The organism is Massilia sp. TWR1-2-2 (genome assembly GCF_049897565.1).
Classification (GTDB): domain Bacteria; phylum Pseudomonadota; class Gammaproteobacteria; order Burkholderiales; family Burkholderiaceae_D; genus JAFCUW01.
The window spans coordinates 1-55442 of the sequence record NZ_JAFCWM010000013.1; the positions used below are offsets into that span (position 1 = coordinate 1).

Annotated in this window: 54 protein-coding genes (1 of these 54 running past the window's edge); 26 read left to right on the plus strand and 28 right to left on the minus strand. The window is 64.8% G+C overall.

What is annotated here, in order from left to right:
* Positions 1-246: 246 nt before the first annotated feature.
* The 10 genes from ACP7DD_RS13815 to ACP7DD_RS13860 all read right to left on the minus strand — a co-directional run bounded on the left by ACP7DD_RS13815 (position 247) and on the right by ACP7DD_RS13860 (position 13068).
* Positions 247-1419: an ABC transporter substrate-binding protein gene (locus tag ACP7DD_RS13815; protein ID WP_426175390.1), complete on the minus strand. Its 1173-nt coding sequence runs from the start codon at positions 1417-1419 to the stop codon at positions 247-249.
* A gap of 91 nt (positions 1420-1510) precedes the next feature.
* Positions 1511-3148 carry an AMP-binding protein gene (locus ACP7DD_RS13820; RefSeq protein ID WP_426175391.1) on the minus strand — a complete coding sequence of 546 codons (1638 nt, stop codon included), beginning with the start codon at positions 3146-3148 and terminating at the stop codon, positions 1511-1513.
* A gap of 15 nt (positions 3149-3163) precedes the next feature.
* On the minus strand, positions 3164-3649 hold the full coding sequence (locus ACP7DD_RS13825; RefSeq protein ID WP_426175392.1) for an aromatic-ring-hydroxylating dioxygenase subunit beta: 486 nt from the start codon (positions 3647-3649) through the stop codon (positions 3164-3166).
* The gene (locus tag ACP7DD_RS13830) at positions 3646-4980 is read right to left on the minus strand and encodes an aromatic ring-hydroxylating dioxygenase subunit alpha (protein ID WP_426175393.1); all 1335 of its coding nucleotides are present in this window, start codon (positions 4978-4980) and stop codon (positions 3646-3648) included. Before ACP7DD_RS13830 ends, ACP7DD_RS13825 begins: the two co-directional genes overlap by 4 nt.
* Positions 4981-5005: 25 nt before the next feature.
* The gene (locus tag ACP7DD_RS13835; RefSeq protein WP_426175394.1) at positions 5006-5974 is read right to left on the minus strand and encodes a PDR/VanB family oxidoreductase; all 969 of its coding nucleotides are present in this window, start codon (positions 5972-5974) and stop codon (positions 5006-5008) included.
* A complete protein-coding gene (locus ACP7DD_RS13840) occupies positions 5971-7512 on the minus strand; it encodes an indolepyruvate oxidoreductase subunit beta family protein (protein ID WP_426175395.1) in 1542 nt (513 codons plus the stop codon). The genes ACP7DD_RS13835 and ACP7DD_RS13840 overlap by 4 nt, the downstream gene beginning before the upstream one ends.
* A 16-nt stretch (positions 7513-7528) precedes the next feature.
* Positions 7529-9700, minus strand: coding sequence for a thiamine pyrophosphate-dependent enzyme (locus tag ACP7DD_RS13845; RefSeq protein ID WP_426175396.1), 2172 nt, complete (start codon positions 9698-9700; stop codon positions 7529-7531).
* A gap of 170 nt (positions 9701-9870) precedes the next feature.
* Complete coding sequence (locus ACP7DD_RS13850) at positions 9871-10887, minus strand: porin (protein ID WP_426175397.1); 1017 nt, start codon at positions 10885-10887, stop codon at positions 9871-9873.
* Positions 10888-10987: 100 nt separating this feature from the next.
* Positions 10988-11995, minus strand: a complete 1008-nt coding sequence (locus ACP7DD_RS13855; protein WP_426175398.1) for a 3-hydroxybutyryl-CoA dehydrogenase — start codon at positions 11993-11995, stop codon at positions 10988-10990.
* Positions 11992-13068 carry an NAD/NADP octopine/nopaline dehydrogenase family protein gene (locus ACP7DD_RS13860; protein WP_426175399.1) on the minus strand — a complete coding sequence of 359 codons (1077 nt, stop codon included), beginning with the start codon at positions 13066-13068 and terminating at the stop codon, positions 11992-11994. The genes ACP7DD_RS13855 and ACP7DD_RS13860 overlap by 4 nt, the downstream gene beginning before the upstream one ends.
* A 235-nt stretch (positions 13069-13303) precedes the next feature.
* Between ACP7DD_RS13860 and ACP7DD_RS13865 the strand changes: the two genes are divergently transcribed.
* Both ACP7DD_RS13865 and ACP7DD_RS13870 read left to right on the plus strand, forming a co-directional pair.
* On the plus strand, positions 13304-14938 hold the full coding sequence (locus ACP7DD_RS13865) for an AMP-binding protein (protein ID WP_426175400.1): 1635 nt from the start codon (positions 13304-13306) through the stop codon (positions 14936-14938).
* A 98-nt stretch (positions 14939-15036) separates the two neighbouring features.
* Entirely contained in the window at positions 15037-16167 is a 1131-nt protein-coding gene (locus ACP7DD_RS13870; protein ID WP_426175554.1) for an ABC transporter substrate-binding protein, read from the plus strand.
* Between the two features lie 48 nt (positions 16168-16215).
* Here ACP7DD_RS13870 and ACP7DD_RS13875 read toward each other — a convergent pair whose 3' ends face one another.
* From ACP7DD_RS13875 to ACP7DD_RS13895, 5 genes are read right to left on the minus strand one after another with little or no spacing between them, the layout of a single operon-like run.
* Positions 16216-17037 (minus strand): glucose 1-dehydrogenase, encoded by an 822-nt coding sequence (locus ACP7DD_RS13875; protein ID WP_426175401.1) that lies wholly within the window; start codon positions 17035-17037, stop codon positions 16216-16218.
* Positions 17034-17618 (minus strand): cysteine hydrolase family protein, encoded by a 585-nt coding sequence (locus ACP7DD_RS13880; protein WP_426175402.1) that lies wholly within the window; start codon positions 17616-17618, stop codon positions 17034-17036. The genes ACP7DD_RS13875 and ACP7DD_RS13880 overlap by 4 nt, the downstream gene beginning before the upstream one ends.
* Positions 17618-18151: an aromatic-ring-hydroxylating dioxygenase subunit beta gene (locus tag ACP7DD_RS13885; protein ID WP_426175403.1), complete on the minus strand. Its 534-nt coding sequence runs from the start codon at positions 18149-18151 to the stop codon at positions 17618-17620. Before ACP7DD_RS13885 ends, ACP7DD_RS13880 begins: the two co-directional genes overlap by 1 nt.
* A complete protein-coding gene (locus tag ACP7DD_RS13890) occupies positions 18141-19466 on the minus strand; it encodes an aromatic ring-hydroxylating dioxygenase subunit alpha (protein WP_426175404.1) in 1326 nt (441 codons plus the stop codon). The genes ACP7DD_RS13885 and ACP7DD_RS13890 overlap by 11 nt, the downstream gene beginning before the upstream one ends.
* A 3-nt stretch (positions 19467-19469) precedes the next feature.
* Complete coding sequence (locus ACP7DD_RS13895) at positions 19470-20681, minus strand: dienelactone hydrolase family protein (protein ID WP_426175405.1); 1212 nt, start codon at positions 20679-20681, stop codon at positions 19470-19472.
* Between the two features lie 139 nt (positions 20682-20820).
* Here ACP7DD_RS13895 and ACP7DD_RS13900 point away from each other — a divergent pair, with 139 nt between their 5' ends.
* Positions 20821-21807, plus strand: coding sequence for an AraC family transcriptional regulator (locus tag ACP7DD_RS13900; protein ID WP_426175406.1), 987 nt, complete (start codon positions 20821-20823; stop codon positions 21805-21807).
* Positions 21808-21812: 5 nt separating this feature from the next.
* Here the strand turns inward: ACP7DD_RS13900 and ACP7DD_RS13905 are convergent, their stop codons facing one another.
* Together ACP7DD_RS13905 and ACP7DD_RS13910 are read right to left on the minus strand one after the other, a co-directional pair.
* Positions 21813-22427: a TetR/AcrR family transcriptional regulator gene (locus ACP7DD_RS13905; protein WP_426175407.1), complete on the minus strand. Its 615-nt coding sequence runs from the start codon at positions 22425-22427 to the stop codon at positions 21813-21815.
* A 43-nt stretch (positions 22428-22470) separates the two neighbouring features.
* Positions 22471-22638: a hypothetical protein gene (locus ACP7DD_RS13910; protein ID WP_426175408.1), complete on the minus strand. Its 168-nt coding sequence runs from the start codon at positions 22636-22638 to the stop codon at positions 22471-22473.
* A 74-nt stretch (positions 22639-22712) separates the two neighbouring features.
* Between ACP7DD_RS13910 and ACP7DD_RS13915 the strand changes: the two genes are divergently transcribed.
* The gene (locus ACP7DD_RS13915) at positions 22713-23738 is read left to right on the plus strand and encodes a glycosyltransferase (RefSeq protein ID WP_426175409.1); all 1026 of its coding nucleotides are present in this window, start codon (positions 22713-22715) and stop codon (positions 23736-23738) included.
* 64 nt (positions 23739-23802) lie between these two features.
* On the opposite strand, the gene ACP7DD_RS13920 is transcribed toward ACP7DD_RS13915, so the two are convergent.
* The 5 genes from ACP7DD_RS13920 to ACP7DD_RS13940 are packed head-to-tail and all read right to left on the minus strand — an operon-like array spanning position 23803 to position 27655.
* A complete protein-coding gene (locus tag ACP7DD_RS13920; protein ID WP_426175410.1) occupies positions 23803-24270 on the minus strand; it encodes a MarR family winged helix-turn-helix transcriptional regulator in 468 nt (155 codons plus the stop codon).
* Between the two features lie 24 nt (positions 24271-24294).
* Positions 24295-25005, minus strand: a complete 711-nt coding sequence (locus ACP7DD_RS13925; RefSeq protein WP_426175411.1) for an ABC transporter ATP-binding protein — start codon at positions 25003-25005, stop codon at positions 24295-24297.
* Positions 25002-25769 carry an ABC transporter ATP-binding protein gene (locus ACP7DD_RS13930; RefSeq protein ID WP_426175412.1) on the minus strand — a complete coding sequence of 256 codons (768 nt, stop codon included), beginning with the start codon at positions 25767-25769 and terminating at the stop codon, positions 25002-25004. The genes ACP7DD_RS13925 and ACP7DD_RS13930 overlap by 4 nt, the downstream gene beginning before the upstream one ends.
* Complete coding sequence (locus ACP7DD_RS13935) at positions 25766-26722, minus strand: branched-chain amino acid ABC transporter permease (protein ID WP_426175413.1); 957 nt, start codon at positions 26720-26722, stop codon at positions 25766-25768. Before ACP7DD_RS13935 ends, ACP7DD_RS13930 begins: the two co-directional genes overlap by 4 nt.
* A 12-nt stretch (positions 26723-26734) precedes the next feature.
* Positions 26735-27655: a branched-chain amino acid ABC transporter permease gene (locus tag ACP7DD_RS13940; protein WP_426175414.1), complete on the minus strand. Its 921-nt coding sequence runs from the start codon at positions 27653-27655 to the stop codon at positions 26735-26737.
* A 162-nt stretch (positions 27656-27817) separates the two neighbouring features.
* On the opposite strand from ACP7DD_RS13940, the gene ACP7DD_RS13945 reads away from it, so the two are divergent.
* From ACP7DD_RS13945 to ACP7DD_RS14005, 13 genes are all read left to right on the plus strand, one after another.
* Positions 27818-30211, plus strand: a complete 2394-nt coding sequence (locus ACP7DD_RS13945; RefSeq protein ID WP_426175415.1) for a bifunctional salicylyl-CoA 5-hydroxylase/oxidoreductase — start codon at positions 27818-27820, stop codon at positions 30209-30211.
* A 1-nt stretch (position 30212) separates the two neighbouring features.
* Complete coding sequence (locus tag ACP7DD_RS13950) at positions 30213-30995, plus strand: SDR family NAD(P)-dependent oxidoreductase (RefSeq protein WP_426175417.1); 783 nt, start codon at positions 30213-30215, stop codon at positions 30993-30995.
* A gap of 124 nt (positions 30996-31119) precedes the next feature.
* A complete protein-coding gene (locus tag ACP7DD_RS13955; protein ID WP_426175555.1) occupies positions 31120-31593 on the plus strand; it encodes a MarR family winged helix-turn-helix transcriptional regulator in 474 nt (157 codons plus the stop codon).
* 8 nt (positions 31594-31601) lie between these two features.
* Complete coding sequence (locus tag ACP7DD_RS13960; RefSeq protein ID WP_426175418.1) at positions 31602-32456, plus strand: enoyl-CoA hydratase family protein; 855 nt, start codon at positions 31602-31604, stop codon at positions 32454-32456.
* Positions 32457-32464: 8 nt separating this feature from the next.
* Positions 32465-33661 (plus strand): acyl-CoA dehydrogenase family protein, encoded by a 1197-nt coding sequence (locus ACP7DD_RS13965; RefSeq protein WP_426175419.1) that lies wholly within the window; start codon positions 32465-32467, stop codon positions 33659-33661.
* Positions 33654-34121, plus strand: a complete 468-nt coding sequence (locus ACP7DD_RS13970; RefSeq protein ID WP_426175420.1) for an acyl-CoA thioesterase — start codon at positions 33654-33656, stop codon at positions 34119-34121. The genes ACP7DD_RS13965 and ACP7DD_RS13970 overlap by 8 nt, the downstream gene beginning before the upstream one ends.
* 19 nt (positions 34122-34140) lie before the next feature.
* A complete protein-coding gene (locus ACP7DD_RS13975) occupies positions 34141-34533 on the plus strand; it encodes a RidA family protein (RefSeq protein ID WP_426175421.1) in 393 nt (130 codons plus the stop codon).
* 4 nt (positions 34534-34537) lie between these two features.
* Positions 34538-36025, plus strand: a complete 1488-nt coding sequence (locus tag ACP7DD_RS13980; RefSeq protein ID WP_426175422.1) for a 3-hydroxyacyl-CoA dehydrogenase — start codon at positions 34538-34540, stop codon at positions 36023-36025.
* A 45-nt stretch (positions 36026-36070) separates the two neighbouring features.
* A complete protein-coding gene (locus tag ACP7DD_RS13985; RefSeq protein ID WP_426175423.1) occupies positions 36071-37258 on the plus strand; it encodes an acyl-CoA dehydrogenase in 1188 nt (395 codons plus the stop codon).
* Positions 37259-37269: 11 nt separating this feature from the next.
* Positions 37270-38439, plus strand: a complete 1170-nt coding sequence (locus tag ACP7DD_RS13990; RefSeq protein ID WP_426175424.1) for a thiolase family protein — start codon at positions 37270-37272, stop codon at positions 38437-38439.
* Positions 38436-39689 (plus strand): SDR family NAD(P)-dependent oxidoreductase, encoded by a 1254-nt coding sequence (locus ACP7DD_RS13995; RefSeq protein ID WP_426175425.1) that lies wholly within the window; start codon positions 38436-38438, stop codon positions 39687-39689. The genes ACP7DD_RS13990 and ACP7DD_RS13995 overlap by 4 nt, the downstream gene beginning before the upstream one ends.
* A complete protein-coding gene (locus ACP7DD_RS14000; protein ID WP_426175426.1) occupies positions 39686-40486 on the plus strand; it encodes a cyclase family protein in 801 nt (266 codons plus the stop codon). The genes ACP7DD_RS13995 and ACP7DD_RS14000 overlap by 4 nt, the downstream gene beginning before the upstream one ends.
* Positions 40483-41211, plus strand: a complete 729-nt coding sequence (locus ACP7DD_RS14005; RefSeq protein WP_426175427.1) for an SDR family oxidoreductase — start codon at positions 40483-40485, stop codon at positions 41209-41211. Before ACP7DD_RS14000 ends, ACP7DD_RS14005 begins: the two co-directional genes overlap by 4 nt.
* Before the next feature lie 127 nt (positions 41212-41338).
* On the opposite strand, the gene ACP7DD_RS14010 is transcribed toward ACP7DD_RS14005, so the two are convergent.
* On the minus strand, positions 41339-43015 hold the full coding sequence (locus ACP7DD_RS14010) for an electron transfer flavoprotein-ubiquinone oxidoreductase (protein WP_426175428.1): 1677 nt from the start codon (positions 43013-43015) through the stop codon (positions 41339-41341).
* 162 nt (positions 43016-43177) lie between these two features.
* Here ACP7DD_RS14010 and ACP7DD_RS14015 point away from each other — a divergent pair, with 162 nt between their 5' ends.
* The 3 genes from ACP7DD_RS14015 to ACP7DD_RS14025 all read left to right on the plus strand — a co-directional run bounded on the left by ACP7DD_RS14015 (position 43178) and on the right by ACP7DD_RS14025 (position 44687).
* Entirely contained in the window at positions 43178-43954 is a 777-nt protein-coding gene (locus ACP7DD_RS14015) for an SDR family oxidoreductase (protein WP_426175429.1), read from the plus strand.
* On the plus strand, positions 43951-44361 hold the full coding sequence (locus ACP7DD_RS14020) for an acyl-CoA thioesterase (protein ID WP_426175430.1): 411 nt from the start codon (positions 43951-43953) through the stop codon (positions 44359-44361). The genes ACP7DD_RS14015 and ACP7DD_RS14020 overlap by 4 nt, the downstream gene beginning before the upstream one ends.
* A gap of 137 nt (positions 44362-44498) precedes the next feature.
* Entirely contained in the window at positions 44499-44687 is a 189-nt protein-coding gene (locus tag ACP7DD_RS14025; protein WP_426175556.1) for a type II toxin-antitoxin system HicA family toxin, read from the plus strand.
* A 285-nt stretch (positions 44688-44972) separates the two neighbouring features.
* On the opposite strand, the gene ACP7DD_RS14030 is transcribed toward ACP7DD_RS14025, so the two are convergent.
* The gene (locus ACP7DD_RS14030) at positions 44973-45533 is read right to left on the minus strand and encodes a LuxR C-terminal-related transcriptional regulator (protein WP_426175557.1); all 561 of its coding nucleotides are present in this window, start codon (positions 45531-45533) and stop codon (positions 44973-44975) included.
* A 141-nt stretch (positions 45534-45674) separates the two neighbouring features.
* Between ACP7DD_RS14030 and ACP7DD_RS14035 the strand changes: the two genes are divergently transcribed.
* Positions 45675-46373, plus strand: coding sequence for a CoA transferase subunit A (locus ACP7DD_RS14035; RefSeq protein WP_426175431.1), 699 nt, complete (start codon positions 45675-45677; stop codon positions 46371-46373).
* A gap of 21 nt (positions 46374-46394) precedes the next feature.
* Complete coding sequence (locus tag ACP7DD_RS14040; RefSeq protein WP_426175432.1) at positions 46395-47045, plus strand: CoA transferase subunit B; 651 nt, start codon at positions 46395-46397, stop codon at positions 47043-47045.
* Between the two features lie 57 nt (positions 47046-47102).
* Here ACP7DD_RS14040 and ACP7DD_RS14045 read toward each other — a convergent pair whose 3' ends face one another.
* Together ACP7DD_RS14045 and ACP7DD_RS14050 are read right to left on the minus strand one after the other, a co-directional pair.
* Positions 47103-48368, minus strand: coding sequence for a TonB family protein (locus ACP7DD_RS14045; RefSeq protein ID WP_426175433.1), 1266 nt, complete (start codon positions 48366-48368; stop codon positions 47103-47105).
* Positions 48365-48748 carry a BlaI/MecI/CopY family transcriptional regulator gene (locus ACP7DD_RS14050; RefSeq protein WP_426175558.1) on the minus strand — a complete coding sequence of 128 codons (384 nt, stop codon included), beginning with the start codon at positions 48746-48748 and terminating at the stop codon, positions 48365-48367. The genes ACP7DD_RS14045 and ACP7DD_RS14050 overlap by 4 nt, the downstream gene beginning before the upstream one ends.
* 120 nt (positions 48749-48868) lie before the next feature.
* Here ACP7DD_RS14050 and ACP7DD_RS14055 point away from each other — a divergent pair, with 120 nt between their 5' ends.
* The 3 genes from ACP7DD_RS14055 to ACP7DD_RS14065 are packed head-to-tail and all read left to right on the plus strand — an operon-like array spanning position 48869 to position 52796.
* Positions 48869-51253 carry an FtsX-like permease family protein gene (locus ACP7DD_RS14055; protein WP_426175434.1) on the plus strand — a complete coding sequence of 795 codons (2385 nt, stop codon included), beginning with the start codon at positions 48869-48871 and terminating at the stop codon, positions 51251-51253.
* A 32-nt stretch (positions 51254-51285) separates the two neighbouring features.
* Positions 51286-52005 (plus strand): SIMPL domain-containing protein, encoded by a 720-nt coding sequence (locus ACP7DD_RS14060; protein ID WP_426175435.1) that lies wholly within the window; start codon positions 51286-51288, stop codon positions 52003-52005.
* 2 nt (positions 52006-52007) lie between these two features.
* Positions 52008-52796, plus strand: a complete 789-nt coding sequence (locus ACP7DD_RS14065; RefSeq protein ID WP_426175436.1) for a sterol desaturase family protein — start codon at positions 52008-52010, stop codon at positions 52794-52796.
* Positions 52797-52836: 40 nt separating this feature from the next.
* Here the strand turns inward: ACP7DD_RS14065 and ACP7DD_RS14070 are convergent, their stop codons facing one another.
* Complete coding sequence (locus ACP7DD_RS14070; RefSeq protein WP_426175437.1) at positions 52837-53784, minus strand: hypothetical protein; 948 nt, start codon at positions 53782-53784, stop codon at positions 52837-52839.
* A 100-nt stretch (positions 53785-53884) separates the two neighbouring features.
* On the minus strand, positions 53885-55213 hold the full coding sequence (locus tag ACP7DD_RS14075) for a S8 family serine peptidase (protein WP_426175438.1): 1329 nt from the start codon (positions 55211-55213) through the stop codon (positions 53885-53887).
* A 102-nt stretch (positions 55214-55315) separates the two neighbouring features.
* On the opposite strand from ACP7DD_RS14075, the gene ACP7DD_RS14080 reads away from it, so the two are divergent.
* Positions 55316-55442: the start of an RNA polymerase sigma factor gene (locus ACP7DD_RS14080; RefSeq protein ID WP_426175439.1), read on the plus strand. 371 nt of this gene lie beyond the right edge of the window; the window shows 127 of its 498 coding nt (coding positions 1-127); its start codon is at positions 55316-55318; its stop codon lies off the right edge, out of view.

Here is a 55442-nt window from a genome sequence, read left to right on the forward strand (position 1 = left end):
ACGGCAAATGCTCTCCCAGCCGCCTCCAATCGGGCGGGTGGGGCAAATCAATAACCAGTGGGAGGGCATCGGACAGCATCAGCCAGAAAGTTAACACTTCGGCCGAAAGTTTACAACAAGAAAATGCGACTAAAGCTTAACTTAGCGGCATTAGGGTCTGACCCCGTCGTTGTTGCAACCTGACAACGGGGTCAGACCTGGGTCTGACCCCGTCGTTGTTGCGGCAGGCCGCGTCACGCCATCTGCTTACGCCTTCGGCATCTTGCAGGCGGCGACGTAGGCGTCAGGATGCGCCTCGAAGATCTTGCCCGTCGTCTTGTTGACCACGCGTCCCTTGGCGTCCTTCACCACCAGCTGCGAATAGTAGGTCTGGATCGGGAAGTGGTTGACGTTGAACTTGAAGTCACCGCGCACCGACTTGAAGTTGGCCGCTTCCAGCGCCTTGCGCAGTGCGACCTTGTCGCCCAGCTTGCCCTTCGTGTCGCGCACCGCCGCGTCGATCAGCAGCGCAGTGTCGTAGCCTTGCGATGCGTACACCGACGGCAGGTGCTTGTATTCCTTCTCGAAGGCGGCGACGAACTCCTTGTTCGGCGCGTTATCGAGGTCGGTATTCCAGTGCGCCGCGTGCTGGTTGCCCAGCGTGGTTTCGCCCAGCACCGTCAAGGTGTCCTGGTCGAAGTTCCAGCCGGTCGCGTACAGCGGGATCTGGCCCTTCAGGCCGGACTGGTTCCACTGCTTGATGAAGTTGATGCCCGAGCCGCCCGGCAGGAACATGAACACCGCTTCTGGCTTGGACGCGCGGATCTGCGCCAGCTCGGTGGCGAAATCGAGCTCGCCCATCTTCACGTACGCTTCGTCGGCGACCTTGCCTTTGTAGTAGCGCTTGAAGCCGGCTACCACGTCTTTGCCGCCCGGGTAGTTCGGCGCGATCAGGTAGGCGCTCTTGTGGCCTTTTTCGGTGACCAGCTGGCCGGCCGCTTCGGCGTAGCTGTCGCTGATCCACGAGACGGCGAAGAAGTACGGGTTGCAGCGCTCACCGGCCAAATATGACGGACCCGAGTTGGGGCTGATCAGGAAGGTCTGCGAGGCGAAGGTCGCCTGGTCCACCGCTGCCATGATGTTCTGGAAGATCACGCCGGTGACGAAATCGACCTTGTCCTTCTTGATGAATTTTTCGCCGATCTGGCGCGCCACGTCCGGCTTGCCCTGGTCGTCCTGCACCAGCACTTCGACCGGCACGCCACCGAGCTTGCCGCCGTTTTTCTTGAGGACCAGGTTAAAGCCGTCCAACACCGCGGTGCCGAGCGCTGCGGCCGGACCGGACAGGGTGCTGACGAAGCCGATCTTGACTTTGTCGTCGGCGTGGGCCGACATCATGGCTCCCGCCACCAGTGCTGCGACTACCGTTTTCTTGAACATGTTCTCTTATTCCTCAAATCAAAGTGTGTGGACGAAGGTACTGCGTTGCTGACAGTTGCGATGCTCTTTGTTGCGGTGCTGCGAAAAATAATCAGGCCCGGCGCTTCTTCATGCCGCGCGTGTCGATGCAGCGTGCCGTTCCCGGCAACTGCTGCGCCCACTCCTTGATCACGCCGCGCTGGATCTTTTGCGACGTCGTCAGCGGCAGCTGGTCGACAAAGGCGACGTAGCCGGGCGCCTTATAGTAAGCCAGCTGCGTGAGGCAGTATTCGGTAATCGACGTGGCGGTGGCGGCAGGGTCGGCCTGCTCGTCGTGCAGTACCACCAGCGCCATCACTTCGTCGCCGCGCACCGGGTCGGGCGTGGCGGCCACCGCCACCGAATGCACCGCGGGATGCTGGCGCAGTACCGACTCGACTTCGACCGCGGCGATGTTTTCGCCGCTGCGGCGAATCACGTTCTTCTTGCGGTCGATGAAGTGCAGGTAGCCTTCCGCGTCGCGCATGACGATGTCGCCGGTGCGAAACCAACCGCCTTCCCACGCTTCGGCGCTGGCCTGCGGATCTTTCAGGTATTCCTTGAAAAAGCCGCGGCGCGGATCGGCGCCGCTGGCGCGCACCCACAATTCGCCCGGCTGCTCGCTTGCCGCTTCTTCGCCGGCGTCGTCGACCAGGCGGGTCTCGAGGGCGTGCTCCGGCTTGCCGAAGCACGCCGTGCCGATGTGGCGCGGCTCGCGGTTGGCGATGACGACGGCGCCGGCGCCGGTTTCGCTCATCGCCCACGCTTCGATCAGCGGCACCCCGAAGCGCTGCTCGAACGACGCGTGGTGCAGCTTGTCGACGCCGGCGCCGAAGCCGAAGCGCACGTTGTGCTGGCGGTCGCGCGCATCCGCCGCCGCCCCCATCAGCATCGCCGGCATCACGCCCAGGTAGTGCATCACCGTCGCGCCCGAGGAGCGCACGCTGTCCCACCAGCTGCGCGGGTGGAAGCGGTCGAGCGGGATGATGCAGCCGCCGGCGAAGATCATCGCCATCGTCGAATACGCCATCGCGTTCATGTGCACCATCGGCAGCGGCGTGATCAGCCGTTCTTCGCCCGCCTTCAGCGCACACAGGCCGCCGATGCCGTTGTACCAGGCGCCGGCCAGCAGGAAGTAGTCGTTGGTCAGCACGCATCCCTTCGGGCGGCCGGTGGTGCCCGAGGTGTACAGCAGCGCGCATTCGGTGTCCGTGCCCGGCACGCCTGCCAGCGGCGCCGCGAACGGCGCCGGCGCGATCGCGTCAAGTACTTCCGCGCCGATGATCACCAATGCGCGCCCGGCTGCCGCTGCCGCCGCCTGCAGCTCCGCGGCGCGCTCGGGCAGCGTGACGGCCAGGCAGATCTCGCTATGGCCGATCAGGTAATTGAGTTCGGCCGCGCGCATGTCGGTATTGATCGGCACCACCGATACCCCCAGCGCGTTCAGCGCCAGCCAGTGCAGGAAGAAGGCCGGGCGGTTTTCCAGCATCAGGCCGGCGCGGTGGCCGTGCCCGTAGCCGGCGGCGGCATACACCTGCGCCAGCCTTTTGACCTTGCCGAGCGCCTCTTCGTACGCGATGGTCTGCGCCTCGATGCCGTAGCAGGCCGCCGTCTCCGGCAGGATGTGCAGGAAAGGACGCGCGCCGTGGCGCGTCGCGGCGTCGGCAAAGCTGGCAAAGACCGTCTGGTACGAAGTGGTTGCAGGCGACAAGAGTATGCTCCTCGATTACATGAACAGCTGGATGGCTGGCAGGGAAGCGTCGCAGTTGAGCAGGTCGACGCGTTTCAGCGTGATCTTCAACTGTCCCGCTACCCGCGCCAGCGTATGGAACACCGTGCCTGCGTACATCTGCTGCACATTGCCCTGCGCTTCGGTGTAGATGAACTGCGTGCGGGTGACGTAGACACCGGCCGCTTCGTCGGCCTGCTCCACATCCGGCACCTGCAGCAGGTGATGGCTGCGCGAGGCCGGCTGCTGCGAATACGAACGCACGTTCTTGAGCCGCTCGATGCGCAGCTTGAGCAGCAGCTTGTCCTCGTACATCAGCGACACGTGATTGAGTCCGTCCGGCTGTCCCGGCGTCAGCGGCACCCAGTACATCGCGTCCTCGGTAAACAGCTCGTACCACTCGTCGAAGCGCTTCTCGCCCAGCATGCGCGCCTCGCTGTAGACGAATGCGCGCAGTTCTTGCGCGAGCGTCTCGTTGTTCATGTAGCCTCCTGCGGCGTCATGTATTTGCGCCAGGCGCGGAACTGGTTGCGCATCGAGATCTCGCTGGTGCCCTTGGTAGTCAGGTCGTCCTGCGTCAGTTCGGACGGCGAATAGTCGCGGTGCAGGCTGACCCAGTCGTTGCCGGCGGCGCGCAAACCTTCCTGCATTGCGCGGTAGACATGCAGGTCGTCGTGGCCCACCACCGACATCGGCGAATTAATCAGGCGGCTGTACATCAGGGTGCGCTGCAGCAGCTTGTCGGGCGCGCCCTTGAGGCGGAAGGTCCACGATTCGACCACGGTCTGGTTCGGGCCGAGCGGACGCACCACGCGGATAGCCTGGATCGCGCCCTTGATCGTCAGGCTCGGGTAGTACACCGTATTGTGGCGCGCGGTGCCCAGGATCGAGCGCGCGCGTTCTTCGCCGTAGGTGTCCAGCATCGCCTGTTCGTACTCGGGAATGGCGGCGTAGTTCGAGTGAATCGAGAAGTTCACGCCGGAGTAGCTGTGGCCATTGGCGAACACGCGCACGCCCATGTTGTCGAAAAACTTGTAGTCGGACATGAAGGGGACGAACTGCTCGATCGGCATCGGCTTTGGCTCGTCGGCCGGTTTGCCTTCCCAGAGTTTTTTCGCCGTGCCGGCCGACGATTCGTGCGCCACCATCGGATGCATGGTGTCGTTCAAATTTTCAATGAACATTTTCCAGTTGCAGTCGTGGACGAAGCGCAGGCAGCCGCCGGCGATTTCCAGTTCGCCTTCCGGCGAGCGGTCGGCCATGTTGTCGATCGAGGAGAGCGACTCGCCGAAGAAATCATGAAAGTCCGGACCCTCGCTCGACAGGCGCACGAACACGAAGCCGCGGTAGACCTGCATGTTCGGCACCGTCACCAGGCCCTTGCTGGCGTCGCATTCCTTCAGGCGCGTGCCTTCATAGGCGTTCTTCAGCGGGATCGCCAGCAGCGAGCCGTCGGTCTTGTAGGTCCACGCATGGTAGGGGCAGCGGAAAAATTTGCCGGTATTGCCGCAGACGTCGGACACCAGCTTGGCGCCCTTGTGCGCGCAGCGGTTCATCATCACGCGTACCGAGCCGTCCGTGTGGCGCACCATCATCAGCGGCTGCATTGCCACGTCGGTGGCGTAGTAGTCGCCTTTTTCCGGCACCTGGCTGGCGTGGCCGACGTAGACCCACGTGTTGGACCAGAGCTGGGCCATCTCGAGGTCGAAGATATCCTGGTCGAGATAGACGTCGCGGTGCACCTGGTCGTCCTGCACCAGTGCTGCAACTGCCGCCGGGTCATCCCTGTAATTGTTTGCGGTCCTGTTGTTCATGCTTGTCTCCGAAGTACAGGTTGGGTCAGGCGTCGAGCACCAGGCAGCTGCCCTTGGCGCGTGAGATGCAGATCTGGATCACGTTGCCGGCTGCGCGTTCGGACGCAGTCAGGCAGTTGTCGCGGTGTTCGATGTCGCCCGACAGCACCGGCACCGCGCACACGCCGCATTCGCCGCGCTTGCAGTCGAACATCGGGTCGAGGCCGGCGTTGATCATCGCGTCGAGGATGGTCTGGTCGGCCCCGACCTGCAGCCGCGTGCCGGACTGGGTCAGCTCCACTTCGAAGGCGACGTCGCCCGCTTCGGGCGCCGCCTCGACGAACAGCTCGTAATGAATGTGGTCGATCTGCCAGCCCAGTTCCAGCGCGATGTCGCGCACCGCGTCGATCATGCCTTTCGGGCCGCAGGTGTACAGCGCCTGCGACGGCTTGCTGGCGGCCAGCAGCGCGCGCAGGTCGAGCCGGCATGCGCTGTCGTCGTCGGCGTACACGCTCAGGGCGTCGGCCGCGCCGGCGCGCAGTTCGGGCACCAGCGCAAGCTGCTCCATGCTGCGGCCGGTGTAGTGCAGCGCGTAGCGCTTGCCGGCCTGGCGCAGCGCCGTGGCCATCGAAATGAGCGGCGTGATGCCGATGCCGCCGGCGATCAGCAGCACGTCGTCATGCGCGGGATCTAGTCGAAATGCTTCGACCGGCAGGCCAACCTGGATGCTGTCGCCGGCCTTGAGCTGGTGCATGAACAGCGAACCGCCGCGGCCACCTTCCTCGCGGCGTACGGCGATCAGGTACTCGGCCGGATGCTCGTCGGCGCCGGTGCGGATCAGCGAATAGTGGCGCCAGTCGGCTTTGCCGCCGATCTCGACGCCGACCTTGATGTGGGCGCCGGCCTGCCAGGCCGGCAGCGGCGCGCCGTCCGGATGGCGCAGCCGGAACGCCGTGACGTGCGACGTCAGCTGGCGTACTTCGGCCACTGTCAGCTTGAGCAGGTCGTCGTTCATGCCGCCACCCCGCTCATCATCGCTGCCAGCTGCTTGCCGCTGTCGTCGGCCAGTGCGGCTTCGCGCAGCCGGCGCAGCCGGCTGGCGGCGTCATGGCCCTTGCGCAGTGCCGGCAGCGCCGCCATCAGCGTGTCGAAGTTGCGGGTGCCGCGGATGTGAGTGTCGCCATAACCCTTGACCAGCCGCTGCGATTCGGCCACTTCGAGCGCGAGCGCATAGTCGGTGCCGGCCTGCGCCTGGATGTGGCCCAGCCATTCGGCGATTTTTGCGTGTTCGGCCTGGAAGCGCAGCGATTTGCGGCGCATGCCTTTGAGGCTGGCGACGCAATACAGCAGCAGGTAGCCGCGCAGCGACGTGGTCTGGATCACGCGGCCTTTGTGCGCGAAGCGGTGCACGATCGACCGCGCCCAGTCGGTCGCCAGCAGCCAGCGGCCGAGGGCAGCCGGCATCGTGTCGGCGATTTCCTCCACGCGCGGATGCATGAATTCGTTGATCTGCACCACCTGCGCCTTGGCCGCGCCGATTTCATGCGTGACGCGGTCGAACCGGCTGCGCCGCGTCTTCAGGTCCGCCACCCGGATGGTGTCCTCGTAACTCATCCATAGTGCCAGGTAGCGCGCCGTCTCGTTGAGCAGGCGGTAGGTGCCGTCGCCATGGCGGCGGTCCAGTTCGCAGATTGCGGCCAGCCGGTCGAGGTAGTCGGTGGCGTACTTCTCGTCCTGGTAGTCGGCCATGCGCAGCACGCCGGCCGTCAGCGTCGGTTCGACCGCGGCCGGGAAGTCGCGGCGTATGCGGGTCGCCTGTGGCTGCAAGCGCGCGCCAGGGGCCGCGGCCGCCGGCTCGGCGTAAACGGCGGTCGGCGCCACCGACTGCGCACTGGAGCCGACCGTGAAGCCGGCATCGAATGCGGCCAGGCTGGTGTCGATGCCGACGCCGCCGCGCCGGATCGCTTGCTCGAACTGGCTGCGGTCGAACGGCAGCTTGCCGCTGCCGGCCAGCGCGCCGAACAGGGCGGCGCTGATCACGCTGCCGTTTTGCTCGGCCAGCTTGGCGAAGTCGGCATGCACGAAGCGCTGGGCGGCGTCGTAGCCGGCCTCGATCAGGCGCCGGGCGTCGACGCGGCCGTCCGCCATCGCGGTTTTTTCCGTCATCGAGTAGACGCGGTGGGTCGATGCGATCAGCAATGTCTTGTCGACCGTGACCAGGCCGCGCTGCACCGCGCGGCCGGCTTCCATCAGTTCGGACGCGAGCACGATGTCAAGCTCGCCCGGCGTCGGCATCATGCCCAATACCGGCGCCACGCCGGCGGCGACGCCCGCCACCGGCGCGAACATCTCGAGGTAGTAGATGGTGGCGCCGGTGCGCTGCGCCACGCCGGGCACCGACGTGGTCTGCGCGTAGTAGCCGGCTTCCTCGGCCATGTCGACCATCCAGTCGGCCAGCACGCCGCCACCTTCGCCGCCCATGGCCAGGATGGCGATCTTGATCGCCCTCGGGGCAGGGCGGCTGCGGTCAAAGGATACTTCGGTAGTGTTCATGGCGTGCTTGCCGCTTTCAGTGAATGGATTCGATGCCGGCCAGGCGCCGTTCGATGCGGTCCTGCAGGAAGCCGATCACGGCGCGGCGCACGCGGTCGCGCAGGCGGTCGAAGCGGGTCGGATTGCTGATCGTGGCGGCGCGATAGAACGATGGGCACAGCACGGCCGCATGCGCCACCTCGCCGCACAGGCCGCAGCCGACGCAGCTGTTTTGCACCGTCACCACCGGATCATTGCGCAGCGGGTCGGGGTTCGGCTTGATCGTCAGCGACGGGCAGCCCGACAGGCGGATGCAGGAGTGGTCGCCCGTGCAGGTATCGGAATCGACGCCGAAGCGCTCGCGCACCACGCGCTGGCCCGATTTGAGCGCCTTGCGTACCAGCGGCTTTTCGCGCCGCTGCTTGTTGAGCATGCATTCGCTCTGCGCGATGATGACCTTCGGGCCGCGTTCCGCCGTCGTCAGCGCCTCGCGCATGCTGTCGCGCAGGTCCTCGAGCTTGTAGGTATTGGTGATCTTGCGCACCCACTTGACGCCGACACCGCGCACCGCGTTTTCGATCGGCACCTGGGTCACGCGCAGCGGGTTGGCTCCCCTGGAGGACAGCAGGTCCTGGCCGCCGGTGGCGGCGCTGTAGTTGTTGTCGACGATGACGAGCAGGTTGTCACTCTTGTTGAACACCGCGTTGCCGACGCCGCTGGTCAGGCCGTTGTGCCAGAAGCCGCCGTCGCCCATGAAGCTGATCGCGCGCTTCGACGTTTCGCGCGTGTTGAAGGCGGCGGCGCCGGCGGCGCCGAGGCCATAGCCCATGGTGGTGGCGCCGAGGTTAAACGGCGGCAGGATTGAAAACAGGTGGCAACCGATGTCGGAACTGACATGGTGCGTGCCCAGTTCGCGCTCGACGAGCTTGAGTGCGGTGAAGATCGGCCGCTCCGGGCAGCCGGTACAGAATGACGGCGGGCGGGCGTGCACTTCCTGGTCGATCACCGGCACCGGGAATGGCTTGGCGCCGGCCGTGACGGGCCGGGCGGCGATCGGCAGCGCTGCCTGGTCGATCAGCTGCGGCGCATATTGCTGCACGAAGCGCAGGATCCCTTTCAGCATCGCCGCGGCGGTGTATTCGCCGGCCATCGGCAGCATGTCCTTGCCGTGCACGGTGGTTGGTATGCCGGCGCGGCGCAGCAGCGCGTGCAGGTTCTGCTCGATGTAATCGGGCTGGCCTTCTTCGATCATCAGGATCGCGCGCTTGCCGCTGCAGAAGCGGTCGATCTCGCTGTCGACAACCGGATAGGTGACGTTCATGACGTACAGCGGGATCTTGCTGTTGCCGAAGGCGTCCGACAATCCCAGCAGGACCAGCGCGTTGATGACGGTGTTGTACAGGCCACCCTGCAGCACCAGGCCGAAGTCCTGGGCGCCATCGGCGAAGAACTCGTTGAGCTGGCGCTGTTCGATGAACTTGACCGCGGCCGGCCAGCGCTTGGTGATCTTTTCCTGCTCGTGCACGAAGCTGGCCGGCGGCAGCACAATGCGGCTGACGTCGCGTACCGGGTTCTCGAGCGCGTCCTTCAGGGTGAAGGCCGGGCGTACATTATCCTTGGCGATGAAGCGGCCGTGCACGTGGCAGGCGCGGATGCGCAGTTCCAGCATCACCGGGGTATTGCTCACCTCCGACAGCTCGAAGCCCTGTTCCACCGCGTCGACGATCGACGTCAGGTTGGGGCGTGGGTCGAGCAGCCAGATTTGCGATTTCATGGCGAATGCGTGCGAGCGTTCCTGCATGATGCTCGATCCTTCGCCGTAGTCTTCGCCGACGATGATCAGGGCGCCGCCGGTGACGCCGCCGGAGGCCAGGTTGGCCAGCGCGTCGGACGCGACGTTGGTGCCGACGGTGGACTTGAAGGTGATGGCGCCGCGCAGCGGATAGTTGACCGAGGCGGCCAGCGTGGCGGCGGCGGTCGCTTCCGAGGCGCTGTGCTCGAAGTGGGCGCCGAGTTCCTCGAGGATGTCGTTGGCGTCCGTCAGGACGTCCATCAGGTGCGAGATTGGCGCGCCCTGGTAGCCGGCGACGTACGATACGCCCGACTGCAGCAGCGCTTTGGTCACCGCGAGGATGCCCTCGCCGTGGAATTCGTCGCCGGCGCCGAGGCGTAGTTTCTCGACTTCGTTCTTGAAAGACCGCTCCGCCACTTTATCTCTCCAGTCGCCGTTTTTGCCATGCCAGGTTGTATGCATAATGCATGAAAATTCATGCAATCTATTTGACGCCTAAACTAAATCCGAGTCAAGTGTATTTTGCTGAAGCTGCGGGCAGACGCCGATTTAGCTGGCGTCCGCCCCCAAAGGTTAGACAGCGCCGATCAGAAGAAGTGGCGTACGCCGATGGCCAAAGCACGCGGATCGGCGCCGGCCAGCGCCACCATCGGCGCGCCGCCCGCGCCGGTCACGCCGTAGCGCGCCTTCGCTTCATTGCGCACCGTCGAGAAACCGCCGTACACGGTGGTGCGCTTGGACAGGAAGTAGTCGTAGCGGATGCTCGCGGTGCGCGCGTCGGCGTCGTTGGTGACCTTGTTCTGCAGGCCGCCGATGTCGAGCAGCAGGGCGCCGCCGCCCATCGGGATGGTTACGCTCAGGTCGAAGTAGTCGTTGCGCGTGATGCCCGCGTCGTCGCGTCGCACCTGGTACACCAGTGCCGTCTTGACCACGGTGAAGTCGTAGGAGGCGCCAAGCGCGGTCCATTTGTCGGCATTCGTGTCGGTGGTGGTGCGGTTCATGTGCGACATGCTGACCGACAGTTTGCCGATGTCGTACTGGCCCGACAGTACGCGCACGTTGCCGACCTTGCCGGCGCCTGGCGCGGGATTCTCGCCAAGCGCATACATGGCCTTGAAGACGAAGCCGTTCATGTTCGGCGTTGCGTACTGCAACGCGTTGTTGGCGCGTGCCGACGGCGGCTCCAAAAAGTAGTTTGCGGCGTTACCCCAGCCCATGCCGCCACCGAGCGTGTACAGCAGGTTGGTCATGAAGAAGGGCGTGTACTGGCGGCCGAGCGTGACGGTGCCGAAATTGCCGGAAAGGCCGACGAATGCCTGGCGCCCGAACAGCAGCCCACCCTGCGCCGCGGTGCCGTCGTCGACGTTGATGCCCGTTTCAAGCGAAAAGATCGCCTTCACGCCTTCGCCGAGGTCCTCCGCGCCGCGAAAGCCGATGCGCGACGGAGTGGCGCCGCCATTCTGCACGCGCGTCACCGTCGCCTGGCCATTGCGGCCAGACTCAAGGTAAGCGTCGAGTGCGCCGTAGATCGTAACGCTGCTTTGCGCTTGCGCCGCACCTGCGGCTGCGCCGAGCACTGCGAGGGTGATGACTATCTTCTTCATGTGTCTTCCAGTTCATGGTGGATTGAAAAAACGGGGAAGTCCCCTTAGCGACCGGTGCGTCGCTATCGTTGTCTCCCGCCGGCATGGCGCCGGCGAGATCTTATTGTTTGGGGTGAAGCGCAGCGCCGGGTGCGCGCAGCAGGTCCAGGTGCCGCAGCATGCCGAGCGAGCGTCCCAGCACGTCGCGCCGGTAAGCGTCGGTGTCGACACCGGTGTAGTCGTAGAATCCCTTGCCGGTCTTCAGGCCGATCCGGCCTTCCTCCATGTACTGCTCGACGATGGCGGGCGGCGCGAACCGGGCCGGGTCGATCGCCTGCGCCAGGTAGCGGCTGGCGTAATACAGAATATCGTTGCCGCCGAAGTCGATGAACTCGACCACGCCGATCGACGCGAAGCGAAAGCCGAAGCCGTAGCGCGTGGCCTTGTCGATTTCCTCGGCGGTGGCGATACCCTGTTCGATCATGCGGGCCGCTTCGTTCATGATCAGCGCCTGCAGCCGCGGCACGATAAAGCCGGGCGCCGCGGCGCAGACCACCGGCACTTTGCCGGCACGCTCGAGCATCGCCTTCATTGCGTCGACCACGCCGACGCTGGTGCCGGGATGGGGACTCAGTTCAACGAGCGGCACGATGTAGGCGGGGTTGAGCCAGTGCGCATTGAGCAGACGCTCCGGATGCGTGACGAATGCGGCCAGGTCGGTGACGAGGAAGGTAGAGGTGGTCGAAGCGACGATGGCGTCTGCTCGCACGTGCTCGCAGATAAAGGCAAAGGCGTCACGCTTGCCATCGAGGACTTCCGGTACGCCTTCGAACACAACGCCGGCGCCGGCGAGGGCCGCCGGCGCATCGGCCAGGCCGACAAAGCGCACGCGCGCCATGATTGCTGGCAGCTGGCCGGCGTCGAACATGCCCAGATCGGCCAGCATGCGCAGGCTGGAGGCGATTTCGGCCAGGCTCTCGCTCTCCAGTTTTGCGGTCGCTTCCGGCGTGCGCGGCTTGATGTCGATCAGCGCTACCTGATGCCCAGCGTAGGCAAAGGCGATGGCGATGCCGCGTCCCATGCGGCCGGCGCCGACCGCGGCGATATGCTGCAGAGCCGGCGCGCTCATTGAAAGCCGTTCTGCAGCAGGTCGTGCATGGCGGCCTTGTCCAGCTGCCCGAGGCCGAGCGCGTCGAGCGTGCGCTCGCCGCGCGCCAGGTCTTCGCCGACGATCGCGCCGGCCATCGCCAGCAGGCCGCTTGCCACCGGCACGTCGACGCCAACCCAGCGCGCCACCGACACCAGGAACGCCAGTCCCATTGCGGTGTCTTCGCGCATGTAACGGTGCGTGTGCAGGTCGATATGCTCGCGCCAGTCGCCGCTGTCGACCAGCTTCTTGTGGGCGTCGCCGTACATCCACTGGTCGTTGTTGTAGTGGTCCGCCAGCGGGAAGTGCGGAGCGCCGTAACCGAGCGCCTCGCGCACGGCCATGCGTTCGCCGTCGAGGCGGTCGGTCACGCTGCGCACCGCCGGCTGCGTGCCTTCGTTGTGAATGTCCCATTCAGGGAAGTGCTGCAGCGGCGCCGCGTTCATCATGATCAGCGGCGGGTGGATTACCGGACCGGCATTCATCAGCGCGCCGGAAAGGATGTCGCCACAGCGCTCCATGGAACGATATGCGCGGGCGATCACGGCATGCGCGTGATCGGCGCGGCTGGCGGGGAACACGCCGGTCGGCAGGCGCGTGGCGCGGATGGTGATGGCCACTTCGGCCGGCCCGTGCTTGCGCGCCAGGTAGGGCAGAGTGCCGGTTTCGGCGAACGTGACGGCGGCGTGATTGCCGCTGTCCCAGACGATTTTCGCCATCATGTAGCCGCCGAAGGTACCCGGCGGGAGGAACACGACCTGACCGTCGGCCAGGTGCGGCGCCATGCTGCGCGCGATGTCGGCCTGCGCCAGCGCCGGTGTCGGCAGCACGATCAGTTCGGCGCCGTCGAGGGCTGCCCTGATGTCGCCGGTAGCCAGCGCGATCGCTACATCGCGTTCGCCATCGGCGTCCTTGATGCGGATGCCTCCCTGATCGAGCACAGCCTGAAGCGCCGCGGCATCGCGCCGCCACAGCCGCACTTCATGTCCCTGTTCGGACAAATCGGCCGCCGCCGCATAGCATCCGTGCCCGCCACCCAGAATCGCAATCTTCAAAGCAGTCTCCCAGTTACATGAAATGTCATACATTTGACACTAATTTAAGTCTAAACAATTTAACTGTCAATAAATATATTGTGGTTGCAGAACCGCTCGGGGAAGCCGCATGGAACGGCGCAAAAACGCTTGATCTTTATATACTTTAGGCTTAAAGTAATAATGCCAAGGGGCTGAAGATGAGGCCTGACTGGGGCGCCTGGCGCCACGCAAAAACCGACTCACCGGAGACCGCATGACCCCGACCGCCCATCTCGATACCTTCGCCAACGACAACCTGCCGCCACGTTCGCTGTGGCCCGAACTTCGGTTCGATCTCGACGAGCTGTCCTATCCCGAACGGCTCAACTGCGCCGTAGAACTACTCGACAAAATGGTCTCCGGCGGCCACGCGCAGTCGCCCGCCGTTCACGGCGCCGACGCCAGCTGGACCTACCAGCAGCTGCTCGAAACGGTGAACCGCATCGCCCATGTGCTCAAGGACGACCTCAAGCTCGTGTCGGGCAACCGCGTGCTGCTGCGCGGCGCGAACAACCCGATGATGGCGGCGTGCGTGCTGGCCGTCTGGAAGGCCGGCTGCATCGCCGTGCCGACCATGCCGCTGCTGCGCGCGAAGGAGCTCGCCACCATCATCGACCTGGCGAAGGTCGACGCGGTGCTGTGCGCCGACGACCTGAAAGAAGAAATCGCAGGCGCGCTGGCAAAGTCGCCGGTACCGGCCAGCGCGCTGTATTTCAATGCCGCCGGCGCCGATGCGCTGGAGGCGCTGATGGCCGCCAAGCCGGCCAGTTTCGACGCGGTCGACACGTCGGCCGAAGATGTCTGCATCATCGGTTTCACTTCGGGCACCACCGGCCGGCCGAAAGGCACGATGCATTTTCACCGCGATATCATGGTCATCTGCGACTGCTTCCCGCGCTCGATGCTGAAGGTACAAGCCAGCGACGTATTTATCGGCACGCCGCCGCTGGCGTTCACGTTCGGCCTGGGCGGGCTGCTGCTTTTCCCGCTGCGTTACGGCGCCTGCGCGGTGCTGCTCGAGAAGATGACGCCGGCCTTGCTGCTGGCGGCGATTGCCAAGTATCGCGCCACCATCTGCTTCACGGCGCCGACCTTCTACCGCCAGATGGCGCCGCTGGCGCACGAGCATGACCTGTCAAGCCTGACGCGCACCGTGTCGGCCGGCGAAGCGCTGCCGCTGGCCACGCGCATCAGCTGGCAGCAGGCCACGGGCCTTGCCATGATCGACGGTATCGGCGCCACCGAGATGCTGCACATCTTCATCTCCGCGGCCGGCGACGATATTCGCCCGGGCGCCACCGGCAAGCCGATCCCCGGCTACCAGGCCTGCATCATCGACGAAAACGGCGAACAGGCCGGGCCCGGCGTGACCGGGCGGCTGGCAGTGAAGGGGCCAACCGGCTGCCGCTACCTGGCCGACCCGCGCCAGGCCGACTACGTGCTCAATGGCTGGAACCTCACTGGCGACGCCTATCAGGTCGACGCCGACGGTTATTACTGGTATCAGGCGCGCACTGACGATATGATCATCTCGGCCGGCTATAACATCGCCGGCCCCGAAGTGGAGGACGCGCTGCTGCTGCATCCGCTGGTGACCGAGTGCGGCGTGGTAGGGTGTCCGGATGAGGAACGTGGCCAGGTCGTGCTGGCGTATGTCGTGCTCAAGGCGGGAACCGAGGGCACGCCCGAGCTTGCGAAGGAGCTGCAAGACTTCGTCAAGCGAACGGTGGCGCCATACAAGTATCCGCGTAAGATCGAATTTCGTACCAGCCTGCCGCGCACGGGCACCGGCAAGCTTCAGCGTTTCGTGCTGCGGAAGGAAGCGACCGGACAGAGTGAAGTGAAATAAGAAGCGCAGCGAAAAGAAGGCCGCAGTTGCGGCTCACACGATTGTTCAACCAGGAGTCGACATTGAAATTATTACGCCTTTCCGCAGCGGTTCTCGCGATGACCGCAGCTTGCGCGGCGCACGGCGCCGACAAAGTTAAAGTCGGCATGCTCACCACCTTGTCCGGTGCGGGCGCCGGCCTTGGCGTCGACATCCGCGACGGCTTCTCGCTCGCGCTGACGCACCTCGACAACAAGTTCGGCACGCTGCCGGTCGAAGTGTTCACCAGCGACGACCAGCAAAGCCCGGACGTGGCCAAGCAGATGACCGAGCGGCTGCTGAAAAAGGAAAAGGTCGATTTCATGACAGGGATCGTGTTCTCGAACGTGATGCTGGCAGTGGGCCCTAGCGTGTTCGCCGCCAAGACGCACTTCATCAGCGCCAACGCCGGCCCGTCGCAATACGCCGGCGACCAGTGCAATCCGTATTTCTTCAACGTCGCCTGGCAGAACGATAACCTCGACGAGGCAGTCGGCAAGCAGGTCACCGCGCAGGGCTACAAGAACGTCGTGCTGATCGCGCCCAACTACCCCGGCGGCAAGGACGCGCTGACCGGCTTCAAGCGCTACTACAAGGGCAAGGTCGCCGACGAGATCTACACCAAGCTCGGTCAGCTCGATTACGGCGTCGAACTGTCGCAGATCCGCGCTGCCAAGCCGGACGCGGTATTCATCTTCCTGCCGGGCGGGATGGGGATCAACTTCATCAAGCAGTTCGTCGACTCCGGCCTGTCCAAGAGCGCGCAGCTGTTCGGCCCGGGCTTCTCGGCCGACGAGGACATCATCAAGGCGGTCGGCGCGCCGATGCTCGGCATGTTCAACGCGTCGCAGTGGGGCCACGACATGGACAACCCGCAGAACAAGCGCTTTGTCGCCGACTTCCAGAAGAAGTATGGCCGCCTGCCGTCGCTGTATGCGTCGCAGGGCTATGATGCGGCGATGCTGATGGATTCGGCCGTGCGCGGCGTCAAGGGCAAGATCGAAGACAAGGAAGCACTCGGCAAGGCGCTGAAAGCGGCCAACTTCAAATCGGTGCGCGGCGCCTTTAAGTTCGGCAACAACAACTATCCGGTGCAGGATTACTATGCGCGCGTGATCGGCACCGACAAGCAGGGCCGCATCACCAACCGCACCTTGGGACCGATCCTTACCAATCATGGCGACGCGTACTCGGCGTCGTGCAAGATGTAAAGAGCGATAGTCGCAAGATGAAAGAGGCCAGGAAATCCTGGCCTTTTTCTATTCCGTATCGTGCTGCTCGAACCAGGTGCGCGGCGAGATGCCGCGGTCTGGTCCCAGCACCGAAAAGCCGCCATCGACGGGGATGTCGACGCCGGTGATCCACGATGCGGCGCCCGACACCAGGAAGGCCACCGCATTGCCGACTTCGCTGCCCTGGCCGACCCGTCCAAGTGGATGGAACGGCGCGGCGACGGCATCGGCGCGCTCGCGCGAACCGTGGCTAAGCTGCTCGATCGACGGCGACCATGTCCATGCCGGCGACACTGCCACCACGCGGATACCGCGCGGCGCCAGCGTGACCGCCAGGTTCTTCGTCAGCTGCAGCAGCGCCGCCTTGGATGCGGGGTAGAGCGCGCGCCCGGCCGCACCGAATTTGCCGCCAGTGCTGCCAAGGTTGATGATGACGGCGCCGGGTTCCATGTGCGCCACCGCCTTTTGCGCGAAGATCGCGGCCGACACGAGGTTGACGCCCATTGTGCGGTGCCAGGCTTCGCGCGTGGAGTCGAGGCCGGCGTCGGTGTAGATGCAGGCGTTGTTGACCAAAATGTCGAGCCGGCCGAAGCGCTGCAGCGTGGCGGCGATGCAGCGGTCGATGTCGTCGTCGCGCTCGATGTCTGCTTCGCAGTACATCGCCTGCGCGCCCGGCCGTTCCAATAGCTCGGCCACGACTGCTGCGCCGGAACTGCGCCCGAGGATGACCACGTGCGCGCCGCAGGCCGACAGCACACGTGCGATGTCGAGCCCCAGACCCTGGGTGCTGCCGGTGACGATCGCCACCTTGCCGGCGATCGACGTGTCGGGGATGAATGCGGTGCTCATGCCTGCCACACCGAATCGACGTCGCACACCCGCGCGATCAGGCGCATGCTCTCGAGCGCGGCGGCGTGGGCGGCAGGCGTGCCGGCGGCGCAGGCGTCAGCGGCTACCGTTACTTCATAGCCCATGTCGACCGCGTGCCGCACCGTGCTCTCGACAACCGAATGGGTGGCGACGCCGGCGACAACCAGGCGGCGCGCACCGACCGCGCGCAGCACCGTCTCCAGCGACGACTCGTAGAAGCCGTTGATGCGCTTGTGGGTGACGACGAACTCGCGCGCATCGCCGTCGAGCGGCGCCAGGCTGTCGTAGAAACCGGCTCCCCAGCTGCCTTCGACCACTGCGCCGATGGCGGCGACGTTGCGGAAAATCGGCGCATTGGTCAGCAGGTCCGCGTAGTCGGGTCGGAACGCGACGCGCACGTGCACGATCGGCAGCGCACGCTCGCGCGCGTGTTTCAGCAGCTGCTCCGCCGCCGCGATCACGCCGGCGCGCAGCGGGCTGTCGGCCGCGATGCCGACGCGGATCTTGCCGTCGGGGTGCAGCACGTCGTTCTGGTAATGCAGCGCGATGACGGCGTCCATCAGATGAACACCTGCAGGCTGTCGTGCACCGCGTCGCAGTTGACCAGGTCGACCCGCTTCATGTTGATTTTCCAGCTGTCGCCGTGCGCCACCAGCTTGTGCGTGATACTGCCGGCCATCTGGCGCGGCGTGCCCTGGCGCCATTCGGTCATCTGAAAGACCGAGTGCACCACCAGCTTGTCGCTGCGATCGAAGCCGGCGGCGCTGACATTGCCGACCAGCCGCGAGGTGCGCGTGACGGGCTGCTGCGACCAGTTGCGCGCGTTCGACAGGCGCTTCATGCGCACTTCGCGCAGCATCTTGTCCTCCCACGCCAGCGAGATGTGGTCGTACGGACTTTGCTGGTCGTGCGCCTGCGCGATCCAGTACATGCCGTCGTCGGTCCACATGGCCAGCCAGTCGGCCAGCCGCCGCTCGTCGAGCGCGCGCGCTTCCAGGTACAGGAACTGCTGCAGGCGGTGCTGGAGGTCGAGCGATATCTCGGCCGGCCGCAGGCTGTCGGTCGATACGTCGAAGTCGAGGTCAAGCAGCATGAGCGGCCTCCGTATTCGTGGCGAGCATGTACTGCTTCCAGGCCCGGAACTGGTTACGCATCGGCAGTTCACTGGTGCCGTTGGTGGAGATCATCCCGCCTGGCACGACGCGGTCGGTGCCGAGGTAGCGGTGAAGACTGATCCAGTCGCCGCCGTGGGTCAGATTGCCGTCCTGGCAGCGCTTGTAGACTTCGACGTCGTCGGCCATGACGTTCGACGACGGTGAATTGATCACGTTGGCGTACATCAGGCTGCGCTTGAACACTGCGTCCGGCGCGCCCTTCAGGCGAAACGTCTGGATCTCGATCATGGTGCGGTCGACCGCCACCGGACGGATCACGCGGAACTGCTGGAACACGGTATGCGGCGAGCCGCTGCCGTAGATGATCGTGTTGTGGCGGTTCATGCCGAGGATCTCGAGCGCGCGCTCGCGGCCCCATGCCTGTTCGAGCACCTCGAAGTGGGCGCGCGTGACCGGGTCGCGTTCGGCCGCGCCCGGGTTGAAGATGCCTTCCATGTAGCCGTGGCCATTGTCGTAGGCGCACAGGTCGAGCTTTTCCCAGAACGAGTAAGGCTCGCCGTTGCCGTCCATGATGTGCAGCTCGAGCGGCATTTCGCCCATTTCCTTAGCCTGGTTGCGCGCGGCAACCACCGACGACTCATGGGTTACCTGCGCGTGCATCGTGTCGTGCAGGTTCTCGTAGAAGACCTTCCAGTTCGAGTTTTGCCACACCTTGAATACGCCGCCGGCCACTTCCACTTCGCCGACCGGCGAGCGGTCGCACAGGTTGTCGATCGACGTGATGACGCCACCGAGGAAGGACTTCAGGTCATCGCCCTGGGCGGCCTGGCTGGCGAACACGAAGCCGCGGTAGCTCTCGACCCGCGCCAGCTGGCGCATCGAAAAATCGGGGTGCTTGGGATCGAAGCAGGTGCCTTCGAATCCGGACTTCATCGGGGCGGCAAGGTGTGCGCCATCGAGCTTGAAGGTCCACGCGTGATACGGACAGCGGAAGAATTTTCCGGTATTGCCACAGCCGTCGGGAACCAGCTTGGCGCCGCGGTGCGGGCATCGGTTGTACAGCACGTAGACCTTCTTGTCGTTGGCGCGCACCATGATGACGTCCTGGTCGCCGATGCGGGTGGCGTAGAAGTCGCCCGCGTTCGGCACCTGGCTGTCGTGGCCGACGTAAATCCACGCGTGGCCGTAGATCCGTTCCATCTCCAGCTGGTAGAGATCGGGGTCGGTGTACACCGATTTGTGCACACTGTCGTCGCGCACCAGCGCGTCGATCTGTTCGTTGGTATAGGCCATGGCTTACTTTCGCATCAGCGTGTTGGAGGGCAGCGTCTCGTCGAGCAGCTTCCTGGCCGAGTCGATGCCGGCGACCGGCAGTCCGGCCGCATCGAGCGCGCCGATCTGCACCAGCACCGAGGCCTGGTCCCAGTAGATATGTTCGTGATACAGTTTGTCGCCCCTGAATTTGACGATCGCCACCAGCGGAATCTCGACGTAGCGGCCGGTTGGCGCCACGCCAGGCAGCATCCAGTCCACTTCGCAGGTATGGGTGAAGCAGAACAGCATTTCGTCGACGATCTGGGTGGCGCCGACGGTGCGCGAAATCGGCACCAGGCGCGTGTCGGGCGGATTGCTGTTGACGAAGTGATTGGTGTAAAAGTCGTGCAGCTTGTCGTAGCCGACGCCTCCGGTCATCGTCGGAATGTGGTTGACGTAGGGCTGCGGTACCATCGTCGCCATCGTGTCGTCGACATTGCGGGTGCCGAATTCGTATTCGCAGTGTTTGTCCCACAGCGCCGACAGGTCGAACTGCGGCCCGATCGCCTTGCGGAAGGCGGCCACCGACCGCTCGTGCGCCACCAGCGCGGACGGCTTGTCGTAGTGCTCCGACGGCGGACGCGCAAAGGCGTGGTCGACGTTGGGGTACAGGTACAGCTCGACGTTCGGCCGGCCCTGCAGCGCCGCAAAGATAGCCTCTCGCGCCGGCGGCGGACAGAATTTGTCTTGCTCGGCGAAGTGCAGCACCAGGCGGCCTCGGATGTTCGCCGCTTCGTCGAGCTGGTCCTGGATGCCGACGCCGTAGTAGCCGACCGCGACGTCGACGTCGCAGCGGCACGCGGCCAGGTAGGCCAGTTTGCCGCCAAGGCAGAATCCGAGCACGCCTGCCTTGCCTTCGAACTCGGGACGCGCGCGCAGCACCGCCAGCGTGGCGTCGATGTCGGCGATGCCCTTGTCCGGATCGAAGCCCTGGAACAGAGCGAACGCCGCCTGCCAGTCCTCCGGCGTGTAACCCAGGTCGACGTTCCGCTGCTGGCGCCAGAACAGGTCGGGCGCGAGCACCACGTAGCCCTCTTCGGCATAATAATCGGCCGTGGCGCGCACGAAGTCGTTGATGCCGAATATTTCCTGCGCCAGCACGATGCCGGGGCCTTTGCCCGATTTTGGCACTGCCAGGTAAGCGCGGAATTCGCCGCTGCCGTCGTTCGCTGCGATGGTGACGTAACTGCCCATATTCTCTTCCCCTCAAGGATGCGTGGATGTGCTGCCGATTGTGATCCGCAGCGGCGAGCGGCACTATCCGATTTTTGCATCCGCAAGCCGAATCGGGCGTTTAACTGATGTAGAATCGTTGGCAAGGGGGAGTGCATCAGTGGAGACCTGGCTCAAAGGCGAAGTGCAGAACTTGTACGACAAGGCGCCATTGTTCGCGTCCTCCGATCCGCACGAGACGCGCGCGCAGACCGGCCACGCATTCAAGGAGCACGAGTTGCGCTGGAATGGCGGCAAGGTCGACGCCGCGCTGCACCGAACCGACCTTGGCGCGCTGTCGTTCTTCATCCTGCGCTACGGCGCCGCAGTCCACATCGAGGCAGGGCGGCTGAACGGCTTCATGCTGTTCCAGGTGCCGCTGTCGGGCAGCGCGCAGATCCGCGTCGGCGGCCACTCGGTAGCAGCCTCGCCGCAGACCGGCGCGCTGGTCTCGCCGACCCTGCCGCTACAGCTGGACTGGAGCGAAGGATGCGAACAACTGCTGCTGAAAATTCCGCGCGAGCGCGTCGAGGAGACCTGCCGCGACCTGCTTGGCGGCGAACTCAAAAACGGCTCGATCGAATTTGCCCCGGAGATGCCGATGGACTGCGCGATGGGGCGCGCCTGGCAGCACCACCTCGGCGGCCTGCTGGCCAACCGTGGCTTTGCCACCGAAGCGCATGCGCGGCCGATGATCCGCGCCCAGGAACAAACGCTGATTCACCACCTGCTGCTGCGCCAGCCCAGCAATTACAGCGAGCGCCTGTGGCGCCAGAGTCCCGCGGCGCCGCAGCGCAAGCTGCGCGTGGCCGAGGAATTCATCCGCGGCCACCTGTTCGAGCCGCTCTCGCTCGAGCAGATCGCCGCTGCCAGCGGCGCCAGCCTGCGCAGCCTGTGCGAGGCGTTTCGCGTGCATTACGACTGCTCGCCGATGGGGTATGTACGCGAGAAGCGGCTCGATGCCGCCCGTGGCGCGCTGCAGACAGCGGCGCCGGGCGCCCAGGTGACCGACATCGCGCTGGCCTGCGGTTTCAGCCACCTCGGGCGCTTTGCGGCGATATATCGCGCCCGCTATGGCGAGACGCCGCTGCAGACGCTGAAGCGCTGAACCGCCTAGGTGTAGCGGCCGGCGTTTGAAAAACCCATGCTCGCATGCGAGGGGTTTTCCAACTCAAACTCACTGGTGATCGCACGCGCGAGCACATCGGGGTCATGCCCAGGCAACATCCCGTCGAGAATTAGCTGCGACAGGCCGTGAACCATGCACCATAGTGTGAGACTCGTAACGGCCGCGTCGCTCGCCGATGGGGAGCGGGCCAGCAGCGCCGCCCGCATCGCTTCGGAGGCCGCGATCCAGGCCGCTTGCAACTCCGGATGGCGGCCACGCTCGACGATGACTGGCCCGTACATCAGCCGAAAGCGACCGGGGCGCGCCACGGCAAAGCGCACATAAGCCTGCCCCATGGCGGCCAGTGGATCGTCCGCCGCGCCAATCGCTTCGCTCAGCGCGCGCCCGAAGTCCTCGAACCCCTTCTGAGCCACAGCGGCCAGCAAGGCTTGCTTGTCGCCGAAATGGCGATACGTGGCCGGCGGCGATACCCCTGCACGACGCGCGACTTCGCGCAGGCTGAACGCGCCGGCATCGCCTTCATCGATCAATTGATCGGCAACTTCGAGAAGCGTTTTACGCAAGTCACCGTGGTGGTAGGGTTTGTTGGATGTTGACATTGTTCACATAGGCGGTTTGTTTACGGCGTAAACATACTTTACTTCAAAAAGAGCACAACGTGAGAATACTGATCATGGCGCTCGGCAGCCTGGGCGATAACTTGCCATTCATGGCGCTCGGCGCCGAGCTGGCGCGGCGCGGCGCGGGCACGAGGTTCGCCTCTACGGCAACGGCTATTTCCAGCGTCACGCCGAGGAGCGCGGCCTGCATTTTACTGCGACCAGCGAGGCGGTCGAATACGAAAACTTCCTCAATTCCCGGCCGCCACCAACCCGAAGGAAGGCATGCGCCTGGTGGCCGCTGGCGTAATGGCGCGGGTGGAAGCGTCGCACCAGATCATGGCGCAGGATGTGTTGCCCGGTCAGACCATCGCTATCGCTTCGACCTTCGCCTTCGCGCCACGTTTGCTAAGAGAGACGCACGGCATTCCGGTCACCGTGATTCATCTGTCGCCGTCAGTGCTGGGCTCGGAATTTTGTGCGCCGCGCTTCTCCCCACTGGGCCATATGACCGCCCTGCCGCGCTTCGTCAAGCGTTTCATCTGGCGCACCATGGATAGCAAGTTTATGGATCCGCTTTATACGGTCCCGTTCAACCAGGTCCGCGCCCGCCTCGGCTTGCCACCGGTCGCGAGGATGTTTCACCAATGGCTGCACCAAGCCGACACAACGCTTTGCATGGCACCGGACTGGTTTGCCGCGCGCCAGCCCGACTGGCCGGTGCAGCTCGAAATGACCGGTTTCCCCATGGCAGAGCACGGTGAAAACCAGCCCCTGCCAATCGAGCTCACGGACTTTATCGATGCCGGACCGGCGCCCGTCGTAATTACCGCAGGCACGGCTAACGCGGTGTCGCACGCATTTTTCAGCAGTGCCATCGCCGCCTGTCGTCTGCTGGGAAAGCGCGCCATCGTTGTCACGTCGGACCCGAAGCAGCTGCCCCCCGACCTGCCATACGGCATGATCCACGTTTCCTACGCCCCGTTCGCCGCCTTGCTTCCGCACGCCCTGGCGTTCATCCCCCACGGGGGCATCGGATCGGTCAGCCAGGCACTACGGGCCGGTGTGCCGCAGATGATCCAGCCGATGGCTTTCGATCAGTTCGACAATGCCAGCCGCGTTACGCAGCTGGGCGTTGGCAACGAAGTGTTGCCTCGTCATTTCGCACCGGAGCGTGTCGCCCGCAGTCTGGAAACTCTCGTGACCGATGCCTCGGTAGTGGCAAGCTGCAAGCGATATAAGGACCTGCTGCAAGACGCGGACGGCATCATGCAGACCTGCAACCGGCTGTTGGAAGCGCTGAACAATTAAGTGCTTTGCATACGAATTGCTCAACACTGTAGTGAAGCGGACACGGGCCGCTCAGCCTCTACACCTAGGGGGCGTGCAGCGCGATCAGTTTTTTCAGTACTTCGACGAGCACCCTGGCGTTCTTGTCGCCGAGCGGGGCGAGCACGTCGCGCTCATGCTGCTTGGCCACCTGCAGCAGGGGCGTGACGACCTCGATGCCTTCGTCGGTGATGCTGACGAGGGTGCTGCGGCGGTCGGCAATGCCGGGCTGGCGCTGCACCAGGCCGAGTTTTTCCATGCGGTCGATGATCTTGCTCATGGTCGGCTGCTTTTCCAGCACGATCTGCGCCAGGTCGGTCACGTGCATGGCGCCGTCGAGCAGCGTGACGAGCACGCGCCAGTGCATCACCGGCACCTGGCGCGTGGCCAGTTCGGCGTTGAATTCTGACGATATGAGGCTGCTGCTGCGGGCCAGCAGGTAGGCCAGGTAGCCGTCCACGAAGCGTTCCGGTTCGCCGTTGTCGGCGGGAGCTGCTGCTTTTTTGTCGGCCATGAATCCTTCTGTGTCCCGGTGCTGCTAGACCCCTACATATCGGTGCCAGATGTCTGGCTCTTCGCGCAGCTGTTCGCTGCTGCCGGACCATACCACGCGACCGCGTTCGATCACAGTATGCCGGTCTGCCAAGGATAGCAGGCGATCGACGTATTTGTCGATGACCAGGATGGTCTGGCCATGCTCGCGCAGGTGGCGCAGGCACGTCCAGATCTCCTCGCGCACCAGCGGCGACAGGCCTTCGGTGGCTTCGTCGAGGATCAGCAGGTGGGGATTGGTCATCAGCGCGCGGCCGATGGCCAGCATCTGCTGCTCGCCGCCGGACAGCTGGTTACCCAGGTTGTCGGCGCGCTCTTTCAGGCGCGGGAACAGTCCGTAGACGCGCTCGAGGGTCCACGGATCGGTCGTTTTGCTGCGGTTGCCGGCGAACGCCACCAGGTTTTCGCGCACCGACAGGTTCGGGAAGATCTGCCGGCCTTCGGGCACGATCGCGATGCCGAGGCGGGCGATTTTGTCGGTCGCCATCGCGTCGATGCGCTGGTCGCGGAAAAACACTTCGCCGCGCTTGACCGGCGTCAGGCCCAGGATCGAGCGCAAGGTGGTGGTCTTGCCGACGCCATTGCGGCCAAGCAGGGTGGCTGTTTCGCCCTGCTTGATGTCCAGGCTGATGCCGAACAGGACCTGGCTGCTGCCGTACGCGGTTTCGATATTTTCTACACGGAGGATGCTGTTCATGCGATTGCCTCGTCGCCCAAATAGGCCTTCTTGACTTCAGGGTCGTTGCGGATCTGGTCGGGCGTGCCGGTGGCGATGACGCGGCCGGCCACCAACACGGTGATGCGGTCAGCCAGCTGGAACACCGCGTCCATGTCGTGTTCGATCAGGACCACGCCGATTTCGTTGCGCAGGTTGCGGATCAGTGGAATCAGCCGCGCCGACTCGTCCGGGCCCATGCCGGCCATCGGCTCGTCGAGCAGCAGCAGTTTCGGCAGCGTCGCCAGAGCCAGGCCGACTTCAAGCTGGCGCTGTTCGCCGTGCGCCAGGTTGCCGGCGATGATGTCGATCCGCGCTGCCAGGCCGACCTGGCCGCCGATGGCGCGCGCCTCGTCGAACAGCGCCTTGTCCGATATGGCCTGCTGCCAGAAGCGCATGCTGCTGCCGCGGCGCGCCTGCACCGCCAGTGCGATGTTGTCGAGTACCGAGTACTCCTTGAAGATGTTGGTGATCTGGTAGGAGCGCGCCAGACCAAGCTTGACCCGTTCGTGCATCGACACGCCGGTGATGTCGCGGCCGTTGAACAGGATGCTGCCCGACGTTGGCGCGATGGCGCCGGAGATCTGGTGGATCAGCGTGGTCTTGCCGGCGCCGTTTGGGCCGATGATCGCGTGGATCTCGCCGCGCGTGACGGTCAGGTCGAGGTTGTCGGTGGCGAGCAGGCCGCCGTAGCGCTTGACCAGGTGGCGCAGTTCGAGCAGGGTTTCGGTTGAAGTGGCGCTCATGCTTTGTCTCCGCGCTTACGTTGGAACAGGCTGGCCAGGCCGTGCGGCAGCAGCAGCACCACGCCGAGCAGCACGGCGCCGACGATGATCTGCCAGTGAATCGTGTAAGCCGACAGGATCTCTTCGAGCATCAGCATGACCACCGCACCGATCGCGCCGCCGAAGAAGAAGCCGGTGCCGCCCAGGATCACCATCACCATCAGGCTTCCGGACTGGGTCCAGTGCACCAGGCTTGGGCTGACCATCATGTTCTGGTTTGCCAGCAGGGCGCCGGCCAGGCTGGCCAGCGCGCCGGTAATGACGAAGCACACCAGCTTGTAGCGCATCACCGAATAGCCTACCGCCTCCATGCGCACTTCGTTCTGCTTGATCGCCTGCAGCACGCGGCCGAAGTGGGAATTGACCAGCCGGTAGACCAGGTACATCGAGATGCCGGTCAGGGTCAGCACTACATAATAGAAGTTGACGTCGGTGGCCAGGTCGAGCACCCCGGTGGCGGAGCGCTGCGGCATCGACAGGCCGTCTTCGCCGCCGTATTCCTTCAGGCCGACGAAGATAAAGTAGATCATCTGCGCAAAGGCGAGGGTGATCATGATGAAGTAGACGCCCTTGGTGCGCAGCGACACGAGGCCAATCAGGAACGCCAGCACGGCGCCGACGATCACAGCGACCGGCCAGCTGACCCAGGCCGACAGCACGCCATGGTGCATCAGGATGCCGACCGTGTAGGCGCCGGCGCCGAGGTAGGCGGCGTGTCCCATGCTGACCATGCCGCCGAAGCCGAGCAGCAGGTTAAGGCTGGTGGCGGCGAGCGCGAATATCATCAGGCGGCTGGCCATGCCGACATAGAACTCCTGGCCGAAGTGGTTTGCCAGCAGCGGGAAAGCGACCAGCGCCACCAGCAGGACGATGCCGGTAGTGCGCGACAATGGATGGTGCATTTGACTGATCATGGATGGTACTCCTTAGCCGCGCGCGGGGAACAGGCCCTGCGGTTTGAAAAACAGGACAGCGGCCATCAGCACATAAATGAGGATGGAGGCCAGGGCGGGGCCGACGCTGGAGGCGAAATCGGCCGGCATGATGGCGCGCAGGACTGCCGGCAGCAGGCTGCGACTGAGGGTATCGACGACGCCGACCAGCAAGGCGCCGACCAGCGCGCCGCGGATCGAGCCGATGCCGCCGATGACGATGACGACGAATGCGAGGATCAGGATGCTCTCGCCCATGCCCACCTGGACTGCCAGGATCGAGCCAAGCAAGGTGCCGGCCACCGCGCACAAGCCGGCGCCGACGGCGAACAGCAGCGTAAACACGCGCTTGATGTCGACCCCCATCGTGATCGCCATCTCGCGGTTCGAGGCGCCGGCGCGCACCAGCATGCCGAGCCGCGTCTTGACGACGATGAAGTACATCAGGACCGCGACGGCCAGGCCGGCAGCAATGATGAACAGGCGGAAGGAGGAGTAGAAGAAGCCTTCGAACAGTTCAACCGGCTGCGAGAAGATCGGCGGCGTGTTCAGCGTCAGCGGCTGCACGCCCCAGATCATGCGCACACCTTCGTTGAAGATCAGGATCAGGGCGAATGTGGCGAGCACCTGCGACATGTGATCGCGCTTGTAAAGTCGTCGCAAGACCGTCATCTCGAGCAGCGCGCCGAGGATGGCAGTGGCGCCGACCGACAGCACCAAACCGAGCCAGAACGAGCCTGTCAGGGCGATGAATGTGGCGGCGAAATAGGCGCCGACCATGTACAGTGAACCATGCGCCAGGTTGATGAAGTCCATGATGCCGAACACCAGCGTCAAGCCGGCCGCCAGCAGGAAGAGCATCAGGCCGAACTGCAGCCCGTTGAGCACATTTTCGAATACAAAGGTAAGGTCCAAGCCCATCTCCCAAAAATACTTGACATCTAAAATGTTTAGGTATGTAATAGTACATCAAGTTTAAACCGATGCAAGCCTTGAAAGTGAAATAATTTTGCGTTTCAAGGCAGCGCCAAACGGGTTGGACGCTGCACGAATGCACATCACAGATCGGGAGTGGGAATGAAGATTGTCTGCGTAGGAGGCGGCCCATCGGGCCTGTATTTTGGCCTGCTGATGAAGAAGCAGGATCCATCGCACGAGATCACGGTAATCGAGCGTAACCGGCCTTATGATACTTTCGGCTGGGGCGTGGTGTTCTCCGACCAGACGCTGGGCAATCTGGTCAACGCCGACGAACAGACGGCACGCACCATCCTGCAGTCGTTCAATCACTGGGACGACATCGACGTGCAATTCAAGGGCCGCACCGTTACTTCCGGCGGCCACGGGTTTTGCGGCATCGGCCGCAAGCGCCTGCTCAACATCCTGCAAGAGCGCTGCGAGGAACTGGGCGTCAAACTGATTTTCGAAACCGACGTCACCGACGACCAGGCAGTCGCCGCCCAGTACGACGCCGACCTTGTGATCGCCTGCGACGGTTTGAACAGCCGTATCCGCACCCGCTACGCCGACACCTACCAGCCCGACATCGATAACCGCCACTGCCGCTTCGTCTGGCTCGGCACCAAGAAAAAGTTCGACGCCTTCACCTTTGCCTTTGAAGAGACCGAGCATGGCTGGTTCCAGGCGCACGCCTATCAATATGACGGCGACACCTCGACCTTCATCATCGAGACGCCCGAACAAGTCTGGCGCAAGGCGGGCCTGGAAGACATGAGCCAGCCGGAGGCGGTGGCCTTCTGCGAAAAGCTGTTCGCCAAATACCTCGACGGCAATCCGCTGCTGAGCAATTCGTCGCACCTGCGCGGCTCGGCCATGTGGATCAAGTTCCCGCGCATCGTCTGCCAGCAGTGGGTGCACTGGAACCAGATCGGCGCCAAGCGCGTGCCGGTCGTGCTGATGGGCGACGCCGTCCACACCGCCCACTTTTCGATCGGTTCCGGCACCAAGCTGGCGTTGGAAGACGCGATCGAACTGGCGCGCTGCTTCGAGCTGCACGCCGGCGAAGGCATCGACGCCGTGATGGCGGCCTACCAGGAAGTGCGCGCCATCGAAGTGATCAAGATTCAGAGCGCCGCGCGCAACTCGATGGAGTGGTTCGAAAACGTCGAGCGCTATACCGGCATGGAAGCCGAGCAGTTCGCCTATTCGATGCTGACGCGCAGCCAGCGCCTGTCGCACGAGAACCTGCGCGTGCGCGACGCCGGCTATGTCGAACGCTACGAGAACTGGATCGCCGGCCGCGCGTTCGAGCAGGCCGGCATGTCGCGGCCGCAGACAAGGCGCAGCATCCCGCCGATGCTCACGCCCTTCAAGCTGCGCGGCACCGTACTTAAAAACCGCATCGTCGTTTCGCCAATGGCGCAGTATTCGGCCGTCGACGGCATCGCCGGCGACTATCACCTGGTGCACCTGGGCAGCCGCGCGCTGGGCGGCGCCGCACTCGTATTTGCCGAAATGACGTGCACCTCGGCCGATGCCCGCATCACGCCGGGCTGCCCGGGCCTGTACACGCCCGAACACACGGCCGCATGGAAGCGCATCGTCGACTTCTTCCATCAAAGCACCGACGCCAAAATCGCCATCCAGATCGGCCACGCCGGCGCCAAGGGCTCGACCCGCCGCGCCTGGGACGGCACCGACCTGCCGCTCGAAGACGGCAACTGGCCGCTGGTATCGGCCTCGCAGCAGCAGTACCTGAAGGGCGTGTCGCAAATGGCGCGCGCCGCCACAACCGAGGACCTGGCCCGCATCAAGGCCGATTTCGTGCGCGCCACCGAGGCGGCCGCCGAAGCCGGCTTCGACTGGCTCGAGCTGCACTGCGCCCACGGCTACTTCCTGTCGAGCTTCATTTCGCCACTGACCAACCAGCGCACCGACGAATACGGCGGCTCGCTGGAGAATCGCTGCCGCTATCCGCTCGAGGTATTCGCCGCCATCCGCGCCGTCTGGTCGCAGGACAAGCCGATCAGCGTGCGCCTGTCGGCCCACGACTGGGTCGAAGGCGGCATCACGCCCGACGACGCGGTCGCTATCTCGCGCCTGTTCAAGGCAGCCGGCGCCGACATGATCGACTGCTCGTCAGGGCAGGTCAGCAAACAGGAAAAGCCGGTGTACGGCCGCATGTACCAGACGCCGTTCTCGGACCGCATCCGCAACGAGGTCGGCATCCCGACCATCGCGGTGGGCGCCATCTTCGAAGCCGACCATGCCAACAGCATCATCGCTTCCGGCCGCGCCGACCTGTGCGCCGTGGCGCGGCCGCACCTGGCCAACCCGGCGTGGACGCTGAACGAAACGGCCAAGATCGGCTACACCGACATGCCGTGGCCGAAGCAGTACTACGCCGGCAAGAGCCAGCTTGAGCGCAACCTCGAGCGCGACCGCCAGATCGCCGCCGCCAGCAGCGGCCTGACGCCGCAGCAGGTCGCGGCCAAGCTGCTCGAGGGCTGATATGGATAACGCTCGCCCATTGGCCGGCAAGCACGCGCTAGTTACCGGCGGCGCGCGCGGAATCGGCGCCGCCATTGCCCGGCAACTGCTGGAGGCCGGCGCGCGCGTCAGCCTGGTCGGGCGCAGCGAGAGCGCGCTGGCAGCTGCCGTGGCCGAGCTGCGCGGCTGCGGCGATGTGGACGGTTTTACCGCCGACGTCGCGCAGGGCGAATCGGTCAAGCGCGCGTTCGACCTGGCGCGCGCGCGTTTCGGCGGCATCGATATCCTGGTCAATAACGCCGGCCAGGCAGCGTCGGCGCCGTTCCTCAAGACCGACGAGGCGATCTGGCAGCAGATGCTGGCGGTGAACCTGACCGGCACGTTCCTGTGCACGCGCGAGGCGCTGCCCGACATGCTGGCCGCAAAATGGGGCCGCGTCGTCAACGTCGCCAGCACCGCTGGCCTGACCGGCTACGGCTATGTGGCCGCCTACTGCGCGGCAAAGCATGGCGTCATCGGCCTGACCCGCTCACTGGCGCTGGAAGTGGCAACCAAGGGCATTACCGTCAACGCGGTCTGCCCGGGATACACTGAAACCGACATCGTCAAGGATGCGGTGGCAAATATCGTCGCCAAGACTGGACGCACCGAGGAACAGGCGCACGCCGAACTGGCGGCCGGCAATCCGCAAAAGCGCCTGGTTCAGCCGATGGAGGTGGCCGGCACCGTCGCCTGGCTATGCCTGCCGGCGTCCGGCGCGATGAACGGACAGTCGCTGGCGGTAGCCGGCGGCGAAGTAATGTAAGAACGAACAGAACGAAGCAGAGTCTAATAAGTATAGGGAGACAAGCATGGCCCGCAAGAACGCAGTCCTTGAAGACAGCGAAAGCGATGCCGACATTGAAAAGCCGGTTGTTGCGGCGTTCGACATGGAGAGCCGCCTCACGCAGGAGCACCATCAGTCGCTCAAGTTGTGGTTGCGGATGTTGTCCTGCACCACGCTGATCGAGGCGGAGATCCGCACGCGCCTGCGCAGCGAATTCGACATCACGCTGCCGCGCTTCGACCTGATGGCGCAGCTCGACCGCCACCCCGATGGCCTGCGCATGGGCGAACTGTCCAAGCGCCTGATGGTCACCGGCGGTAACGTCACCGGCATCACCGACCAGCTCGAGCAGGAAGGCCTGGTGCTGCGCGCGCCGGTCGCCGACGACCGCCGCGCCTACAGCGTCAAGCTGACCGTCGCCGGCCGGCGCGCCTTTACCCGCATGGCGTCAGTGCACGAAGGCTGGATCTCGGAGCTGCTCGGCGGCCTGTCGACTATCGAGAAAAGCACCCTCATCGAGCTGATGTCGAAAATGAAGAGCCACCTAACGACTCAGTCGGACCCCGATCGGAAATAGGAAACCATATGCGCTATCTGCCAGGCGAACCACACCAGCTGCCCAGGGGCCGTAACTCCCTGGGCAATTACCAACCCGAGCACTTCCTGTTCACCGTGGAGCAGGGCGTCGCGACGCTCACCCTGAACCGCCCCGAGCGCAAGAATCCGCTGACGTTCGACTCCTACGCCGAGCTGCGCGACCTGTTCCGCGCGCTGGCCTACGCCGACGACGTCAAGACGGTCGTCATCACCGGCGCGGGCGAGAATTTCTGCTCCGGCGGCGACGTGCACGACATCATCGGCCCGCTGACGAAACTCGACATGCCGGGCCTGCTGGCGTTTACCCGCATGACGGGTGACCTGGTCAAGGCGATGCGCGCCTGTCCGCAACCGATCGTCTCCGCCATCGACGGCATCTGCGCCGGCGCCGGCGCCATTGTGGCGATGGCCTCGGACATCCGCTACGGCACCGCGCGCAGCAAGACCGCGTTCCTGTTCACCCGCGTCGGCCTGGCCGGCTGCGACATGGGCGCCTGCGCCTTGCTGCCGCGCCTGATCGGCCAGGGGCGCGCCTCCGAACTGCTGTTCAGCGGCCGCAGCCTCGGCGGCGAAGAAGCCGAGCGCTGGGGATTCCTCAACCGCCTGTGCGCGCCGGAAGCGGTGCTGGCCGATGCGCAGGCGTTCGCCCTGCAGCTGGCGCAGGGCCCGACTTTCGCGCATGGCATCACCAAGAAAATGCTGCAGCAGGAATGGAACATGGGCGTCGACGAAGCGATCGAGGCGGAAGCCCAGGCGCAGGCGATCTGCATGGCCACCAATGATTTCCACCGGGCCTACAACGCCTTCGTGGCCAAGGAAAAACCGGCATTCGAAGGTAACTGAGAGACATCATGGCAGACCAAAACTACCTGAACTGGCCCTTTCTTGAGCCGCGCCACCGCGAGCTGGCGTTGTCGCTCGACGCCTGGGCGGCGCAGAACATCGACCAGCAGCACGGCCATGACGTCGACGCGGCCTGCCGCGCGCTGGTGCGCCAGCTGGGCGACGCCGGCTGGCTAAAATATGCAATCGGCGGCACCGCGTTCGGCGCTTCGAGCGACGCGATCGACACGCGCGCGGTCTGCCTGATCCGCGAAACGCTGGCGCGCCATTCGGGCCTGGCCGATTTCGCGTTCGCCATGCAGGGCCTCGGCAGCGGCGCCATCACCCTGTTCGGCAGCGAAGCGAACAAGGAGAAATACCTGACCCGCGTCGGCCGCGGCGACGCCATCTCGGCGTTCGCGCTGTCCGAGCCCGATGCCGGTTCCGACGTGGCGGCAATGCAGTGTGCCGCCGTGCTGGACGGCGACCATTACGTGCTCAATGGCGAAAAGACCTGGATTTCGAACGGCGGCATCGCCGACCTGTACGTGGTGTTTGCCCGTACCGGCGAGGGCGACGATCCCGGGGCGGATCGTCGCGGCGCGCGCGGCATCTCCGCGTTTATTGTCGACGCCGACCTGGCGGGATTCGAGATCGCCGAACGGATCGACGTCATCGCGCCGCATCCGCTGGCCCGCTTGAAATTTACCAATTGCCGCGTCCCCGTCGCCAACCGGCTTGGCGAAGCGGGCAAGGGCTTCAAGGTCGCGATGGCCACGCTCGATATCTTCCGCACTTCGGTGGCGGCGGCGGCGCTCGGTTTTGCGCGCCGCGCGCTCGACGAGGCGCTGGCGCGCGCCACTACGCGCAAGATGTTCGGCAAGACGCTGGCCGACTTCCAGCTGACGCAGGCCAAGCTGGCCCAGATGGCAACCGGCATCGATGCCGCCGCCTTGCTCACCTATCGCGCCGCCTGGCAGCGCGACCAGGGGCAGCGCGTCACGAAAGAGGCCGCGATGGCCAAGCTGACCGCCACCGAAACGGCGCAGCAGGTGATCGACGCGGCGGTGCAGATGTTCGGCGGCCTCGGTGTCGTCAGCGAGCAGCCGGTCGAACGCCTGTACCGCGAAATCCGCTCGCTGCGCATTTACGAAGGCGCCACCGAAGTGCAGCAGCTGATCATCGCGCGCGAAATGCTCAGCGAGATGGCGGTGCCGAATGCCTGACCAACAACCCGCAGCAGCGGGTGCCTTCAGCATGCCAGTGACGGTGCGCTTCGGCGACTGCGACCCGGCCGGCATCGTGTTCTACCCGCGCTACTTCGAGATGTTCAACAATCTGGTCGAGGAGTGGTGTGCCGCAGGTCTTGGCTCGAGCTTTCGCAACCTGGTGATGCAGCGCGGGCTCGGCCTGCCGGCGGTGAGCATCCAGACCGACTTCATCGCCACCAGCACGCTGGGCGACAAGCTGACGGCCCAACTGAGCGTGCTGAAGATCGGCGGCTCGTCGCTGACGCTGGCGGTGCAGTTGATGGGCGAGGCCGGGGACGTGCGCGTGCGCGCCACCATGGTCGTGGTGCTGATCGATATCAAGAAGGCTAGCGCGGTACGCATTCCCGACCCAATGCGCGAACGGATCGCGCCTTTTTGCGCCCCTGAAGAACAAACTTACGAAGTACCAAACTAACAGAGACGAAAGGCACGACATGGATTTCCTTCAACCTCCTGGCTGGCCGCGCGCGCGCGGTTACTCGAACGGCATCTCTGCACGCGGGCGCACGGTGTGCGTCAGCGGCATGGTTGGCTGGGACGCCCAGTGCGTGTTCCACACCGACGACTTTGCCGGCCAGGTGCGCCAGGCGCTGCAAAATATCGTCGAGGTTCTGGCCGAAGCGAATGCCAGCCCGCAGCACATCGTCCGCATGACCTGGTATGTGCTCGATAAAAAAGAGTACGTCGATGCCTATCCAGCGATTGGCGACGCCTACCGCGACGTGATCGGCCGCCACTACCCGACCATGAGCGCGGTGCAGGTCGCTGGCCTGATCGAGGATCGCGCGCGGGTCGAGATCGAAGTCACCGCCATCGTCGAAGACTAGGCGCATGCAGACCTCACCTCAAGCGCAGCTGGTGCTGGGCGTCGTTGGCGCCGGCGCCATGGGCCGCGGCATCGCCCAGATCGCGGCGCAGGCCGGCGTGCGGGTGCTGCTGTTCGACGTCGCTCCAGACGCTGCGGCACAGGCACGCACCGCCGTCCTGGCGCAGCTCAAACGCATGCAGGACAAGGGCAAGCTGACCGAGGCCGCTGTAGCCGCGGCAGCCGCGTCACTCGAGCCGGCGCAGGAACTGGCGCAATTCGCCGCCTGCGACATCGTCATCGAGGCGATCGTCGAAAAGCTCGACGTCAAGCGCGCGCTGCTCGCGTCGCTCGAGGCCATCGTGCGCGATGACTGCGTACTGGCCACCAATACGTCGTCATTGTCGGTGACGGCGATCGCCGCGCAGTGCGCGCATCCGCATCGCGTGGCGGGCTTCCACTTTTTCAATCCGGTGCCGCTGATGAAGGTGGTCGAAGTGATCGCCGGCGCGCTCACCGATGACGCCAGCCTGGCATGCCTGACCGCGTTCGCCGAGCGGATCGGCCACCGGCCGGTGCGCGCCAGCGATACGCCCGGCTTCATCGTCAACCATGCGGGCCGCGGCTACCTGACCGAGGCGCTGCGCATCGCGCAAGAGAACGTTGCCGCTTTCCCGCAAATCGACGAAGTGCTGCGCGACGCCGCCGGTTTCAAGCTTGGACCGTTCGAGCTGCTCGACCTGACCGGCCTTGACGTCTCCCACCCGGTGATGGAATCGATCTACGAACAGTATTACCAGGAGCCGCGCTACCGGCCAAGCATCATCACCGCGCGCCGCCAAAGCGCCGGCCTGTTGGGCCGCAAGAGCGGGCGTGGCTTCTACCGCTACGACGCCGATGCCGCGCCGGCGGTACAAGCTGCGCCTGGCGCGGCATGGCCAGGGCCGGTCTGGATCGGCGCCGGCAGCGCGCAGACGCGCTCCCAGCTGGTCGAGCTGATGGCCCGCTGCGGCGCCGTCGTCGAGGCAGGTGCCTATCCGTCGGCCCAGGCCTTGTGCATCGTCGCGCCGCTTGGCGAAGACGTCTCGACCTGCGTCGAGCGCGAGGCGCTTGATCCTGTCCGCACGCTCGGCATCGACACGCTGCAAGGCTGCGCCCGGCGCCTGACCCTGATGCGCAATCCCGCTACCAGCTCCGCGATTGCCGCGCAGGCGCAGGCCATTGACGACAGCGCCGGCTTCATCGTGCAGCGCGTGCTGGCGACCATTGTCAATATCGGCTGCGACATCGTCCAGCAGGGCATTTGCAGCCCGGCCGACCTGGATGGCGCCGTCGTGCTGGGCCTGGGCTATCCGCGCGGGCCGCTGGCCTGGGGCGATCAGCTGGGCGCCGACCGCGTGCTGGCCATCCTGCGCAACCTGCAGCGCACCAGCGGCGACCCGCGCTACCGCCCAAGCCCATGGCTTGCGCGCCGCGCGCAGCTTGGCCTGTCGCTGCTGCATGTATCAAACTAATCAAGCAGTCACGCATCTAACCTATATACATCGAGGAGCTACGCCATGGCATCACCTAAAGCCGCTTTCCACTGGGACGATCCGCTGCTGCTGTCGGAGCAGTTGACCGACGACGAACGCATGGTGCGCGACGCCGCCCACGCGTACAGCCAGGACAAGCTGCAGCCACGCGTGCTCGAGGCATTTCGCCACGAGCGGATGGACACCTCGATTTTCCGCGAGATGGGCGAATTGGGCCTGCTGGGACCAACCATACCGACCGAATATGGCGGCTCCGGCCTCAATTACGTCAGCTACGGCCTGATCGCGCGTGAAGTCGAGCGGGTCGATTCAGGCTACCGCTCGATGATGAGCGTGCAGTCGTCGCTGGTGATGGTGCCGATCTTCGAATTCGGCACCGAAGCGCAGCGCCAGAAATACCTGCCGAAGCTGGCCTCCGGCGAATGGATCGGCTGCTTCGGCCTGACCGAACCGAATCACGGCTCCGACCCTGGCTCGATGATCACCCGCGCCAAAAAAGTCGACGGCGGCTACGCGCTCTCCGGCGCCAAGATGTGGATCACCAATTCGCCGGTGGCCGACGTGTTCGTCGTGTGGGCCAAGGACGACGAAGGCGCGATCCGCGGCTTCGTGCTGGAAAAAGGCATTGCCGGCCTGTCGGCGCCGGCAATCCACGGCAAGTTTGGCCTGCGCGCTTCCGTCACCGGGGAAATCGTGATGGACAACGTGTTCTGCCCGGAGGAAAACGCATTTCCCGACGTGCGTGGCCTGAAAGGTCCCTTCACGTGCCTCAATTCGGCGCGCTACGGCATCGCCTGGGGCGCGCTCGGTGCCGCCGAAGCGTGCTGGCACACCGCGCGCCAGTACACGATGGACCGCCACCAGTTCGGCCGGCCGCTGGCGGCCAACCAGCTGGTACAAAAGAAGCTGGCCGACATGCAGACCGAAATCACGCTTGGGCTGCAAGGCTGCCTGCAGCTGGGGCGCATGAAGGACGCCGGCACCGCGGCGGTCGAAATCACGTCGATGATGAAGCGTAACTCGTGCGGCAAGTCGCTCGACATCGCCCGCGTCGCGCGCGACATGTTGGGCGGGAACGGCATCTCCGACGAATTCGGCGTGATCCGCCACATGGTCAACCTCGAGGTGGTCAACACCTACGAGGGCACGCATGACGTCCATGCGCTGATCCTGGGCCGCGCCCAGACCGGCATCGCCGCTTTCGGCAACTGAGACGTGGCGATATGAGCCGCCGACAGTCATACGAGGGCGTTGCGGTCACGGTGCCTGTCACCGTGCCGTACGAGCGCTACTCGACCCGCGGCGCACACTGGTTCCTGGGGCAGGCGATGCAGGCACTGGTGCGCGAATCGGGCATTCCGAAGGACCAGATCGACGGCCTGACGGTGAGCAGCTTTTCGCTGGCGCCCGATACCGCCGTCGGCGTCACCCAGCATCTCGGACTGTCGCCGCGCTGGCTCGATCATATTCCGACCGGCGGCGCCTCCGGCGTGATGGCGCTGCGCCGCGCCGCCCGCGCGGTGCAGGCGGGCGACGCCGACGTGGTGGCCTGCATCGCCGGCGACACCAACCACGTCGACTCGTTTCGCGCCACCCTCGGCAGCTTCAGCGATTTTGCCCGTGACGCCAGCTATCCGTACGGCGCCGGCGGGCCCAATTCGATCTTCGCCTTCATCACTGCCCACTACATGCGCACGTATGGCGCCACGCGCGAGGACTTCGGCCGCATCGCGGTGGACCAGCGCAGCAACGCGCTGCTGAACCCGAATGCGCTGTTCAAGAAAGCGCTGACGCTGGAAGAATACATGGCCGCGCGATCGATCGCCGATCCGATTCACCTGTTCGACTGCGTGATGCCTTGCGCCGGCGCCGAAGCGTTCCTCGTCATGAGCGAGGAGCGCGCGCGCGACCTTGGGCTGCCGCACGTGCTGGTGCGCGGCGCCATCGAGCGCCACAACGCCTTTGCCGACGACCCGATCATGACGCGCGGCGGCTGGCAGGTCGACCGCGCCGACCTGTACGCGCAGGCAGGCGTGGGACCGCAGGACATCGACCTGATCCAGACGTACGACGATTACCCGGTGATCGTCATGATGCAGTTCGAGGACCTGGGCTTTTGCGAAAAAGGCGAGGGCGCCGATTTCGTGCGGCGTCACGGCATGACGCACGCCGGCAGCTTCCCCAACAACACCAGCGGCGGCCAGCTGTCGGCTGGCCAGGCCGGCGCCGCCGGCGGCTTTATCGGCATGACCGAAACCATCCGCCAGCTGACCGGCCAGGCCGGCGCTCGCGGCGTGGCCGACGCGCAGCTCGGCATGGTGTGCGGGTTCGGCATGGTCACTTACGACCGCTGCCTGTGTACCGGCGCGGTCATCCTCGGGAGATCGCAATGACAGCGCCACTGACCCGGCCCAAGCGCAAGAATCCGATCCTGCGCACGCGCCAGCCGACCTTGCCGCCGTACAGCCGCGGGCGCGTTGCCCTCGGCCTGACTGCGGCGGCGGCGATCGGCCGCTTTGAGCTGCAGAAATGCGCCGACTGCGGCGCGGTGCAGTATCCGCCGCGCGAAGCGTGCCACGTGTGCCTGTCGGCGGCGCTCGAGTGGAAGCCGGAAGCGGGGACGGCCACGCTGCTTAGCGAGACCGTGCTCCACCACAGTAACGATTTGTTTTTCCGCGAGCGGCTGCCGTGGCGGCTGGGACTCGTGCAACTCGATAGCGGGCCGACCGTCATGGTGCACCTGCTCGACGATGTACCGGCGCCGCCGACGCGCATGCGAGTTGGCGTGCGCCTGGATCGCGCAGGCCAGGCCGTGCTGCTTGGATTGCCCGAAACGGAGACTGAAAACATGAACGAGGACCGCGTGATGCGTGAAATGAGCTGTGACCCGAAATTTCGCAAGGTGCTGGTCACCGACGGCAAGTCGGAGGTAGGCCAGGCAATGGTGCGTGCGCTGGCGAAGGCCGGCGCGGACCTGATCTGGGTCGGCCATGCCGAGCCGTGGAAAACCCCGCCGGGCTTCGACAGCATTACAGACCTGCCGCAAGTGTCGCTGGTGCCACTGGACGTGACGAACGCGAAGTCGGTGACCGAGGCGGCCGGCTCGATCGGCGGCAAGGTCGACATCGTGATCAACACCGCTGAAGTGCACCGCACTTTCGGCATCGGCGCGCGGCGCGGCACCGATGTGGCGCGCGCCGAGATGGACGTCAATTATTTCGGCCTGCTGCGCCTGGCCCAGGAGTTCGGCCCGGCACTACGTGGGCGCGGCGCCGACGGCCAGTCCAGTGCTGTCGCGTGGGTCAACCTGCTGTCGATCTATGCGCTGTCGAATTTCCCGGCGCACGGCACGTTCTCGGCGTCGAAGGCGGCGGCGCTGTCGCTGGCGCAGTGCCTGCGCGCGGAGATGCGGCCGGCCGGCATCCGCGTGGTCAACGTTTTCCCGGGCCCCATCGACGATGACTGGAACCAGCTGACGCCGCCGCCGAAGGTGTCGCCGGCGGCGCTGGCGAGCGCCATCGTCAAGGCGCTGCGCGACGGCGTCGAAGACGTGTATCCGGGCGACGTGGCCCAGGAGTGGCTGGAGCGCTGGATGGACAACCCCAAAATACTCGAACGCGAACTGGCGGCGGGAGGATCATGAGCATGAAACCGAACGACATTTTGCAGGCGCTGGCCGGCGCCCTTGGCAGCGGCCAGATCCGCGTGATCGACCTGACGCAGACGCTGACGCCCGAATTCCCGCAGATTACCGTGCCGCCCGAATTCGGCCAGTGCTGGCCGTTCCGCGTCGAAGAAGTGTCGCGCTACGACGAGCGCGGACCGGCCTGGTACTGGAATAACTTCTCGTGCGGCGAACACACCGGCACCCACTTCGACGCGCCGATCCACTGGATCTCCGGACGCGACCTGCCCAACAACGCGGTCGACACGATCCCGGTGCAGAATTTCGTGGCGCCGGCGATCGTCATCGATTGCGTGATGCAGACCGAGGCCGACGCCGACTACCTGTTGACGATCGACGACGTGCTGGCGTGGGAAGCGCTGCATGGCCGCGTGCCGGCCGGCTGCTGGGTGCTGATGCGCACCGACTGGTCGAAGCGCCACCTCGACCCGGAAGCGTTTCAGAACTACGACGAAACCGGGCAGCATACGCCGGGGCCGAGTTCGGAGGTGGCGCGCTTCCTGGTGGAAGAGCGCGACGTGCTCGGCTTCGGTTCGGAGGCGATCGGCACCGACGCCGGGCAGGGCTTCCATCAGCGTCCGCCTTATCCGTGCCACTACTATATGCACGGCGCGAATCGCTACGGCCTGCAATGCCTGACCAACCTGCACCTGCTGCCGGCCACCGGCGCGGTGCTGATATGCCCGCCCCTGAAGATCCAGAACGGCAGCGGCAGTCCGTTGCGGGTACTGGCGATGGTTGAGGGCGCGCCATGACGACGAGGCGCTGTGCGGTGGTTACCGGCGGCAGCGCCGGTATCGGCGCCGAGATTTGCCAGCAGCTGCTGGCGGAGGGCTACGAGGTCGTTTCGCTGTCGCGGCGCGCGCCGGCGTTTTCGCACGAGCGGCTGCATTCGGTCGAAGTCGACCTGGCTGACCGCGCGGCGACGGCGCTGGCGGCGCGCGAAGTGGCGGAGCGCTTTCAGCCCGATACGCTGGTGCACAACGCCGGCGTGATCCTGCCGGCCAGGCTGGAAGAGGTGAAGCTGGAGGATCTCGATACGCTGGTGGAGATTCACCTGGGAGCGGCGATCCAGCTGGCGCAGGCGATGCTGCCGGCGATGAAGGCGGGCGGCTTCGGGCGCATCGTGCTGCTGTCGTCGCGCGGGGCGCTGGGCCTGGCCGGGCGCACCAATTACGGCGCGACCAAGTCGGGCATGTTCGGCATGGCGCGTACGTGGGCGCTGGAACTGGCGCCGCATGGCGTGACGGTCAACGTCGTGGCGCCAGGGCCGGTGCAGACCGACATGTTCCACGAGATCGTGCCGGTCGGTAGTCCGAAGGTGGAAGCGCTGGCGGCCAGCATTCCGGTCAAGCGGCTGGGGCAGCCGAACGACGTGGCGCATGCGGTGAAGTTTTTTACGTCGGCCGAGGCGGGGTTCGTGACCGGGCAGGTGCTGTATGTGTGCGGCGGGACCAGCCTCGGTGGGCTGGTGCTGTAAGCGCAGTACCGTTAGCATATACGTCGTGCTCGCCATTGGCGAACCCGACTTCCCGCCTTCGCGGGAAAGACGGTCTTTAAGTCAGCGGGTGGTTGTGCGCCGCCACTGACCAACAGCTACCCAATCATTACATGTTCGGGTAGTTCGGCCCGCCGCCGCCTTCCGGCGTCACCCACACGATGTTCTGCGTCGGATCCTTGATGTCGCACGTTTTGCAGTGCACGCAGTTCTGCGCGTTGATCTGCAGCTTCGGCGTGCCTTCCGCCCCCTCCACGAACTCGTACACGCCGGCCGGGCAGTAGCGCGCTTCCGGACCCGCATACCTGGCCAGGTTGATGTTGACCGGGACGCTGTTGTCCTTGAGCGTCAGGTGGATCGGCTGGTCTTCGGCGTGGTTGGTGTTCGAGATGAACACCGACGACAAGCGGTCGAAGGTCAGCTTGCCATCGGGCTTGGGATAGACGATCGGCTTGTAATTGGCCGCCGGCTTCAGGCACTCGTGGTCGGCATGGCTATGGTGCAGCGTCCATGGCGCCTTGCCGCGGAATAGAATCTGGTCGATGCCGGTCATGATGGAGCCGAGGTACAGCCCTTTCGACAGCCACGGCTTGACGTTGCGCGCAACGTGCAGCTCTTCTTTCAGCCACGATTTTTCGAACGCGACCGGATAGCTCGCCAGCTCGTCGTGCTGGCGGTTCTCGGCCAGCGCGCCGAAGGCGGCATCGGCGGCCAGCATGCCGGTCTTGATGGCGGCGTGGCTGCCCTTGATGCGGCTCATGTTGAGGAAGCCGGCGTCGCAGCCGATCAGCGCGCCGCCCGGGAAGATCAGCTTCGGCAGCGACTGCAGGCCGCCGGCGGTGATCGCGCGGGCGCCGTACGAAATGCGCTTGGCGCCTTCGAAGAAGGTGCGGATCGCCGGGTGCGTTTTGTAGCGCTGAAATTCCTCGTATGGCGACAGGTACGGGTTCTCGTAATTGAGGCCGACGACGTAGCCGACAGCGACCAGGTTGTCCTCCAGGTGATACAGGAAAGAGCCGCCGTAGGTGTCGGCGTCGAGCGGCCAGCCGGTCGTGTGGATCACCAGGCCCGGCTTGTGCTTGGCCGGGTCGATCTCCCACAATTCCTTGATGCCGATGCCGTAAGACTGCGGATCCTTGCCGGCATTGAGGTCGTATTTGGCCATCAGCTGCTTGCCGAGGTGGCCGCGCGAACCTTCGGCGAACAGCGTGTACTTGGCGTGCAGTTCCATCCCGAGCTGGAAGTCGGGGCCAGGCTGGCCGTCGCGCTTGACGCCCATGTTGCCGGTGGCGACACCCTTGACCGAGCCGTCGTCGTTGTACAGGATTTCGGCGGCTGGAAAGCCCGGGAACACTTCGACGCCCATCGCCTCGGCCTGCTGCCCGAGCCAGCGCACGACGTTGGCCAGCGAGACGACGTAGTTGCCGTGATTTTCAAAACAGGCCGGCACCATGAAGCTCGGCGTGCTGATTGCCTTCGTCTCGGTGAGGAACAAGATGCGGTCTTCGGTCACCGCGGTGTTGAGCGGGGCGCCGAGTTCTTTCCAGTTCGGGATCAGCTCCGTCAGCGCGCGCGGATCCATCACCGCGCCGGACAGGATGTGGGCGCCGAGTTCGCCGCCTTTTTCCAGCACGACGACCGATACTTCCTTGCCCTGTTCGGTGGCGAGCTGCTTGAGGCGGATCGCGGCCGACAGGCCGGCGGGGCCGCCGCCGACGACAACGACGTCATATTCCATCGCTTCGCGCGGGCCGTATTGCTCGAGAATGCTGGTTTGGTCTGTCATGTTTTTTAATGGGTAAAAAATATAAGCACGAGTGTGCGGTTTTTTCTTTGAGAATGCAACTTTGACTGTCATTTTACCGGCAATATTAGGTGTAGCCATCTAATACTGGCATTTTGTGTAATGATTGTGCTTCCGTAGAACAGCACAGCACAGGAGTTGAACGTGGGCATTGAAGTCAATTTTGAAGGAAAAATCGCGCTGATTACCGGTGCGTCGAGCGGCCTTGGGGCGCGCTTTGCGAAAGCCCTGGCCGGCGCCGGCGCCCAGGTCGTGCTGGCATCGCGCCGCACCGACCGCCTGAAGGAACTGCGCGCCGAAATCGAAGCCGATGGCGGCGCTGCCCACGTCGTCTCGCTCGACGTTACCGACATGGCGAGCATCAAGTCGGCGATCGCCCACGCGGAAACCGAAGCCGGTCCGATCGACATTCTGGTCAACAACTCCGGCGTGTCGACCACGCAGCGGCTGGTTGACGTCACCGAAGAAGACTACTCGTACGTGATGGACACCAACCTGCGCGGCGCCTTTTTCGTCGCGCAGCAGGCGGCCAAGCGGATGATCGCACGCGCCAAGGGCGACCCGAAAAAGCAGCACCGCATCATCAACATCGCGTCGGTGGCGGGCTTGCGCGTGCTGCCGCAGATCGGCGTGTATTGCATGAGCAAGGCCGGCGTGGTGCAGATGACCAAGGCGATGGCGGTGGAGTGGGGCAAGTACGGCATCAACGTCAACGCCATTTGCCCGGGCTACATCACGACCGAAATCAACGAAGAATACTTCGCCAGCGAGCAGGGCAAGAAGCTGATCGACATGCTGCCGCGCAAGCGTCCGGGCAAGCCGGAAGACCTCGACGGCCTGCTGCTGTTGCTCGCGGCCGAGGAAACCCACTTCATCAACGGCGCCATCATCACCGCCGACGACGGCATGACGGCGCAATGACGTTCAAGCAGGTCGATGCAATGCGCATGCCGATCCGCTGGGGCGACATGGATGCGATGGGGCACGTCAACAATACCGTGTACTTCCGCTATATCGAGCAGGCGCGCATCTCGTGGTTCGACCGGATCGGCTGCGCGCCTGATCCGAAGGGGCACGGGCCGGTGATCGTCAACGCGCACTGTTCGTTTCTCAAGCAACTCAAGTATCCGGGCGAGATCGAGGTGACCACGCTGGTTGGGCCGGCGGGACGGTCTAGCTTCGAGATGACCCACGAGATCAGGCTGGTGGACGCCGATGGCGTGCCGGGGCCGGTTTACGCAGAGGGCGGCGCGAAAGTGGTGTGGGTCGATTTTCCGGCCGAGAAGTCGACGCCATTGCCGGACTCGATTCGCGAATTGCTGCCGTAGGCCAGTACATTCTCTGGCCAAGCCGCGCGCGAAATTCAGTTGCACTATACTTTGAATGTGACAATGCCGTGTCTCAGTCAGACAAGCTACGTGCCAGATTACGAACCATCCCAGCGGACTTCACGTGGCCTGAATTGGTGAGGGTGCTCAAGCAAGCGGGTTTCTCTGAAATATCTGACAAGGCCGGCTCTTATCGGACGTTCGTGTCGGCAACTGGCTTGAAGATTTTCTGTCACAGACCTCACCCAGGCAATATCGTTAAAAAATACCTCTTGCGCGAAATCGTACGCACACTTGACGAGATGGAAGGTAAGGAAAATGAGTGAAAAAACGCTGACACACAGAGGTTACTGCGGATCGATTGAGGTCAGCCTGGAAGACAACTGCCTCCACGGAAAGGTGTTGTTCATTCATGACCTGGTCACTTACGAGGCGGATTCTGCGCGCGCCTTACGGCAAGCTTTTCATGACGCGGTCGACTACTACCTCGACAAATGCGCTCGCGAAGGGAAGGTTGCAGAGCAACCGTTCAGTGGTAGTACGACACTTACGCGATGACGCAAATGTGTCAGCGCCGCTGACACTATCACCCGTGACACCACTACCCGTGTTTAGCGCGACACGCCAATCAGCTTGTGCACCAGCTCCGACGACGTCGACGCGGCAAACTTGCGCATCAGCTTGGCGCGGTGCATCTCCACCGTGCGCGGGCTGAGGTCGGTCTCGCGCGCGATCACCTTGCTGGTTTTACCTTCGACTAACAGGGCGGCGATCTCGCGCTCGCGCGGGGTCAGCTCGGCCGTCACCGGGCGTTTCTCGCTGACATCTTCAAACGTCCACACGCCGGCGCCAAGCGCTTCCTGCGGGTCGAGCGCGCGGCCGCTGACGTGGCACCAGAACAGCTCGCCGTTGGCGCGCCGCATGATGCGCTCGTCCGAATAGCGCCCCTTGGCATTCATGATCGGGATGATGCGGTCGCCCGTGCGCAGGAACTCCACCATGGTCGGGTAGAGCACCTGGAACGACTGGCCTTCCAGCGCCGCGGTGGCGTAGCCGAACATCGACGCCAGCGCTTCGTTGGCAGACTGGATCACGCGGTTGACCGAGATGCACATGCCGACCGGCGCGTACTGGAATATTGTCTCGTAGTCTAGCGCGTATGATGCTTTGATTTGGTGCAAATCGGTCGATCCCGGTTGTATGAATGACAGGTAGTTCTACGGTATTGTGCTTTTGGCTGGCGTATTTTATGCTGAGAATCTACTCTGAAGTACAGAAAGAGCGTTTTCAGCTTAACTATAAAAGGGACGGGTATGAATAAAGTTTATCCTGATGCGGCATCGGCGTTGGCCGGTATCGTGCAAGACGGCCAGACGATCGCCGTCGGCGGCTTCGGCCTGTGCGGCATTCCGGAGGCGCTGATCCTGGCCCTGCGCGATTCTGGCGTGACCGACCTGACCGCCATTTCGAACAACGCGGGCGTGGACGACTTCGGCCTCGGCCAGCTGCTCGCCACGCGCCAGATCAAGAAGATGATTTCGTCGTACGTCGGCGAAAACAAGGAGTTCGCGCGCCAGTACCTGGCCGGCGAACTGGAAATCGAATTCACCCCGCAAGGCACGCTGGCCGAGAAGCTGCGCGCCGGCGGCGCCGGCATCCCGGCGTTTTACACCAAGACCGGCGTCGGCACCATCGTCGCCGAAGGCAAGCCGCTGGCCGAATTCGACGGCGAGCAATATGTGCTCGAGCGCAGCCTGGTGGCCGACGTGTCGCTGGTGAAGGCCTACATGGCCGACCGCGCCGGCAACCTGGTGTTCCGCAAAACGGCGCGCAACTTCAATCCGAACGTGGCGATGGCCGGCAAGATCACCGTCGTCGAAGTCGAGAAACTGGTCGAAGTCGGCGAGATCGATCCGGATCACGTGCACCTGCCGAGCATCTTCGTGCATCGCATCGTCGTCAATGAAACGCCGGAAAAGCGCATCGAACAGCGCACCGTGCGTGCCAACTAAGAACAGAATTCGGAGATCAACATGGCATGGACTCGTGATGAAATGGCTGCCCGCGCAGCCAAGGAATTGAAAGACGGTTTTTACGTCAACCTGGGAATCGGCCTGCCGACCCTGGTGGCGAACTACGTACCGAACAATATCGAAGTGTTCCTGCAATCGGAAAACGGCTTGCTGGGCATCGGCCCGTTCCCGACCGAGGCGGAAGTCGACGCCGACATCATCAACGCCGGCAAGCAGACCGTCACCGAATTGCCCGGCTCGGCCTACTTCAGCTCGGCCGATTCGTTCGGCATGATCCGCGGCGGCAAGATCAACCTGGCGATCCTCGGCGCGATGCAAGTGTCGCAGCATGGCGACCTGGCCAACTGGATGATTCCGGGAAAAATGGTCAAGGGCATGGGCGGCGCGATGGACCTGGTGGCCGGCGTCAAGCGGGTCATCGTGGTGATGGAGCACGTTGCCACCGCCAAGGACGGCAGCACCTCGCACAAGATTCTCAAGCAGTGCAACCTGCCGCTGACGGGCGTGCGCGTGGTCGACATGATCATCACCGACATGGGCGTGATCGAAGTGACCGAGCAGGGCCTGAAGCTGGTCGAACTGGCGCCTGGCGTAACCACGGAGCAGGTGGTTACCGCCACCGAAGCGGAGATCGACGTTTCAGCGGTTTGATGTGGTGTAATTTGTAGTGCTGCTGGCGGGCGCAATGCCCGCCAGTGTCGTTTACGGTTACTCCAGCGTCCAGACGTATTGCATCTGCATCCATGCCGCCACCGGCGTGCCGGCCTGGGTGGCTGGCCGGAACATGCATTTTGTGATGCCTTCACGCGCGGCTTCGTCGAGCGCCACGAAGCCGCTCGAGTTTTTCACCTTCGAATCCTCCACCCGGCCATCGGCGCTGATCTTGAAACCGAGCGTGACCGTCCCCGTGTTCTCGTTCCGCAACGATTGCTTGGGCCAAACTGGCTTGGCGCAGGTGCTGAAGTCGGCCACCGGCGGGATCACTGGAGCCGGCGCTTTTTCAGCACCCGGTAACTGCGCGCAGCCCGCGATGCAGGCCGCCGCCAATCCCAGCACCGGGATCGCCGCTTTCCAGTTCAATGCCTGTGAATCGGGACGGACCAATCGTTTAACGCGCAACATCAAATCTCCTCCGTTGGCCGCTTGCGCCAGGTGGTGGCGGGAAAACTGGATCTTCTCCAGTTCGGAAAGCGCCAGCGCCAGGCGGCGCGGTTCGCCCAGGTCGTCGGCGGCGAGGTCGTCGGCGATCTGCTCGCGTTCGGCGCGGATGCGGCCGGAAATCCACCACACCGCCGGATGGTAGAACAGCAGCGTCTCGACCACGTTCTGGCCGAGGTTGACGAGGTAGTCGAAACGCTTGACGTGACCCATCTCGTGCGCGAGCAGCGCTTCGAGCAGGTCGGGCGGCATGCCGGTCATCAACGACGCCGGCACCAGCACCACCGGACGCCACCAGCCGGCGGTGATCGGGCTGGCCAGATTGTCGACCACGCGCAGGCGCACCTCGCGGGTGACGCCGAAGCGCAGCGCCATGCTTGAGAGCCGCGCCTGCCATTGGGGATCGCAGGTGCGGGTGTTGGCGATGCGGCCGATCCACAGCAGGCCCAGCCCCATGCGCAAGGTCAGCGCCGCAGTGCACGCAGCCCAGCACATGACGAGCAAGGGGAGTTTGCCATCCAGCCAGCTAAGCCAGCCGGCGTCCGCCACCGGCACGCCGGCGGGCATCTGGCTGGCCAGCATGATGCCGGCCTCGGCGCCGCCACCGCTGGACAGGCGCAGCGCCAATGCCAGCGCCGGCCACGCCAGGCACAGCGCCAAACCGGCACAAGCGACGGCGTAGCGCTGCTGCGGCCGGGCATTGCGCATGGCGATCAGGGCGAGCGCAGTGGCGCAGCCAATCAGCGCGCCTTGCCAGACGAAGTGCAGCAGGGTGGCGCCAACGCTGCTGACGAGGGTTGCGGCAGGGATGCTCATTGTTTGTCCTCTTTCAGCAGGTCTTCGATTTCTTCGCGTTCTTTCTTGCTGATGCCGCTGCGCAGCGCCGCCAGCACCAGCGCTTTGGCCGAGCCGGAGAAGGCCTTCTGGATCAGGTCCTTGAGCAAGTTCGTCTGCAGCGAATCTTGTGCCTGGGCCGGCGCATAGACGTGGGAACGCTCGCTCTCGTCGCGGATCAGCAGGCCCTTGGTGTGCATGATCTGCATCAGGCGCAGCACCGTGGCATAGGTCACGTCGGGCCGTTCCCTGGTGATTTGCTGGTGCACCTGCTTGGCGGTGGCGGCGCCAAGCGGCCATAACGTTTGCAGCAGATCGAGCTCGGCGGCAGTGGGCTTGGGAATTTTTGATGGCAAGGTCATACCCGGAGGGTAGCTCATCTAGAACACACTGTCTAACAAAATCTTTATTTTCAAATAACTTGCCAGTGGCCGCATATCGCCATAGCATAGACAACATTGTCTACATTGATCGGAGCCTTGATGACCTTGCGTGATTTTCGTATCGGCTGGCGCCTGCTGCTCAAGGAGCCTGGGTATTCGATGGCGGTGGTCGGCGGCTTGGCGGTGGGAATGGCCGTCTGCTTTCTGCTGCTCGGTTTTGCGCGCTACTGCTTCAGCTACAACGAGGCGATTGCCGCCAGCGAGCAGATTTTCCTGGTAAAGGAACGGCGCAACTTCTTGCCGCGACCGGACTGGGTCGCCGCAGCGCCGCCGCCGCTGCGCGATATCGCCACTGCCAGCGGGCCCGGCGTGACGGCCACGACGGCCAAGTCGTTCGAGCTGGCCGCGCGCATCGACAACCGCATCGTCCCGCTGACGGTGCAGGTGGCGGACGCCAACTTTCTCGACTTCTTCGGCGTCAAGGCCGTAGCCGGCGATGCGCGCGCGGCACTGGCGCGGCCCGACGCGCTGATGCTCAGCCGCGAGATGGCGGTCAAGCTGTTCGGCCAGGCCGATGCGATCGGCAAGCGGCTGCAGATCGACGTCACCACGTACGAAGTCCACGCCATCCTGGCGGACATGCCGGCAAACACCAGCGTCAGCTTCGATGCGATGCTTGGTGTGGGTGCGCACAGCTGGGACAAGCCGAGCGCACGCCCCGGCGCCGAATGGTCGCGGCGCGCCAGCGTGTATGTGAAGGCGCCGCCGCAGTTGAACGCGGCGGGCCTGGCCGACCTGCTGCAGCAAGCGGTCACGCGCGAGCGCGACGCCAAGCTGCCGGCGGCCTGGCGCAAGACCACCAATGGGCGACCGGTCACCGAGATCGGCATCACCCGACTATCCGACATCTATTTCGACGATGACCTGCTGGCCGGGCGCAGCGGCGCGCGCTACGGCAGCCGTGCCGCGCTGGCCGGACTGGCCGCGCTGGCGGTACTGATCCTGATGCTGGCCGGCGCCAACTACGTCAATCTGGCCACCGTGCGCATGCTCGGCCGCCAGCGCGAAATCGGCATCCGCAAGGTGCTCGGCGTCAGCGGTGCGCGGCTGGCGTGGCAGTTCTTGGCCGAGTCGCTGGTCGTGTCGATGCTCGCTGCGCTGGCGGGCCTGCTGCTGGCGTGGCTGGCGTTGCCGCTGTTTTCGACCCTGGTCAACCGCACGCTGAGCGGCATGTTCAGCCCGCTGAGCTGCGCCGCCATGCTGTTGCTTGGCGCGGCGGTCGGGCTGCTGTCGGCGCTGTATCCGGCGTGGCTGGCGCTGCGTCAGCCGGTTGCATCGAGCATGCAGGGCCGCGGCAACGGCGAAACGGCGCATGGCCTGGCGGTGCGGCGCACGCTGTCGATACTGCAGTTTGCCGCGGCAATTGGCCTGATCGCCACGACCTTGGCGGTCAGCTGGCAGACGCGCCATGCCAGCGACGCCGATCCCGGCTTCGACGCGGCGCCGCTGCTGGTGCTGAACTTGCCGGAGAAGCGCGCCGCCGGGTCCGGCCAGGCGTTCCGCGCGGAAGTGGCGCGCTTGCCCGGCGTGGACGGCGTGACGACGATGTCGGAGGCGATCGGCCGCGACGGTAACAAGATCATGGCGATGTTGAGCCGGCCCGGCCGCGAACCGCTGTCGCTCGAAGTGAAGCTGGTCGGCCCGGAGTTCTTCCAGGTCTACCGGGTCAAACCGCAGGCCGGCCGGCTGTTCGATCCCGCAACGGACGGGGCGGGCAGCATGTCGGTGGTGCTCAATGCGCGCGCCGCCATCGCGCTCGGGTTTGCTTCGCCGCAGGATGCGGTCGGGCAGATGTATGACCTGGAGCGGCGCATCGTCGGCATCGCGCCGGACCTGCGCTACCAGACCTTGCGCCAGGCGCCGGCGCCGATGGCATACCGGCTCGACCTCGAGCAAGACGTGCTGACGGTGCGCGCCCATGCAGCAATTCCTGCGGTGCGCGCCGGCATCGAGGCATTGTGGACGCGGCATTTCCCCAGCGACGTGCTGGAGATCGCCGCGGCGGACGCTGTGTTTGCGGAAAACTATAGCGAGGACACAAGGCTGGCGAAGATCCTCGCCAGCGCCAGCCTGGTCGCCACGGCGCTGGCGTCGTTCGGCATCTATGTGCTGGCCGCCTGCAGCGTCAAGCGCCGTTCGCGCGAAATCGTGCTGCGCAAGCTGCACGGCGCAGACGCCGGCGACATCGGCCGCCTGATGGCGCGCGAGTACGGCGTGCTGGTCGGCGCCGGCGCGCTGGCCGGTGTGCCGCTGGCATGGCTGGCGACCGAACGCTACCTGGCCAGTTTTACCGAACGCGCGCCGATGGGCGTCTGGCCGCTGCTGTGTGCGCTCGCCTGCGTCGGCGCCGTGGCGCTGGCGGCAACCGCGCGCCACACGCTGGTGGCGGTGCGGATGTCGCCGGCACTTGCCCTCAGAGAATAATTGAACGACACTCAACCATCCACGGAGAACTCATGCTGAAAAAAATCATTGCCATTGCCGCGCTCGTGCTCGTTCCATTCGCCGCGGCCGCGGGGCAATTGCCCGACTATCCCTTCATTCATGCCAACGGCAGCAGCTGGGCTTACGTGCCGCCCGACGTCGGCGAGATCGATTTCGAGATCTGGGGCGGGCACTCCAATCCGGAAGCCGCGCGCCAGCTGGTCGAAGAGCGCATCAATGAAGTGCGCGCGCTGCTCACCGGACTGGGCCTGCCGGTCGCCGATATCGAGATTCGCGACGTGCGCAAGGAAATGCGCAAGGGCGAACCGGTCGGCGGGGCCGCGCAGTACGACATCAAGTGCGGCGTGCACATCAAGGTGGCGGACTTGTCGAAGTGGAAGCCGGTGGTGTCGGGCCTGCTGAACATGGCCAACCTGGACGGTTTCATGACCGGCTTCGATACCAGCCGGCGCACGCAGGTCGACGCCGAGCTGATCGGCGAAGCGATCAAGGTGGCGCGTGGCAAGGCCGAGGCGATGGCGGCCGGCTTCGGTCGCAAGCTTGGCGCCGTCGGCGGTATCTCGCCGGGCGAGCTGAAGAACCTGACGCGGGCGATGGGCATGGCCGCCAGCGACCCGGCCGCCCGTTTCACGCGCGCCGTCGGCAAGAGCGAATACGAGCGCGACAGCCTGTTGATGATCAACATCATCAAGCTGTCGCAGTCGGTCGACGTCATTTTCAAGATCAAATAATGATGGCGTACTGGCACGCGGTTCCCTACCAGCTGCGCGCGTTCCTTGGGCGCGCGTTGCTCAACATTCAGCATACGCTGTGGTATTACCTGATTGTGGTAGCGGTGTTTTTCAGCGCCTGGCTGCTGCTGCGGCGCTGGCCGGGGCGGCGCGCGCGCTTGCAGCGGACGACGGTGGGGCACCGCCAGATCGGCCGCGAGATGCTCACCAGCATTGGCAGCATCGTCATCTTGGCCAACCTGATACCGCTGCTGTTTCTGTTCGGCTTGGGCCGCTACACGCAGTTCTATCGCGACATCGACGAGTACGGCTGGGCCTACCTGGTTGCCAGCATCGGGTTGATGATCGTGATCCAGGACACGTATTTCTACTGGACGCATCGGCTGATGCACCACCGCCGGCTGTTTCGCTGGTTTCACCGAACGCATCATCGATCGACCAACCCGAATCCGTGGACGACATACTCGATCGGACCGCTCGAGGCGGTGGTCGACAGCCTGGCAGGCGTGCTGATATTGATGCTCATTCCTACCACCGGCCTGGCGCTGTTCATCTTCACCTGGATCAACACGGCGTACGCGGTATACACGCACCTGGGCTACGAACTGCTGCCGGCGGGCACTGGCAACCATTGGCTCGGTCGCTGGATTAACACGTCGGTGGCGCACAACGACCACCACGCGCGGGCACACTACAACTACGGCTGGTATTTTCTGTTTTGGGACCGGCTGATGGGGACGGTCGACCCGCAGTATTCGCAGCGGTTTCGCCAGCGGATCAACGTTACTTGACCCTGTCTGGCGGTCGTGGCTCAGCGCCACGCGCGTAGCTTTACTTCTTGGCGCTGGCGCCGGCCGACCCGTCCATTTGCGCATTCACGCTGGCGGCGCTGGCGGCCGAGCCGAGCGCGCCTGCCGCGTCGCGCCCGGTTCCTGCCGCTCCTTGCACCGTGCCGCGCGCCGCACCGCGCGCATTAGATGCGCTCGTTTGGGCATAGGCGCCGGTGTCGCGCACCTGCGAGCGCGCTGCCTGGCCGGCCGGCTGCGCAAATGCGCGTGCATTGTCGCGCGCCCCAGCAGCCGCGCCTTGGGCCCTGCCTGCCATTGCGCTGCCGTCGAACCCGGCCGATGCGCCGCCGCCAGCCTGGCCATTGCCACTGGCGCTGGTGTTGGCATTGCCTGCGCTGGCGGAACCGTCGCCACTGCCTCTGGCGTTACCGGCGCCAGCCGCATTCGACGCAACCGCAGGCAACGTGCCGGACTTGCCTGCATTCGGGCCGCCAGTGGCGCCGCCGGATGAATCGCGGTCGCCGCGGACGTTGGGGATGGCCGGCGTGGCCGCCATGTCGCTGGAAGCGCCCGCCAACCCGGTGACGGCGCCGCGCAGGCCGCTGTTGCCCGGCGCCTCTGACGTTGGCGGCTGGACGGCGTCGCGCGACCCGCCCAGTGCGCCAACAAGCGTGCCGCCGCCGCTACCGCCGGCTTGTCCGTTTGCCGCCGGCAGACGCGGCAACAAAGCGGCCGAGCCCTCAGCCGAACCGCCGGCGTTGGAGCGAGCGTCGGCGGAGCGGCGCAGCGAGTCGGTGTCGGCGCCGCGTGACAGGCGGTCGACCCGCTGCATGGAACCCGAATCCATCGATCCCATTCCCAGCTGGCCGCCAATGCTGCCGGAGCCACCGCCCATCAGGCCGCCACGGCCAAGCAGTTGTGCCTGCGCCGTGGTGGCCACGCAGACGGTCAGGACGAGGGCGATCTGTTGCACGATTTGTTTGGTTTTCATGATGTTCTCCTTGGAAAAGGTGCGGACTGTCCGCAGCCATTGCAAGGAAAACGAGCGAGCTGATGAGTTTATTCCCTCAGCTGCAAATATTTTTTCAAAATTATCGAATCCGCGCCGGATCGATCCGGAAAGGCGCGCCGAGAATGCCGTGACCGGTGGCGTTGCTGACGGTGGCGCCGTCGGGCTTGAGCGCGCTTTGCGCCAGCGCCTCGATTGCTTTCCTTGCGCTGTCGGGGTTTGGATCACGCACGAGCTGGGCCAGCAGCGCACTGACGATCGGCGCGGCAAACGAGGTGCCGCGCACCTGCCGGAATGGCGGCGAGCCAACCGCAGCGCTGACCATATGGTTGCCCGGCGCGGCGAACATGACCTGGGGGCCGCGTGCAGCTTCGGGCAGCGGGACATTGTTGCGGTCGACGGCGCTGACGCCGACCACGCCGGGGTAGCTGGCCGGATACAGCGGCGGCGCCGCCGGGCCGTCGTTGCCCACCGCCGCTACCAGCAAATGGCCGCGCTGTTGCATCACGATGATCGCCCGTTCGAGCGTGCGGTTCGGCGGTCCCACCAGGCTGATGTTGACGACAGCAACTTGTTGGCGAGCCAGCCAGCCGAGCGCGCCGGCGATGCGTTCGGCCGAGCCGCCGGTGGGACTGTCGCAGTAGATATCGGCGGCGTAGACGGTGCCGCCAGGAGCGACGCCGCGAAAGCGCTCGCCGTCGCCGACCATGAGCGCAGCTACCGCGGTGCCATGCGCGGCCGGATGGGGGATGTCGCCGCAGCCCCATTGCCGAATCGCATTGCGGCGAAACACCGCATGATCGGCCTGCACGCCGCTGTCGATCAGCCCGACACGGGTCGCGGCGCCGGTGCTGGGCACGGTTCGGGCCGGCTCCGGGCTGGCCGCGGCTCCCGCGGCGCCGGTTCCCGTATAGACATGGTTGAAGTCGTAGACACCCTCGGGATCAAGCGCGCGCAGCCGGTCGAGAACGGCGCCGATGTCCGCGCCGTCGGGCACGCCAAGCACGACCATGGTTTCGCCCAACTCTCCCAGGCGCTGATCGCGCACCGGCGTCAGCCCGGCTGCGGCCGCCGCCGCCAGCGCCGCCGGCGTCGGCGACCACGCCAGGATCTCGCGCCGCACGATCGGGTCCCCACGCGGATCGGCCTCGAGCACGCGGCGGTGCTGGCGCAGCAGGCGCGACACCTCGCTCAGCCGCAGCTCGCGCAGGTCTGGCAGCGCGGTGCGGTCGAGCAGCGGGGCGACGCGATCGCGCACAAGATGGTTATCGATCGGCAGCCCTTGCGGCAGGGGCAAGTTCAGCGACGGCAGGCGCAGCTGGGCATGGGCGTTGGCGCTACCCAGCAGCAACGCGAGCAAGGCAACGGCGCGGCGCAGGCGGGGCAGGGCGGAGAGGGATGGTGTTGTCATTGTCGGATGATAATATGGTTGGGAGAAAAATTGCTGTGTGAATAAAACGAACGAGCCATGGAATAAAATCCATGCCGCCGACGTTTACCCGTAAAGATGCTGATGACTACACCACCCGATACCGAAATTGCCGCGTTGCTGCCGCGCCTGCGCCGCTTTGCGCGGTCGATCACGTTTCACCGGGAAGATGCCGACGACCTGGTGCAGGTAGCGGTCGAACGCGCGCTGG

What these genes read in the sequence shown, in the direction of transcription:
- ACP7DD_RS14070 (WP_426175437.1), bottom strand. Translation starts at nt 53,784, where the DNA reads ATGAAAACCAAACAAATCGTGCAACAGATCGCCCTCGTCCTGACCGTC.
- ACP7DD_RS13960 (WP_426175418.1), top strand. Translation starts at nt 31,602, where the DNA reads ATGCGCTATCTGCCAGGCGAACCACACCAGCTGCCCAGGGGCCGTAAC.
- ACP7DD_RS14075 (WP_426175438.1), bottom strand. Translation starts at nt 55,213, where the DNA reads ATGACAACACCATCCCTCTCCGCCCTGCCCCGCCTGCGCCGCGCCGTT.
- ACP7DD_RS13910 (WP_426175408.1), bottom strand. Translation starts at nt 22,638, where the DNA reads ATGCAGGCCGCGCTCCTCGGCGTGACGCTGGAAATAGCCGTTGCCGTA.
- ACP7DD_RS13825 (WP_426175392.1), bottom strand. Translation starts at nt 3,649, where the DNA reads ATGAACAACGAGACGCTCGCGCAAGAACTGCGCGCATTCGTCTACAGC.
- ACP7DD_RS14050 (WP_426175558.1), bottom strand. Translation starts at nt 48,748, where the DNA reads ATGACCTTGCCATCAAAAATTCCCAAGCCCACTGCCGCCGAGCTCGAT.
- ACP7DD_RS14035 (WP_426175431.1), top strand. Translation starts at nt 45,675, where the DNA reads ATGAATAAAGTTTATCCTGATGCGGCATCGGCGTTGGCCGGTATCGTG.
- ACP7DD_RS13905 (WP_426175407.1), bottom strand. Translation starts at nt 22,427, where the DNA reads ATGTCAACATCCAACAAACCCTACCACCACGGTGACTTGCGTAAAACG.
- ACP7DD_RS13880 (WP_426175402.1), bottom strand. Translation starts at nt 17,618, where the DNA reads ATGGACGCCGTCATCGCGCTGCATTACCAGAACGACGTGCTGCACCCC.
- ACP7DD_RS14005 (WP_426175427.1), top strand. Translation starts at nt 40,483, where the DNA reads ATGACGACGAGGCGCTGTGCGGTGGTTACCGGCGGCAGCGCCGGTATC.
- ACP7DD_RS13895 (WP_426175405.1), bottom strand. Translation starts at nt 20,681, where the DNA reads ATGGGCAGTTACGTCACCATCGCAGCGAACGACGGCAGCGGCGAATTC.
- ACP7DD_RS14055 (WP_426175434.1), top strand. Translation starts at nt 48,869, where the DNA reads ATGACCTTGCGTGATTTTCGTATCGGCTGGCGCCTGCTGCTCAAGGAG.
- ACP7DD_RS13870 (WP_426175554.1), top strand. Translation starts at nt 15,037, where the DNA reads ATGACCGCAGCTTGCGCGGCGCACGGCGCCGACAAAGTTAAAGTCGGC.
- ACP7DD_RS14040 (WP_426175432.1), top strand. Translation starts at nt 46,395, where the DNA reads ATGGCATGGACTCGTGATGAAATGGCTGCCCGCGCAGCCAAGGAATTG.
- ACP7DD_RS13965 (WP_426175419.1), top strand. Translation starts at nt 32,465, where the DNA reads ATGGCAGACCAAAACTACCTGAACTGGCCCTTTCTTGAGCCGCGCCAC.
- ACP7DD_RS13925 (WP_426175411.1), bottom strand. Translation starts at nt 25,005, where the DNA reads ATGAACAGCATCCTCCGTGTAGAAAATATCGAAACCGCGTACGGCAGC.
- ACP7DD_RS13935 (WP_426175413.1), bottom strand. Translation starts at nt 26,722, where the DNA reads ATGATCAGTCAAATGCACCATCCATTGTCGCGCACTACCGGCATCGTC.
- ACP7DD_RS14045 (WP_426175433.1), bottom strand. Translation starts at nt 48,368, where the DNA reads ATGAGCATCCCTGCCGCAACCCTCGTCAGCAGCGTTGGCGCCACCCTG.
- ACP7DD_RS13915 (WP_426175409.1), top strand. Translation starts at nt 22,713, where the DNA reads ATGCGCCTGGTGGCCGCTGGCGTAATGGCGCGGGTGGAAGCGTCGCAC.
- ACP7DD_RS13990 (WP_426175424.1), top strand. Translation starts at nt 37,270, where the DNA reads ATGAGCCGCCGACAGTCATACGAGGGCGTTGCGGTCACGGTGCCTGTC.
- ACP7DD_RS13890 (WP_426175404.1), bottom strand. Translation starts at nt 19,466, where the DNA reads ATGGCCTATACCAACGAACAGATCGACGCGCTGGTGCGCGACGACAGT.
- ACP7DD_RS14020 (WP_426175430.1), top strand. Translation starts at nt 43,951, where the DNA reads ATGACGTTCAAGCAGGTCGATGCAATGCGCATGCCGATCCGCTGGGGC.
- ACP7DD_RS13865 (WP_426175400.1), top strand. Translation starts at nt 13,304, where the DNA reads ATGACCCCGACCGCCCATCTCGATACCTTCGCCAACGACAACCTGCCG.
- ACP7DD_RS14010 (WP_426175428.1), bottom strand. Translation starts at nt 43,015, where the DNA reads ATGACAGACCAAACCAGCATTCTCGAGCAATACGGCCCGCGCGAAGCG.
- ACP7DD_RS13985 (WP_426175423.1), top strand. Translation starts at nt 36,071, where the DNA reads ATGGCATCACCTAAAGCCGCTTTCCACTGGGACGATCCGCTGCTGCTG.
- ACP7DD_RS13920 (WP_426175410.1), bottom strand. Translation starts at nt 24,270, where the DNA reads ATGGCCGACAAAAAAGCAGCAGCTCCCGCCGACAACGGCGAACCGGAA.
- ACP7DD_RS13850 (WP_426175397.1), bottom strand. Translation starts at nt 10,887, where the DNA reads ATGAAGAAGATAGTCATCACCCTCGCAGTGCTCGGCGCAGCCGCAGGT.
- ACP7DD_RS13970 (WP_426175420.1), top strand. Translation starts at nt 33,654, where the DNA reads ATGCCTGACCAACAACCCGCAGCAGCGGGTGCCTTCAGCATGCCAGTG.
- ACP7DD_RS13980 (WP_426175422.1), top strand. Translation starts at nt 34,538, where the DNA reads ATGCAGACCTCACCTCAAGCGCAGCTGGTGCTGGGCGTCGTTGGCGCC.
- ACP7DD_RS13950 (WP_426175417.1), top strand. Translation starts at nt 30,213, where the DNA reads ATGGATAACGCTCGCCCATTGGCCGGCAAGCACGCGCTAGTTACCGGC.
- ACP7DD_RS14060 (WP_426175435.1), top strand. Translation starts at nt 51,286, where the DNA reads ATGCTGAAAAAAATCATTGCCATTGCCGCGCTCGTGCTCGTTCCATTC.
- ACP7DD_RS13995 (WP_426175425.1), top strand. Translation starts at nt 38,436, where the DNA reads ATGACAGCGCCACTGACCCGGCCCAAGCGCAAGAATCCGATCCTGCGC.
- ACP7DD_RS13815 (WP_426175390.1), bottom strand. Translation starts at nt 1,419, where the DNA reads ATGTTCAAGAAAACGGTAGTCGCAGCACTGGTGGCGGGAGCCATGATG.
- ACP7DD_RS13855 (WP_426175398.1), bottom strand. Translation starts at nt 11,995, where the DNA reads ATGAGCGCGCCGGCTCTGCAGCATATCGCCGCGGTCGGCGCCGGCCGC.
- ACP7DD_RS13975 (WP_426175421.1), top strand. Translation starts at nt 34,141, where the DNA reads ATGGATTTCCTTCAACCTCCTGGCTGGCCGCGCGCGCGCGGTTACTCG.
- ACP7DD_RS13835 (WP_426175394.1), bottom strand. Translation starts at nt 5,974, where the DNA reads ATGAACGACGACCTGCTCAAGCTGACAGTGGCCGAAGTACGCCAGCTG.
- ACP7DD_RS13955 (WP_426175555.1), top strand. Translation starts at nt 31,120, where the DNA reads ATGGAGAGCCGCCTCACGCAGGAGCACCATCAGTCGCTCAAGTTGTGG.
- ACP7DD_RS13885 (WP_426175403.1), bottom strand. Translation starts at nt 18,151, where the DNA reads ATGCTGCTTGACCTCGACTTCGACGTATCGACCGACAGCCTGCGGCCG.
- ACP7DD_RS14000 (WP_426175426.1), top strand. Translation starts at nt 39,686, where the DNA reads ATGAGCATGAAACCGAACGACATTTTGCAGGCGCTGGCCGGCGCCCTT.
- ACP7DD_RS13945 (WP_426175415.1), top strand. Translation starts at nt 27,818, where the DNA reads ATGAAGATTGTCTGCGTAGGAGGCGGCCCATCGGGCCTGTATTTTGGC.
- ACP7DD_RS13830 (WP_426175393.1), bottom strand. Translation starts at nt 4,980, where the DNA reads ATGAACAACAGGACCGCAAACAATTACAGGGATGACCCGGCGGCAGTT.
- ACP7DD_RS13875 (WP_426175401.1), bottom strand. Translation starts at nt 17,037, where the DNA reads ATGAGCACCGCATTCATCCCCGACACGTCGATCGCCGGCAAGGTGGCG.
- ACP7DD_RS13840 (WP_426175395.1), bottom strand. Translation starts at nt 7,512, where the DNA reads ATGAACACTACCGAAGTATCCTTTGACCGCAGCCGCCCTGCCCCGAGG.
- ACP7DD_RS14065 (WP_426175436.1), top strand. Translation starts at nt 52,008, where the DNA reads ATGGCGTACTGGCACGCGGTTCCCTACCAGCTGCGCGCGTTCCTTGGG.
- ACP7DD_RS13930 (WP_426175412.1), bottom strand. Translation starts at nt 25,769, where the DNA reads ATGAGCGCCACTTCAACCGAAACCCTGCTCGAACTGCGCCACCTGGTC.